At 71.4% G+C, this 57,048-nt stretch carries 51 protein-coding genes, 5 tRNA genes and 1 pseudogene (2 of these 57 cut by a window edge); 38 read left to right on the top strand and 19 right to left on the bottom strand.

What is annotated here, in order from left to right; translation table 11 throughout:
- The 3 genes from FK529_RS08165 to FK529_RS08155 form a co-directional block, all read right to left on the bottom strand.
- Positions 1 to 1,037 carry the 5' portion of a glycosyltransferase family 87 protein gene (locus FK529_RS08165; protein ID WP_146560662.1) on the bottom strand. The gene continues 199 nt to the left of window position 1, outside the view, so the window shows 1,037 of its 1,236 coding nt (coding positions 1-1,037); it begins with the start codon at positions 1,035 to 1,037; the stop codon falls past the left edge of the window.
- A 97-nt stretch (positions 1,038 to 1,134) separates the two neighbouring features.
- Entirely contained in the window at positions 1,135 to 2,688 is a 1,554-nt protein-coding gene (locus FK529_RS08160; RefSeq protein ID WP_146560472.1) for an alpha/beta hydrolase, read from the bottom strand.
- A gap of 36 nt (positions 2,689 to 2,724) precedes the next feature.
- Complete coding sequence (locus tag FK529_RS08155; protein ID WP_231702992.1) at positions 2,725 to 3,336, bottom strand: dihydrofolate reductase family protein; 612 nt, start codon at positions 3,334 to 3,336, stop codon at positions 2,725 to 2,727.
- Between the two features lie 57 nt (positions 3,337 to 3,393).
- Here FK529_RS08155 and zapE point away from each other — a divergent pair, with 57 nt between their 5' ends.
- Positions 3,394 to 4,419, top strand: a complete 1,026-nt coding sequence (gene zapE / locus FK529_RS08150; RefSeq protein ID WP_146560470.1) for a cell division protein ZapE — start codon at positions 3,394 to 3,396, stop codon at positions 4,417 to 4,419.
- 197 nt (positions 4,420 to 4,616) lie between these two features.
- Here the strand turns inward: zapE and FK529_RS08145 are convergent, their stop codons facing one another.
- The 6 genes from FK529_RS08145 to FK529_RS08125 form a co-directional block, all read right to left on the bottom strand.
- Positions 4,617 to 4,922 (bottom strand): metal-sensitive transcriptional regulator, encoded by a 306-nt coding sequence (locus FK529_RS08145; RefSeq protein ID WP_146560469.1) that lies wholly within the window; start codon positions 4,920 to 4,922, stop codon positions 4,617 to 4,619.
- 4 nt (positions 4,923 to 4,926) lie between these two features.
- Positions 4,927 to 7,176 (bottom strand): heavy metal translocating P-type ATPase, encoded by a 2,250-nt coding sequence (locus FK529_RS08140; protein WP_146560468.1) that lies wholly within the window; start codon positions 7,174 to 7,176, stop codon positions 4,927 to 4,929.
- Complete coding sequence (locus tag FK529_RS20195) at positions 7,166 to 7,324, bottom strand: hypothetical protein (protein ID WP_166436389.1); 159 nt, start codon at positions 7,322 to 7,324, stop codon at positions 7,166 to 7,168. Before FK529_RS20195 ends, FK529_RS08140 begins: the two co-directional genes overlap by 11 nt.
- A 108-nt stretch (positions 7,325 to 7,432) precedes the next feature.
- Positions 7,433 to 8,995 carry an acyl-CoA carboxylase subunit beta gene (locus tag FK529_RS08135; RefSeq protein WP_146560467.1) on the bottom strand — a complete coding sequence of 521 codons (1,563 nt, stop codon included), beginning with the start codon at positions 8,993 to 8,995 and terminating at the stop codon, positions 7,433 to 7,435.
- Between the two features lie 140 nt (positions 8,996 to 9,135).
- Positions 9,136 to 9,208: transfer RNA gene (locus FK529_RS08130), tRNA-Gly, on the bottom strand.
- Positions 9,209 to 9,272: 64 nt separating this feature from the next.
- Positions 9,273 to 10,244 carry an NAD(P)H-quinone oxidoreductase gene (locus FK529_RS08125; protein ID WP_146560661.1) on the bottom strand — a complete coding sequence of 324 codons (972 nt, stop codon included), beginning with the start codon at positions 10,242 to 10,244 and terminating at the stop codon, positions 9,273 to 9,275.
- Between the two features lie 290 nt (positions 10,245 to 10,534).
- Between FK529_RS08125 and FK529_RS20190 the strand changes: the two genes are divergently transcribed.
- A complete protein-coding gene (locus tag FK529_RS20190) occupies positions 10,535 to 10,978 on the top strand; it encodes a hypothetical protein (protein WP_166436385.1) in 444 nt (147 codons plus the stop codon).
- 66 nt (positions 10,979 to 11,044) lie between these two features.
- On the opposite strand, the gene FK529_RS08115 is transcribed toward FK529_RS20190, so the two are convergent.
- The 3 genes from FK529_RS08115 to FK529_RS08105 all read right to left on the bottom strand — a co-directional run bounded on the left by FK529_RS08115 (position 11,045) and on the right by FK529_RS08105 (position 11,332).
- Positions 11,045 to 11,119: transfer RNA gene (locus FK529_RS08115), tRNA-Val, on the bottom strand.
- 49 nt (positions 11,120 to 11,168) lie between these two features.
- Positions 11,169 to 11,242: transfer RNA gene (locus FK529_RS08110), tRNA-Cys, on the bottom strand.
- 17 nt (positions 11,243 to 11,259) lie between these two features.
- A tRNA-Gly gene (locus FK529_RS08105) sits at positions 11,260 to 11,332 on the bottom strand.
- 259 nt (positions 11,333 to 11,591) lie between these two features.
- Between FK529_RS08105 and FK529_RS08100 the strand changes: the two genes are divergently transcribed.
- Both FK529_RS08100 and FK529_RS08095 read left to right on the top strand, forming a co-directional pair.
- A tRNA-Val gene (locus tag FK529_RS08100) sits at positions 11,592 to 11,663 on the top strand.
- A gap of 123 nt (positions 11,664 to 11,786) precedes the next feature.
- Positions 11,787 to 12,224 (top strand): VOC family protein, encoded by a 438-nt coding sequence (locus FK529_RS08095; RefSeq protein WP_146560465.1) that lies wholly within the window; start codon positions 11,787 to 11,789, stop codon positions 12,222 to 12,224.
- 144 nt (positions 12,225 to 12,368) lie between these two features.
- Here the strand turns inward: FK529_RS08095 and FK529_RS08090 are convergent, their stop codons facing one another.
- Complete coding sequence (locus FK529_RS08090; RefSeq protein ID WP_146560464.1) at positions 12,369 to 13,772, bottom strand: hypothetical protein; 1,404 nt, start codon at positions 13,770 to 13,772, stop codon at positions 12,369 to 12,371.
- Between the two features lie 514 nt (positions 13,773 to 14,286).
- Between FK529_RS08090 and FK529_RS08085 the strand changes: the two genes are divergently transcribed.
- The 21 genes and pseudogenes from FK529_RS08085 (at position 14,287) to ruvB (ending at position 34,488) form a co-directional block, all read left to right on the top strand.
- Positions 14,287 to 14,709, top strand: a complete 423-nt coding sequence (locus FK529_RS08085; protein WP_146560463.1) for a TIGR02611 family protein — start codon at positions 14,287 to 14,289, stop codon at positions 14,707 to 14,709.
- Entirely contained in the window at positions 14,706 to 15,218 is a 513-nt protein-coding gene (locus tag FK529_RS08080; RefSeq protein WP_146560462.1) for a (2Fe-2S)-binding protein, read from the top strand. Before FK529_RS08085 ends, FK529_RS08080 begins: the two co-directional genes overlap by 4 nt.
- A 150-nt stretch (positions 15,219 to 15,368) precedes the next feature.
- Positions 15,369 to 17,366, top strand: a complete 1,998-nt coding sequence (gene thrS, locus FK529_RS08075; protein ID WP_231703010.1) for a threonine--tRNA ligase — start codon at positions 15,369 to 15,371, stop codon at positions 17,364 to 17,366.
- A 33-nt stretch (positions 17,367 to 17,399) separates the two neighbouring features.
- On the top strand, positions 17,400 to 17,960 hold the full coding sequence (locus FK529_RS08070; protein ID WP_146560460.1) for an HIT family protein: 561 nt from the start codon (positions 17,400 to 17,402) through the stop codon (positions 17,958 to 17,960).
- 2 nt (positions 17,961 to 17,962) lie between these two features.
- A complete protein-coding gene (gene pgsA, locus FK529_RS08065; RefSeq protein ID WP_146560459.1) occupies positions 17,963 to 18,622 on the top strand; it encodes a phosphatidylinositol phosphate synthase in 660 nt (219 codons plus the stop codon).
- Positions 18,619 to 19,575 carry a phosphatidylinositol mannoside acyltransferase gene (locus FK529_RS08060; protein WP_146560458.1) on the top strand — a complete coding sequence of 319 codons (957 nt, stop codon included), beginning with the start codon at positions 18,619 to 18,621 and terminating at the stop codon, positions 19,573 to 19,575. Before pgsA ends, FK529_RS08060 begins: the two co-directional genes overlap by 4 nt.
- A complete protein-coding gene (locus FK529_RS08055) occupies positions 19,575 to 20,699 on the top strand; it encodes a glycosyltransferase family 4 protein (protein WP_146560457.1) in 1,125 nt (374 codons plus the stop codon). Before FK529_RS08060 ends, FK529_RS08055 begins: the two co-directional genes overlap by 1 nt.
- A gap of 13 nt (positions 20,700 to 20,712) precedes the next feature.
- Complete coding sequence (locus FK529_RS08050) at positions 20,713 to 21,741, top strand: NUDIX hydrolase (protein ID WP_166436395.1); 1,029 nt, start codon at positions 20,713 to 20,715, stop codon at positions 21,739 to 21,741.
- 9 nt (positions 21,742 to 21,750) lie between these two features.
- A pseudogene (locus tag FK529_RS20810) lies at positions 21,751 to 22,056 on the top strand (protein kinase domain-containing protein); the annotation flags it as partial.
- Positions 22,057 to 22,102: 46 nt separating this feature from the next.
- The gene (locus tag FK529_RS08040; protein ID WP_146560455.1) at positions 22,103 to 23,326 is read left to right on the top strand and encodes a protein kinase domain-containing protein; all 1,224 of its coding nucleotides are present in this window, start codon (positions 22,103 to 22,105) and stop codon (positions 23,324 to 23,326) included.
- Between the two features lie 203 nt (positions 23,327 to 23,529).
- Positions 23,530 to 24,435, top strand: coding sequence for a pyridoxal 5'-phosphate synthase lyase subunit PdxS (gene pdxS, locus FK529_RS08035; RefSeq protein WP_146560454.1), 906 nt, complete (start codon positions 23,530 to 23,532; stop codon positions 24,433 to 24,435).
- Between the two features lie 96 nt (positions 24,436 to 24,531).
- Entirely contained in the window at positions 24,532 to 25,842 is a 1,311-nt protein-coding gene (locus tag FK529_RS08030) for an RDD family protein (protein ID WP_158635076.1), read from the top strand.
- A complete protein-coding gene (locus tag FK529_RS08025) occupies positions 25,839 to 26,642 on the top strand; it encodes a PP2C family protein-serine/threonine phosphatase (protein ID WP_146560452.1) in 804 nt (267 codons plus the stop codon). Before FK529_RS08030 ends, FK529_RS08025 begins: the two co-directional genes overlap by 4 nt.
- A gap of 20 nt (positions 26,643 to 26,662) precedes the next feature.
- The gene (locus FK529_RS08020; RefSeq protein ID WP_146560451.1) at positions 26,663 to 27,487 is read left to right on the top strand and encodes an acyl-CoA thioesterase; all 825 of its coding nucleotides are present in this window, start codon (positions 26,663 to 26,665) and stop codon (positions 27,485 to 27,487) included.
- 27 nt (positions 27,488 to 27,514) lie between these two features.
- Positions 27,515 to 28,120 carry a pyridoxal 5'-phosphate synthase glutaminase subunit PdxT gene (gene pdxT, locus FK529_RS08015; RefSeq protein ID WP_193559672.1) on the top strand — a complete coding sequence of 202 codons (606 nt, stop codon included), beginning with the start codon at positions 27,515 to 27,517 and terminating at the stop codon, positions 28,118 to 28,120.
- Positions 28,121 to 28,154: 34 nt separating this feature from the next.
- Positions 28,155 to 29,537 (top strand): WS/DGAT/MGAT family O-acyltransferase, encoded by a 1,383-nt coding sequence (locus tag FK529_RS08010; protein WP_146560659.1) that lies wholly within the window; start codon positions 28,155 to 28,157, stop codon positions 29,535 to 29,537.
- A 45-nt stretch (positions 29,538 to 29,582) separates the two neighbouring features.
- Complete coding sequence (locus FK529_RS08005) at positions 29,583 to 30,338, top strand: YebC/PmpR family DNA-binding transcriptional regulator (protein WP_146560450.1); 756 nt, start codon at positions 29,583 to 29,585, stop codon at positions 30,336 to 30,338.
- Between the two features lie 69 nt (positions 30,339 to 30,407).
- Positions 30,408 to 32,111: a VanW family protein gene (locus tag FK529_RS08000; protein WP_146560449.1), complete on the top strand. Its 1,704-nt coding sequence runs from the start codon at positions 30,408 to 30,410 to the stop codon at positions 32,109 to 32,111.
- 91 nt (positions 32,112 to 32,202) lie between these two features.
- Positions 32,203 to 32,790, top strand: a complete 588-nt coding sequence (gene ruvC, locus FK529_RS07995; protein ID WP_146560448.1) for a crossover junction endodeoxyribonuclease RuvC — start codon at positions 32,203 to 32,205, stop codon at positions 32,788 to 32,790.
- On the top strand, positions 32,787 to 33,386 hold the full coding sequence (gene ruvA, locus FK529_RS07990; RefSeq protein ID WP_146560447.1) for a Holliday junction branch migration protein RuvA: 600 nt from the start codon (positions 32,787 to 32,789) through the stop codon (positions 33,384 to 33,386). The genes ruvC and ruvA overlap by 4 nt, the downstream gene beginning before the upstream one ends.
- Before the next feature lie 64 nt (positions 33,387 to 33,450).
- Positions 33,451 to 34,488 carry a Holliday junction branch migration DNA helicase RuvB gene (ruvB, locus tag FK529_RS07985; RefSeq protein ID WP_146560658.1) on the top strand — a complete coding sequence of 346 codons (1,038 nt, stop codon included), beginning with the start codon at positions 33,451 to 33,453 and terminating at the stop codon, positions 34,486 to 34,488.
- Positions 34,489 to 34,500: 12 nt separating this feature from the next.
- Here the strand turns inward: ruvB and FK529_RS07980 are convergent, their stop codons facing one another.
- Complete coding sequence (locus FK529_RS07980) at positions 34,501 to 36,507, bottom strand: glycosyltransferase family 39 protein (RefSeq protein WP_146560446.1); 2,007 nt, start codon at positions 36,505 to 36,507, stop codon at positions 34,501 to 34,503.
- Complete coding sequence (locus tag FK529_RS07975; RefSeq protein WP_146560445.1) at positions 36,504 to 37,760, bottom strand: bifunctional glycosyltransferase family 2/GtrA family protein; 1,257 nt, start codon at positions 37,758 to 37,760, stop codon at positions 36,504 to 36,506. The genes FK529_RS07980 and FK529_RS07975 overlap by 4 nt, the downstream gene beginning before the upstream one ends.
- Before the next feature lie 181 nt (positions 37,761 to 37,941).
- On the opposite strand from FK529_RS07975, the gene FK529_RS07970 reads away from it, so the two are divergent.
- The 6 genes from FK529_RS07970 (at position 37,942) to FK529_RS07945 (ending at position 46,196) form a co-directional block, all read left to right on the top strand.
- Positions 37,942 to 40,050 (top strand): RecQ family ATP-dependent DNA helicase, encoded by a 2,109-nt coding sequence (locus FK529_RS07970; protein WP_146560444.1) that lies wholly within the window; start codon positions 37,942 to 37,944, stop codon positions 40,048 to 40,050.
- 96 nt (positions 40,051 to 40,146) lie between these two features.
- Positions 40,147 to 40,485, top strand: coding sequence for a preprotein translocase subunit YajC (yajC, locus tag FK529_RS07965; RefSeq protein WP_146560443.1), 339 nt, complete (start codon positions 40,147 to 40,149; stop codon positions 40,483 to 40,485).
- 86 nt (positions 40,486 to 40,571) lie between these two features.
- A complete protein-coding gene (gene secD / locus FK529_RS07960; RefSeq protein ID WP_231702990.1) occupies positions 40,572 to 42,134 on the top strand; it encodes a protein translocase subunit SecD in 1,563 nt (520 codons plus the stop codon).
- A complete protein-coding gene (gene secF / locus FK529_RS07955) occupies positions 42,131 to 43,261 on the top strand; it encodes a protein translocase subunit SecF (protein ID WP_146560442.1) in 1,131 nt (376 codons plus the stop codon). Before secD ends, secF begins: the two co-directional genes overlap by 4 nt.
- Complete coding sequence (locus FK529_RS07950) at positions 43,254 to 43,814, top strand: adenine phosphoribosyltransferase (protein WP_146560441.1); 561 nt, start codon at positions 43,254 to 43,256, stop codon at positions 43,812 to 43,814. Before secF ends, FK529_RS07950 begins: the two co-directional genes overlap by 8 nt.
- A gap of 39 nt (positions 43,815 to 43,853) precedes the next feature.
- Complete coding sequence (locus FK529_RS07945; RefSeq protein WP_146560440.1) at positions 43,854 to 46,196, top strand: RelA/SpoT family protein; 2,343 nt, start codon at positions 43,854 to 43,856, stop codon at positions 46,194 to 46,196.
- A 91-nt stretch (positions 46,197 to 46,287) separates the two neighbouring features.
- On the opposite strand, the gene FK529_RS07940 is transcribed toward FK529_RS07945, so the two are convergent.
- Complete coding sequence (locus FK529_RS07940; protein ID WP_146560439.1) at positions 46,288 to 47,424, bottom strand: peptidylprolyl isomerase; 1,137 nt, start codon at positions 47,422 to 47,424, stop codon at positions 46,288 to 46,290.
- 108 nt (positions 47,425 to 47,532) lie between these two features.
- Between FK529_RS07940 and FK529_RS07935 the strand changes: the two genes are divergently transcribed.
- From FK529_RS07935 to FK529_RS07915, 5 genes are all read left to right on the top strand, one after another.
- On the top strand, positions 47,533 to 48,270 hold the full coding sequence (locus tag FK529_RS07935; protein WP_146560438.1) for an MBL fold metallo-hydrolase: 738 nt from the start codon (positions 47,533 to 47,535) through the stop codon (positions 48,268 to 48,270).
- Positions 48,267 to 49,565 carry a histidine--tRNA ligase gene (gene hisS / locus FK529_RS07930; protein ID WP_146560437.1) on the top strand — a complete coding sequence of 433 codons (1,299 nt, stop codon included), beginning with the start codon at positions 48,267 to 48,269 and terminating at the stop codon, positions 49,563 to 49,565. The genes FK529_RS07935 and hisS overlap by 4 nt, the downstream gene beginning before the upstream one ends.
- A gap of 5 nt (positions 49,566 to 49,570) precedes the next feature.
- Complete coding sequence (locus tag FK529_RS07925; protein ID WP_146560436.1) at positions 49,571 to 50,263, top strand: hypothetical protein; 693 nt, start codon at positions 49,571 to 49,573, stop codon at positions 50,261 to 50,263.
- 54 nt (positions 50,264 to 50,317) lie between these two features.
- Positions 50,318 to 51,358: an Rv2578c family radical SAM protein gene (locus tag FK529_RS07920; RefSeq protein ID WP_146560435.1), complete on the top strand. Its 1,041-nt coding sequence runs from the start codon at positions 50,318 to 50,320 to the stop codon at positions 51,356 to 51,358.
- A gap of 83 nt (positions 51,359 to 51,441) precedes the next feature.
- A complete protein-coding gene (locus FK529_RS07915) occupies positions 51,442 to 51,927 on the top strand; it encodes an SRPBCC family protein (RefSeq protein ID WP_146560434.1) in 486 nt (161 codons plus the stop codon).
- 114 nt (positions 51,928 to 52,041) lie between these two features.
- Here FK529_RS07915 and FK529_RS07910 read toward each other — a convergent pair whose 3' ends face one another.
- Together FK529_RS07910 and FK529_RS07905 are read right to left on the bottom strand one after the other, a co-directional pair.
- Complete coding sequence (locus FK529_RS07910) at positions 52,042 to 53,592, bottom strand: glycerol-3-phosphate dehydrogenase/oxidase (protein WP_438947180.1); 1,551 nt, start codon at positions 53,590 to 53,592, stop codon at positions 52,042 to 52,044.
- Positions 53,589 to 54,197 (bottom strand): TetR/AcrR family transcriptional regulator, encoded by a 609-nt coding sequence (locus tag FK529_RS07905; RefSeq protein ID WP_146560433.1) that lies wholly within the window; start codon positions 54,195 to 54,197, stop codon positions 53,589 to 53,591. Before FK529_RS07905 ends, FK529_RS07910 begins: the two co-directional genes overlap by 4 nt.
- 15 nt (positions 54,198 to 54,212) lie before the next feature.
- Between FK529_RS07905 and FK529_RS07900 the strand changes: the two genes are divergently transcribed.
- A complete protein-coding gene (locus FK529_RS07900) occupies positions 54,213 to 55,802 on the top strand; it encodes an FAD-binding oxidoreductase (protein ID WP_146560432.1) in 1,590 nt (529 codons plus the stop codon).
- The gene (locus FK529_RS07895; protein ID WP_146560431.1) at positions 55,799 to 56,677 is read left to right on the top strand and encodes a diacylglycerol/lipid kinase family protein; all 879 of its coding nucleotides are present in this window, start codon (positions 55,799 to 55,801) and stop codon (positions 56,675 to 56,677) included. Before FK529_RS07900 ends, FK529_RS07895 begins: the two co-directional genes overlap by 4 nt.
- Before the next feature lie 40 nt (positions 56,678 to 56,717).
- On the opposite strand, the gene FK529_RS07890 is transcribed toward FK529_RS07895, so the two are convergent.
- On the bottom strand, positions 56,718 to 57,048 hold the final stretch of the coding sequence (locus tag FK529_RS07890) for a DUF885 domain-containing protein (RefSeq protein WP_146560430.1). 1,301 nt of this gene lie beyond the right edge of the window; 331 of the gene's 1,632 nt are visible here — the last part of the coding sequence; its start codon lies off the right edge, out of view; it ends in the stop codon at positions 56,718 to 56,720.

The following is a 57,048-nucleotide window of genomic DNA, read 5'->3' as shown; positions in this document are numbered from 1 at the left end:
GGCCACATGGCGGAGAACCAGTTGTCGTAGCTGAGGAAGCCGTAGACCGCGACCCAGGACACCCAATTGCCCATCACCGAGCTGCGGTAGACCACCGTCATCAGCATCGGGAACAGCAGCATCGAGTAGTAGCCCTGGCCGAGCGAGAGCACCAGCCACGAGGTCGTCAGCAGGATTCCGGTTGAGGTCGTCAGCCAGAGGAGCTCGTTGCTCTTGCGGTAGTACTTCCACAGCAGCCACAGTGCGACGGCGGCCATCACGACCATGGCGACGCGCAGGAACAGCGACAGCCAGATCGGGAGCCCGAAGTACTGCGCGTTGCCCTGGATCGAGCTGTTGTAGTAGTCGCGGGCGACGCTGAGGTACGGCAGCGTCTTGTGGAAGAACTCCGTGCGGTCGGCCGAGAGCAGCATCCCCGCGCCCAGCAGCACCACGGGGATGCCGACGGCCCCGATCAGCGCCTTCCACTGCCGGTTGGCGACGATGAGCAGGAGCATCACGAAGAGCAGGGGCTTCACCGCGAAGGACAGCCCGAGCGGGATCCCGGCCCAGAGGTCCTTGCGCTTGAGCAACAGCGCCATCGCGGCGACCTCGGCCAGCAGGACGAAGCAGTTGAAGTTCGTGTAGACCAGGGTGCTGGTCACGGCCTCCGTGGTCACCGCGAAGAACAGCACCACGGGCGCGACGACCGAATTCAGCCCGTACCCGAACATGCGCAGCAGGATGTACAGCGCGAGCAGCAGGGCGACGGCGCTCAGCCCGACGAAGATGTACCGCGCCGTCTGGGGGTCGAAGTAGCCGAACGGGGCCATGAGCAGCGTGCCCGACGGCGGGTACAGGTAGTGCGGATCGACGGTGTTGTAGTCCTCGGTGTACACGGCCTCGTTGCGCAGGAACCGCACCGCAGCTGCGTAGACCGTCGTGAAGTCGTCCGTCTTGTTCCCGTTGGGGACCAGGATCATCAGCCGCTGCAGCAGCGTGAGCAGGGCGAGCGGCCACAGGATGGCCTTGACCACGAGGCCGGGATCGGACTTCATCCGCGCGAGGGCTACTGACGACACGGCTAAACCGTACCCAACGGGGTCCCGGCGGCCGGGAGGCCCGCCGGGGTCCGGGCCGGCGGGCCCGGCAGCGTCACGCGGGGCAGGCCCGCGTCGACGGGGCGTCGAGCTTGTCGAGGTAGCCGATCAGCGACTTCTGCACGCACGACGAGCGGATGACCGCACCGTCGCCCATCCCGGCCCACGTGATGGCCGAGGGCTGCGCTCCGACGACGGTGAGCTGCCCGGTCAGCGTGTCGAGCGCGGTGCGCGCGGTGAGCGGATCGGCGGCCGAGGTGGCGACCACCGACCTCACGCCGAGGTCGGTGAGGTTCGGCGGTGCGGGCATCGTCGGCCACGCGGAGCAGGCGCCGAGGTCGAGAGCGGCGGCGGCGCCCAGCCGGTACTCGGACCCCCACCGCTGGGCGGACGCGAGGATCTGATCGGGCGATGCCTTGGTCACGGCGTCCGAGCACCGGGCGACGAACTGGCCGTCGGTGCCCAGGGTCTCGTCGGCGGAGCGCAGCAGGGCGCGAAGCGGTGCGGCGTCGCCGGAGCGGGCGCCCTGCAGGGCGGTGGCGAGGCGGGTGATGCGGACGTCCCGGTCGCCGGGGCCGATGCCGAGGGTGAGCACCACGGCCCGTCGGAGGTCGGAGTCCGTGAACGTGCCCAGGCGCCCGGCGGCCGCGTCGGCGATGATCCCGCGCACCGCGCCCGCCGGATCCGCCCCGAGGGCGCAGGTGGGGCCGCATTGCGCGGCGAATGCGTCGACGGTCGCGGAGGTGCCGCGGGCGGCGTCCTCGGCGCGCTGAAGCTCCGTGCCGCCGTAGCGCACGGGGGAGTCCAGGACCAGCCGGGCGACCTGCTTCGGGTGCTTCGCGGCGTAGGCGAGGGCGGCGGTCGAGCCGTCGCCCACGGCGAGGAGGCCCAGCGCCGGGACGTCCCAGGTCGTGCGCAGCTTCTCGAGGTCGTCGGCCGCGGCGGCCGCGGTGAAGCCGGAGATGGCGTCGGGGTAGGCGTCGCCGCACGACGTCGCCGCGCGCCGCGCGGCCCCGCTGACCTCCGCCACCCGCGCCTGCAGGTTCGGCCCCGCGGTGCCACCGCTGCGCAGGAGCGACTGGTCGGGCGCTGTCCGGCAGGTGAGCGCCCCCGACGTCCCGATGCCCCGTCGCTCGACGGCGACCACGGGCCGGTTCGCCAGCACGGGACTGTCGCCGGCAGCCAGCGTGGCCAGAGCCCGCTGGCCGGTGAACTCGGTGCCACCCGCCAGCACCAGCGGCGCTGCCGAGCCCGGCGTGCCGGGCACCCGCGCCCGGGTCACCGAGAGCTGCAGCGGAGCGTCGGTCTGGCCGACGCCGACGGTGAGGGTGGCGCACTCGAGTGTGGCGTTCGCCGCGGGCGGGGTGCCGTACCGCGCCGCGAGGCGGCTCGTGCAGTCCTGCCAGGCGAGCGGGTCCTTGGCGGAGGCCCTCCACTCCGGGCCCTTCGGCCCGTTCTCCGCGGAGGCCGACGGCGCCCCGCCGCCCTTGCCGAAGTCGGTGACGTAGTCGGGCGTCGGCGCGGGCACGGGGGCGCACGCGGACACGGCGACGATCGCGACGGCGGCCATCCCGGCGGCGGCGAGGGCTCGGGTGCGCGCGTGGGGCATGCCCCTCACAGTAGCCAGATCGCCTGAGCCGGGCGGTCAGCGCTCCCAGCGCGTGTAGAGGTAGCCCGCGTCGTCGCCGAGGACCAGGCGCCGCTGCCAGCGGTCGAGCGGCAGGTCGGGGCCGGTCACGATCCGCCTGCCGTCGCCGCCGGAGAGTACCGGTGCGATGGTGAGGCACAACTCGTCGACGAGGCCCGCCGCGAGCAGCGCGCCGAGGACGCCGGGCCCGCCCTCGGCGAGTACCCGGCGATGTCCCCGCGCGTACAGGTCGTCGAGCACGGCGCGCAGGTCGACGGACGCACCATGGCCCGAATAGACGATCGGCTCCGCTCCTCCGGGCGGGTAGAGGCGGGCGGTGCGGGCGATCGTCCCGCGCGTGACGACGGCGAGCGCCGGGTGCTCGGGTGTGCCGTAGTCCTCGTCGCGCACCGTCGCCGCGCCGACGAGGACCACGTCGGCGGCGGCGCGCAGTGCCTGGAACACCCGACGATCGCCGTCGCCGCCCAGGCCGCCGGAGCGGCCGCCGGCGGTGGACGATCCGTCGAGCGAGCTGATCATGCCGGCGCGCACGTACGGGCGGCCCTCCGCGAGCGGGTGCGCGTAGGCGCGGGCGAGGGCGGCGTCGTCCGCGGGGAGTGACTCGATCACGCCACGACCGTAGCGCGGGTTTTCGACCGCGACGACCAGCGGATATGATCACCACTCATGACGCTGCATCTCGTGGACCGCAATCCGACGGTGACGCCCGAGCAGATGGTGGAGCAGCTCGTTCCGCCGGAGATGTTCAGTGAGGTCAGCTTCGACAGCTACATCCCGGACCCGAACGAGCCTACCCAGGCCGCCGCGGTCCAGGCCGGCCGCGCCTTCGTCGACGACGTCGTCAAGCTCACGAAGCAGCGGAACAAGAAGGGCCTGTTCGGCCGCAAGAGCACCCCGCCGCACGGCGTGGGCCTGTACCTCGACGGCGGATTCGGCGTCGGCAAGACCCACCTGCTGGCCTCGATCTTCCACAGCGTCCCGTCGCCGAAGTCGTTCGGCACCTTCGTCGAGTACACCCACCTCGTGGGCGCGCTCGGCTTCAACCAGTGCGTCGAGTACCTCTCGGACCACACGGTGCTGTGCATCGACGAGTTCGAGCTGGACGATCCGGGCGACACGATGGTGATGTCGCGCCTGCTCACCGAGCTGGCGGCCCGCGGCGTGTCGATCGTCGCCACGTCGAACACTCTGCCCGGTCAGCTGGGCGAGGGCCGGTTCGCCGCCCAGGACTTCCTGCGCGAGATCAACAAGCTCAGCGCGGTCTTCCAGTCGGTGCGCGTCGACGGCCCCGACTACCGGCACCGCGACCTGCCGCCGGCGCCGGACCCGCTCACCGACGAGGAACTCGTCGCCGTCGCCGAGGCGGATCCCACCGCCACGCTCGACGACTTCGATGCGCTGTCCGAGCACCTGTCGAAGCTGCATCCCTCGCGGTACAAGAAACTCGTCGAGGGCATCTCGGAGGTCTGCATCCGCGGCGTGCACCCGGCCGAGAACCAGACCGTCGCGCTGCGCATCGTCGTGCTCGCTGACCGGCTCTACGACGCCGGGATCCCCGTGCTCGTCTCGGGTGGCAAGCTCGACGAGATCTTCACGCCCGAGATGCTCGCCGGCGGGTACCGCAAAAAGTACCTGCGCGCCACGTCGCGCCTGCTCGCGCTGTCGCGGTTCGCCTCCGCGAACGTGAAGTAGTCCCGGCGTCGGCCCCGAACGCACCAACACCCGCCCGGGGATGTGTGGGCCGGGCGGGTGTATGGGTGAGGGTGCCGGAGTGTGAGACGCAGCTCACTTCGCTGACATCAATCACTGTACGGGAACGGTGTACTGCGGGGAAGTCGGTTCGGGTATTTCGGTGTCCGGAGCACGCCGCGCCACCTGCGGAAGTGCGTTCAGCGCGTGAAGCGCGCGATCGCGTCCGCGGCCTCCTTGAGCTTGGCCGCGGTCTCCGCCTCGTCGCCCGATCGGGCCGCGTTCACGACGCAGTGGCCCATGTGGTCCTCGAGCAGGCCGAGCCCGACGGCCTGCAGGGCCTTCGTCATCGCGGAGACCTGCGTGAGGATGTCGATGCAGTACTTCTCCTCCTCGACCATCCGCTGCAGGCCCCGCGCCTGCCCCTCGATGCGACGGAGCCGCTTGAGGTACTCGTCCTTGTCGGACATGTAGCCGTGGTGCGCGTGGTCGGCGTCGGTGGTCATGGGCTCAGTATCCCTTCTGGGGCCGGAAACTCCGCAGTCGCAGGCTGTTGCCGACCACGAAGACGGAGGACAACGCCATCGCGGCGCCGGCGAGCATCGGGTTGAGCAGTCCCGCCGCGGCCAGGGGGAGCGCCGCCACGTTATAGGCGAAGGCCCAGAACAGATTGGTCCGGATAGTGCTCAGGGTGCGGCGGGAGAGCCGGATCGCGTCGACGACGGTGCTCAGATCGCCGCTGACGAGGGTGAGGTCGGACGCCTCGATAGCGGCATCGGTGCCGGTGCCCATGGCGATGCCCAAGTCGGCGGCAGCGAGGGCGGCGGCGTCGTTGACCCCGTCGCCGACCATCGCGACCGCGGCGCCCTCGGCCTGCAGGCGGCGCACCGCCGCCACCTTCTGCGCGGGCAGCACGCCGGCGATCACCTCGTCGACGCCGACCTGGGCGGCGACGAACCGTGCCGCGCGCTCGTTGTCGCCGGTGAGCATGACCGGGCGCAGGCCCAGCCCGCGGAGCCGGGCGATCGCGTCGCGCGACGCAGGCTTGACCTCGTCGGAGACGACGAGCACTCCGCGTGCGGCGCGGTCCCAGCCGACAGCGATCGGGGTCTGGCCCCGGTGCTCGGCCTCGTCGAAGGCCGCACGCAGATCGTCGGGCAGGCGCATCGCGGCGGCGTCGAGCAGGTCCGGGCGCCCGACGGTGACGGCGCGCCCCTCGACCCGGCCGCGGACACCGAGTCCGGGCACGGCGACGAAGTCGTCGACTGCGGCGAGCGGCCCCGGGGCGGCCCGCACGACGGCGCGGGCGATCGGGTGCTCCGACGCGGCCTCGAGGGCTGCGGCGACGGCGAGCACCTCGTCGGCGTCCTCGGACCCGGCCGCGTGCACCGCCTGCAGGGTCATGACGCCGGTGGTGACGGTGCCGGTCTTGTCGAGGACCACGGTGTCGACGGTGCGGGTGTGCTCCAGCGCCTCGGGGCCCTTGATGAGGATGCCGAGCTGCGCGCCGCGGCCGGTGCCGACCAGCAGCGCCGTCGGCGTCGCGAGGCCGAGGGCGCAGGGGCAGGCGATGATGAGCACCGAGACTGCGGCCGTGAGTGCCATGGAGGCCGGCTGGCCCGAGCCGAGCCAGAAACCGAGGGAGCCGACGGCGATCGCGATGACGATCGGCACGAAGACGCCCGAGATCCGATCGGCGAGGCGCTGCGCCTTCGCCTTCCCGGCCTGCGCGTCCTCGACGAGGCGGCTCATCTGCGACAGCTGGGTGTCGGCGCCGATGCGGGTCGCGCGCACCACGATCCGGCCGCCGGCGTTGACGGTCGCCCCGGCCACCGGGTCGCCGGCGCGCACCTCGACGGGCACCGCCTCGCCGGTGAGCATGGAGGCGTCGACGGCGGACTGCCCGGAGACGACGACGCCGTCGGTCGCGATCTTCTCGCCGGGCCGCACGACGAATTCGTCGCCGACCGCGAGCTCGGCGATCGGAACGAGGGTCTCGATGCCGTCGCGGAGCACTGTCGCGTCTTTGGCGCCCAGCTCGAGCAGGGCGCGCAGCGCGGCGCCGGCCCGCCGCTTGCTCTTCGCCTCGAAGTAGCGCCCGGCCAGGATGAAGGTGGTGACGCCGGCGGCCGCCTCCAGGTAGATGTTGGCGGTGCCGTCCATCCGCTCGATGGTGAGCGTGAACGGGTGCGTCATGCCGGTGACGCCGGCGGTGCCCCAGAACAGGGCGTAGACCGACCAGCCGAACGCGGCCAGGACGCCGATCGAGACGAGCGTGTCCATCGTGGCGGTGCCGTGCCGGAGGTTGGTCCATGCGGCGCGGTGGAAGGGGAGCGCGCCCCACACCACGACCGGCGACGCCAGCGTCAGCGACAGCCACTGCCAGTAGTCGAACTGCAGCGCGGGGATCATCGCCATCGCGATCACGGGGACGGTGAGGGCGGCGCTGATCGCGAGGCGTCGCCGCAGCGCGTCCGCCGGCTCATGGGTGCGTCCGGCGGGCTCCGCCTCCGCGTCGCCGCCCGGTGGGGCGGGGAGGTGGGCGGCGTATCCCGCCTGCTCGACGGTGTCGACGAGGACCGCAACATCGGTGTCCGCCGGCGCCGTGACGTGTGCCTTCTCGGTGGCGAAGTTGACGGTGGCGGTCACTCCGTCGAGCTTGTTGAGCTTGCGCTCGATGCGGTTCGCGCAGGAGGCGCAGGTCATGCCCTCGATCGCCAGGTCGACGACGGTCGCCGTCGGGTGGGTGTCAGTGGCCACCGTGTCCTCCCTCCGTGGTCGACGGTGCGACGGTGTGCGCGCCGGGCGCTATGGGGGTCGGCCCGACGGCGCCGCCCACGGCGAACGAGGCGGCGAAGACGACGGCCAGGCCGGCCGCGAAAGCGCTGATCTTCAGCAGGGGATTCATCGTCGTGCCCGCCCTTCCGTATAAATCCACCGTACCATACCCCCCTAGGGTACTCGGGTGGGCGGCGACGGGCTCGGCGCCGCCGGTGGCGGCGGACCGACTCGATCCCTAGATCGGGGAGATCGAGCGCCGCTTCTGCGGCACCCGCGGCGGGCGCCGCCGGACCCGCCCCAGCGCCTCCGCGAGCATGGGCCGCGTCGCCGACGGGAGCACCACGTCGTCGATGCCGAAGCCGTCGGCTGCCAACAGCGGGTCGACGTTGGCCTGGAACAGCGTGATGAGGTCGCCGCGGGCCTGCGCCGGATCGGGAGCGGCCTCGTACTGCGAACGGAAGGCGAGGTCGACCGCGCTCTCGATGGGGATCGCGCAGATCTCGGCGGTGGGCCAGGCCAGCGAGAGGTCGGCCTCGATGCTGCGGCCGCCGCCCATCGCGATGTACGCGGCGCCGTAGGCCTTGCGGGTCACGATCACGAAGCGCGGGACCGTGGCCGCGGTCAGCTCGTAGCCGAGCCGGGCGCTGCGCCGGACCAGGTTCGTCTCCTCGGCACCCGCACCGACCAGGAAGCCCGGCAGATCGATGAGGATCACCAGGGGGAGGCCGAAGGCGTCGCAGACGGCGATGAAGTGCGCGGCCTTCTCGCAGGCGTTGGCGTCGAGCGCGCCGGCGTGGAAGCGGGGCTGGTTCGCGACGACGCCCACGGCGCGGCCGTCGATCCGGGCGAAGGCGGTCACGATGTTCGGCGCGTGCAGCCGCTTGAGTTCGAAGACGGTGTCGACGTCCGCGATCGCCTCGATCACGTCCACCACGTCGTACGCCTGTCGCATCGACGCCGGGACCAGGGTGTCGATGGTGCCTGCCGGATCGCCCGGCTCGTAGGGGCCGGCCGAGACCATCGGCTCGTCGGCGGCGGAGGCGGGGAGGTAGCTGAGGAAGGCGCGGATCGCGTCGACGGCCTCCTGCTCGGTGTCGGTGACCAGGTCGACGACGCCGCGCTCGGCCTGCAGGTCGGCGCCGCCGATCTCGTCGTTGGTGAGGTTCTCGCCCGTGGCGGCCTGGACCAGCGGCGCCGAGGAGATGCCGATGGTGCCCATGCCGCGCACGATGGTCACGAAGTCGCAGCACGCCGAGATGTTCGCGGGTGCACCGAATCCGGGGCCCATCATCGCCGCGACGAGCGGCACGTGCCCGGAGAGGTCGGCCAGGCGCAGCAGCAGCTTCGACCCCGGGGCGGCGAGCCGGGAGTCCAGGGCCTCCTGCATGCGGTGGCCGCCGCCGTCCATGAGCATGACCAGCGGAATCCCATCGAGCAGGGCGCGCTCGGCGCATCGGTCCAGCTTCGCCATGCCGGTGGCGCCGTTGCTGCCGCCGAGCACCGTGAAGTCGAACGCCGCGATCGCCGCCGGCCGACCGTCGATGTAGCCGATGCCGGTGACCACACCGTCACCCGGGGCGACGAGGGGTGCGGCGCCCTGCTGCGCGGGGCCGGGCCCGGCGAGGGCGCCGAACTCGTGGAAGCCGCCGCTCGCGAGCAGCGCGACCCGCTCCCGAGCCGTCATCTTGCCGCGGCCGTGCTGCTTGGCCACCTTCTCGGCGCGCGCCTCGTCGGAAACCGAATGGTAGGCGGCGCGAACGCGGTCGTTGAGGGTCTGCTCCGGTGTGGATTCGCTCACGTCGGGAAGTTAGCAGGAGATCGCCGATAGGTGGCCGGGCGCCGCGATTCCGTCCGACTCCGCCGGCCTGGTGGTCGCGGCCGCTCCAGCACCCCGGAAATGGCTGAAGCCCCGGCCGCGTACGCGACCGGGGCTCCGTGAGCGGATGACGGGATTCGAACCCGCGACCCTCACCTTGGCAAGGTGATGCGCTACCAACTGCGCTACATCCGCGTGCCCATCGGGCGAGCAACAAGTTACCCGAAGGTTGCGCCCGGGTGCGAATCGGCTGGTGGAATCAGCCTTCCCGGGGCAGCAGCAGAACCTTGCCGACGGAGTCCTTCGATTCGAGGAGGGCCTGTCCTCGCTCGGCCTCGGCGAGCGGCAGCCGCGCGGAGATCACCGGCGCGATCAGGCCCCGCTCGACGAGAGGCCACTCGTCCGCGGCGACCGCGGCGACGATCTCCGCCTTCGAGCCGGGGCCGGTCAGCGGCCGGTTCCGCACGTTGAGCCCGATGATGCGGGCCCGCTTGCCGATGAGTGCGCCGACGTTCACTTCGCCGGTGAACCCGCCCTGCATCCCGATGATCACGAGTCGCCCGCCGACGCCCAGCGCGTCGACGTTCCGCGGCAGGTAACTGCCTCCCATGATGTCGAGGATCACATCCACCTGGCCCGCGAGCTCGGCCGCGAAATCCTGTTCGCGGTAGTTGATCACGATGTCGGCGCCGAGCTCGCGGCAGCGCTGCGCCTTGCCCTCCGAGCCGACCGTGACGGCCACCCGCGCCCCGAGCGCCTTCGCGACCTGGATCGCGTGCGTGCCGATGCCGCTGCCGCCGCCGTGCACGAGGAGGAGCTCGCCGGCCTTGAGCCCGGCGTCCATGACGATCGTCGACCAGACGGTGCTCGCGACCTCCGGCAGCGCCGCCGCGTCGACCAGTGACACACCGGCGGGCACGGGGAGCAGCTGTGCCGCTGGAACGACGGCGTACTCGGCATACCCGCCGCCGGCGATCAGCGCGCACACCTCGTCGCCGACGGCCGGGCCGTCGACCGCGGGGCCCAGTGCGACGACGGTGCCTGCAACCTCCATCCCTATGACATCGCTGATCCCGGGAGGCGGCGGGTACAGACCCTGGCGCTGCAGGAGGTCCGCGCGGTTGATCCCGGCCGCGTCGACCCGGACGAGGACCTCGCCGGCGGCGGGAGCGGGGGTGGGGATCTCGTCGACGACGAGATTCTTCTCGTCGTCCACGACGATCGCGCGCATGGCGGTGGGCAACGAAGTCATGGCGAGTGCCTTTCGGTCTGGTGCGGTCAGCGGACGGAGGCGGGTCGGTTCAGTACGTGTCTCCACCTTCTATGTGTGCACCGCTTACATCAACGATAGGACGCGATGTAAGCGGTGTCAACACGCCGATGGTGTCGATTGTTTGCAATCTCGGCCGGGGGATGGTCCTCTGATGTGTAGAGTTGCAACACAGAACTGTCGGCGGCACCGGCAGGGTCAGGGCTGAAGCAACTCGGCCCTCGAGTAGTGAGTGACCGGTGGGAGTGCCCGTGTCGAGCCGAGAACCGCGTACTACCGATCGTGCCCTGATCTGGAACGGGGCGTGCGTCGCGCTGATCGTCGCGGCGATCGTCACTGGGTTCATCGACGGGATTCCGGTTGAGGTGGCAGTCGGGCTCTGTGCGCTGGGCGTGGTGGCGGGGTTGATCGGCGTACCGCTTTACGTCGCCCACCTGCTCGCCGGCTGGCGCGCCTCGCGCTCGCCGAAGGGAGCCGTGGGGGGCGTAGCCCCGGATGAGGGGCCGGACGAGGTTGCTCCGGCGGCGGAGACCGCACCGGAGCAGGCTCCTCCCGAGCCCGAGCCCGAGCCCGAGCCCGAGCCCGAGCCCGAGCCCGAGCCCGAGCCCGAGCCCGGCGGCGCTGCTGAGCCTCCGGAGCGGGCCGAGGATTCGCTCGTGCGGTGCTCGTGCCACGGACTGCCCGTCGGGGACTGAGGGGGCATCCACGTCGAGCATGGGGGCATAGAATGCAAGAAACCCCCTGCGAACAGGGGGTTTCTGTGGTGCGCGATACTGGGATTGAACCAGTGACCTCTTCCGTGTCAGGGAAGCGCTCTCCCACTGAGCTAATCGCGCTTACGTGAAGTGGCGCTCAGCCGCTCCGTTGCGGAGTGGCTGAGCGTGTTGGAGGCGGCGACGGGAATCGAACCCGTGTGCACGGCTTTGCAGGCCGTTGCCTCACCACTCGGCCACACCGCCACGGTAAGCCCACTTCGAGCGGATGACGGGATTCGAACCCGCGACCCTCACCTTGGCAAGGTGATGCGCTACCAACTGCGCTACATCCGCATTCGTCCGGACCGGCGCTGAAAACGCCTTTCCGGTGCGAGAGAGAACACTACGTGAACATCGAGCGCTCTGCCAAATCGGCAGGTCACCCCATGTTTCGTGCGCAGTCGGCGTGGTGGGGCGCACCCCGGTGCCTCGTCGGCTCACGGTCCGCAACTGTAGCCGCTGGTGGGCTACCCGATTACCCTTTGGCTCAGCCGTCGTGTTAGTGTTCTCTCTCGTTCGCCTCCCTGGTAACCACGGAGTCGCGCACGAGTTCGGTCCTATGGCTCAGTGGGAGAGCGTCCCCTTCACACGGGGAAGGTCGCTGGTTCGATCCCAGCTAGGACCACCGAGAAACCGCCTGGAGACAGGCGGTTTTGTCGTTCTCGTGGAAATTTGTGCCTGCGAACGTGCCCGTGCGAGCTTGTCGTGGTGGCTGCGGAGCGGCGAACAGGGTGGATAGTCTCAACCCATGGCCATCACACTCGAGAACGTCGCGATCGCGGTGCGCGACCTGGAAGCGACGATCGCGTTCTTCACGGAGCTGGGGCTGTCGGTGATCGGCCGGCAGACCGTCAGCGGGGAGTGGACGGACACCGCCGTCGGGCTCGACGGCAACCACGCGAAGATCGCGATGCTGGAGACGCCGGGCGGGCAGGGGCGCATCGAGCTCTTCGAATACATCCACCCCGACGCGATCGAGACGGAGCCGACGCTGCCCAACGAGATCGGCATGCACCGCGTCGCCTTCTCGGTCGATGATCTCGACGAGGCGCTGGCGATCGCGGCGAAGCACGGCTGCCACCCGCTGCGCGGCGTGGGCGTCTACGAGGACGTCTACAGGCTCACCTACGTCCGGGGCCCCAGCGGCATCATCGTGATGCTCGCGCAGGAGCTCACGAGGAACTGATCCGCCGCCCAGTAAGTCAGGACCGCCTCGGCGCTGCGGCGCGCGTGCCGAGACCGCGGACGGCGCCGTCGATGGTCGAACGGGATACGCGACGGCGGCCGGGGCATGAGAGCCCCGGCCGCCGTGCGGTCGTCGTACCCGGTGTCAGTGCGCGTCCACCGAGGGGGTGTCCTTGACGCTGACGCCGTCGGAGCTGACCTCGGCCGAGCCCGTGTCGGCCTTGACGCCGTGGTCGCCCGCAGCCGTCTTCGTCTCGACGCCGCCGGAGGGACCGGTGACGGACGCGGTGCCCTTGTTGGTGTCGACGGTTCCGGAACCCGTGGACCCTTCGGCCTTGACGGTGCCCGCCGGCGTGCTGGCGTGGGCCTCGGCGGTCGGGCCGGTGACCGTGCCGACGCCGTTCTCCACGTTCACGCTGCCCGTGGTCGCGCTGCCGCCGCCGCTGCCGACGGGCGTCGTGACATCGACGCCGCCCGACGGACCGTTCGCCTGGACCTTCGTGGGCGTGACCAGGACGTTTCCGGCGTCGGCGGTGGCCTTGACCTGAGCGCCCGTAGGACCGGCGGTGATGGTTCCGTTCGGCCCGTCGATGTCGACCTTGGTCGGGGTCACGGTGGCCTTGCCGCCGTCGATGGTGCCGTTCACGACGTTCTGCCCCAGGACCGTGGCCCCGAAGGTGGCGTCCGGACCGACGGCCTCGAGTCCGCCGGTGCCCACCTTGACCGTGCCCGGGGTGACATTGAGGTTGCCACCACCGAGCGGGGTGGTGACGGAGCCGTTGAGGCTGGGCGTCACGAGGACGAACTGGCCGTTCTGGAAGCCGATCTGGCCGAGGTTCAGGCCCAGGGTTCCGCCCCCGAGCGGGGTGGTGAGTCCGAGGTTGATCACCGGGAGGCCCACGAGGAACGTGTTGGGACCGTAGGTGACCGTGACCGGCACGATCGTCGCGGTCGCGCCGCCGAGGCCCAGCGGAGCGGTTGCGTTGAGGCCGAGCGACGGGGTCCAGGTGGTGAGGCCGTTCGCGGTGGTGGCGCTGAGCGAGGTCGAGATGCCCAGGGCGCTGCCCAGCGGACCGTACAGCGTGGTGTTGTTACCACCGATGCTGCCGACCCCGGCGGCCGACGTGCCGATCACGCCGTAGGTGGAGCTGGAGAGGCCACCCAGGCCCAACGGCGCACCCACACTGAAGGTGTCGCTCAGGCCGAATCCCACCCAGCCGGGTGCGAGCGGCGTGACGCCGGCGATCGGCGAGACGGTGTTGGAGACCGGGAAGAGCCCGCTGATCACGGGGATCTTGTTCCACGCGGCGACGCCCTGGTTGACGACGGGCGCGACCTGCGGGATGACCGCGATCGGAACGGCGCCGGGGAGGAGCGGAGCCGCCGCGAGGATCGCGTCGACCTGCGGGTTGCCGGTGGGCGTGGTTGCGGCGGCGTTGGCCGTCGCCGGGGTCGCGACGGTCAACGCTGCTGCAGCCGCGACGGCAGTGGTGGCGACAGCGCTGCGGCGCACCGTCTTCTTGGCATGCTTCGGGACGTAGCTGGACATGGAGGACCTCCGGTTCGTGAAGGTTCGGCACGCTCGATCGAGAGTGTCGGTCAATAGGATGTGGACCCAGCAAAAACACGGCGTCCGCGCTCGTGCGCGTGCCTGAGGCGGCGCCTGTGCATCTCCTGGGAGTTCTGAAGTTATCAGCATTTCCACGGTTCACCAATAGCTGGCGAAGCTATTCGATCAAAGCGATTTAAGCTACTACGCAGTAGCGAAATCTCCTGAGTTCTAACGGATCCCGACCCGGGTGTTTGCAATCGAATGACCTCAAACAATCAGCGTAATTGTTACCGTTTCACCTGCTCGGGAAGGCGGCTGCGGACACGAAGAACGAATATCTCGCCTCGCTGAAAATGGAGTTTCCGCGAGTGAATCAGCAGGGTGGGTCGACGCGTGCGAACCTCGCGGGCTGATGTGATTCCACTCATCGCGAGGGCCGGCTGCGACCCACCGTCTCCTCGGGCTTCCGCTATTCGGGGAGGTCGCCGGTCGGCGCCGGTACCGTGGGACCATGCATGACCAGCAGAACAAGGCGCCGTCGACCGGCCCGCGCGCGTGGCGCGCGAAGATCAAGTCCTCGCGGCACGGCGCGCTCGTGTGGCGGGTGTGCGTCGGCGTGATCGGTGGAATCGTGCTCATCGTCGGCATCATCGCCATCCCCTACCCGGGTCCGGGCTGGCTGATCGTTTTCGCCGGGCTCGGGATCCTCGCCACCGAATTCGATTGGGCGCAGCGCCTCCTGCGGTTCGCCCGCAAGCACTACGACCGCTTCGCCGCCTGGCTCTCGCGGCAGAACATCCTCGTCAAGGGCGCGTTCGGTCTCGGCACCTGCCTGATCGTGCTGGCCACCGTCTGGCTGCTCGGCGGGGCCGCGCTCATCGGTGGCTGGTTCGGCATCGACTGGCCCTGGCTGGCCAGCCCGCTGTTCACATGATCGAGCGACTCCGGAAGTCCCTCGCGGCCCCCGATGGTCGCGTCGCCGGAGTCCTGTACTGGTACGCCCTCTCGGGTGCGTTGGCCCGTCTCGCCGTCGCCGGCCGGGACGCCGCGACTGCTGAAGTCCGGTCGGGCCCCGATGGCTGGCCCGAGGTGGCGGGGACGGCTCCGTCGCCCGACCCGGGCGGGGCGCTCGCGCAGGCCTGTCGACGGCTCGTCCCGTCTCTCTCGGAAGAGTCCGGCGCCCCGGAGCGGGCGCTCTGGTCCATTGCCACCGACTCCATCGCCTCCGCGGCCCTCGATACCGCGGATCCGCGGCGGACCGCCGACGACCTGGTCCGCGCCTGCGGCCCCGAGGCCCCGGCGGCGCGGTTCGACGAGGTGCCCGGGCGCGGCATCGTCGTTCGACGGGGCTCCTGCTGCCTGCTCTACCTGTGCCCCGGCATGACGAAGTGCCTCAGCTGTCCGCGGCAGACCCCGGACGAGCGGCGGATGCGGCTCGGCTGAGGACCGCCTCCGCCGCGTCGCACGGCCGGTGCCCGATAGGATCGGAGCCATTGACAACCGCGCGCGGCCAGGTATGCCGCCCGCTACATGACTAGGAGCACTGTGAGCACCACCTTCGTCGTCCCGGCAGGAATCGCCGCCGGGGCCGCTATGCGCGAGCTGGATCTGCCCAACAAGGGCCCCGAGGCCGTCGTCGTCGTCAAGACCGCTGACGGCACCCTCCGGGATCTGAGCTGGGTTCCGGAGACCGACACCGAGGTCGAGTCCGTCGCGGCGAACACGGAGGACGGGCGCAGCGTGATCCGCCACTCGGCGGCCCACGTGCTCGCGCAGGCCGTGCAGGACGGCTTCCCCGGCACCAAGCTGGGCATCGGCCCGCCCATCAAGGACGGCTTCTACTACGACTTCGACGTCGCCGAGCCCTTCACTCCCGAGGACCTCAAGAGCCTCGAGAAGAAGATGAAGCAGATCATCAAGGCGGGGCAGAAGTTCAGCCGCCGCGTCTACGAGAGCAAGGACGAGGCCCGCGCCGAACTGGCGGGGGAGCCGTACAAGCTCGAGCTCATCGACGACAAGGGCGCTGCCGACGACAGCGAGGTCATGGAGGTCGGCGGGGCCGAGCTGACCGCCTACGACAACCTCAATCCCCGCACCGGCGAGCGGATCTGGGGCGATCTGTGCCGCGGTCCGCACGTGCCGACCACCAAGTACATCCCCGCGGTGAAGCTGACCCGCAGCTCCGCGGCGTACTGGCGCGGCGACCAGGACAACGCGGACCTGCAGCGCGTGTACGGGACCGCCTGGGAGTCGCCCGAGGCGATGGACACCTACCTCGAGCTGCTCGCCGAGGCCGAGAAGCGCGACCACCGCAAGCTCGGCGCCGAGCTGGACCTGTTCAGCTTCCCCGACGAGATCGGGTCGGGCCTGCCCGTGTTCCACCCGAACGGCGGCATCATCCGCAAGGAGCTGGAGGACTATTCGCGCCTGCGGCACGCCGAGGCCGGCTACCAGTTCGTGTACACCCCGCACGCGACCAAGGGAGAGCTGTTCGAGAAGTCGGGCCACCTCGACTGGTACTCCGACGGCATGTACCCGCCCATGCAACTCGACGAGGAGCGCAACGCGGAGGGACAGGTGACGCGGCAGGCCGTCGACTACTACCTGAAGCCGATGAACTGCCCGATGCACAACCTGATCTTCGACTCGCGGGGGCGCTCCTACCGCGAGCTGCCGCTGCGGCTGTTCGAGTTCGGCACCGTCTACAGGTACGAGAAGTCGGGTGTGGTGCACGGCCTGACCCGTGCCCGCGGCTTCACCCAGGACGACGCGCACATCTACTGCACCCGCGAGCAGATGGCGGGCGAGATCCGCAACCTGCTGCAGTTCGTGGTGGACCTGCTCCGCGACTACGGCCTCGACGACTTCTACCTCGAGCTCTCGACGCGCAATCCGGAGAAGTCCATCGGCTCCGACGAGGCCTGGGATGAGGCGACCGGGGCGCTGCGCGAGGCCGCCGGCAGCTTCGGCGTGGAACTCGTCGCCGACCCGGGTGGTGCCGCGTTCTACGCGCCCAAGATCTCCGTGCAGGTCAAGGACGCCTTGGGGCGCAGCTGGCAGATGTCGACGATCCAGGTCGACCTGATGCTGCCCGACCGCTTCGACCTCGAGTACACCGGCAGCGACGGGCAGAAACACCGCCCCGTGATGCTGCACCGCGCGCTGTTCGGATCCATGGAGCGGTTCTTCGGTGTGCTGACCGAGCACTACGGCGGCGCGTTCCCCGCGTGGCTGTCGCCGGTGCAGGTCGTCGGGATACCCGTGGCCGAGCAGTTCGGAGACCACCTCGAAGCGGTGATCGGCGCCCTGAAGAAGCACGGGATCCGCGCCGAGGTCGACCACAGCGACGACCGGATGCAGAAGAAGATCCGCAACCACACCACGCAGAAGGTGCCCTTCATGCTGCTCGCGGGCGAGACCGACCGCGAGGCGGGCGCGGTCAGTTTCCGCTTCCGGGACGGCACCCAGGTCAACCAGGTGCCCGTCGACGACGCGGTGCAGCGGATCGTCGACTGGGTGCACGCCCGCCGCAACGAGTCCCCGACGGCCGAGCTGCTGGGCCCGGCGGAGGCCACCGTCGGCACCGCCTGACCGGAACCGACGGACGAGACGGGGAGAGGATCGATGACGGACGCCACGGACGGCGACGCACGCGGCGCGCACACCGACTTCGGGGTCGGCGATGGTGACGAGACCATCGAGCGGCTCTGGACGCCGTACCGGATGCGGTACCTCGTCGATTCCCCTCCCGTCCCGGAGGGCAGCACGGCCTTCCTGGAGATCCCCAAGCTGGCCGACGAGGACGGGCTGATCGTGGCCCGGGGCGAGCACTGCTACGTGGTGCTCAACCTCTTCCCCTACAACCCCGGCCACTGCATGGTGGTGCCGTACCGGCAGGTTTCGGAGCTGGAGGACCTCACCGACGGCGAGGCCTTCGAGCTGATCAAGCTCACCCAGAAGACCATCCGGGTGATCAAACGGATCTCGCGGCCGGCGGCCTTCAATGTGGGCTTCAACCTGGGCCGGTCGGGCGGCGGCTCGATCGCCGAGCACCTGCACCAGCACATCGTGCCGCGGTGGCCCGGCGATGCGAACTACATCACGGTGCTCTCGGGCACTAAGGTGATGCCGCAGCTCCTCGGACAGACCCGGGCGCTGATGGCGAAGGCCTGGGAGGAGGTCTAGGGGTGTCGGCGATCTTCAGTCGTGAGGCGGTCTCCAAGGTCACCCATCCGATCGCGAAGGTGCTGATCAGGACCGGGCTGACCCCGGACGCGGTGACGCTCTTCGGCACCGCCTGCTCGGTGGCCGCGGCGCTGTGGCTCTTCCCGACGGACCACCTGTTCGTCGGCACGCTGGTCCTCTGGTTCTTCGTCATGTTCGACATGCTCGACGGTGCCATGGCCCGCGTGCGGGGCGGCGGCACGCGGTTCGGGGCGTGGCTCGACGCGACCTGCGACCGCGTCGCCGACGGTGCCGTCTTCGCCGGCCTCGCCTGGTGGGCCGTCTTCAACGAAGACAATCGCTACAACCTGCTGGTCGCCACGCTGATCTGCCTGGTCACCTCCCAGGTGATCAGCTACGCGAAGGCCCGCGCCGAGGCCTCGGGCCTCACCGGCGACGGCGGCTGGATCGAGCGCCCCGAGCGGCTCATCATCGTGCTCGTGGGTGCCGGTTTCACCGGCCTGGGCGTGTGGTGGGCGATCCACATCGCGATGTGGTTCCTCGCGGTGACCAGCATCGTCACCGTGCTCCAGCGTGCGCTCACCGTACGTCGCTCGCCCGGCGCGACCGACCTGCTGCCACTGCCGCAGGCGGCCGCGCAGCACGAGGAGGACCAGGCGTGAGCGACGCTCGCGAGGAACTCGCCGACCTCGCCTACCGCACCGGCTGGGCAGTCACCAAGCGGATGCCCGAGTCCGCCGCGAAGTTCCTCATCGACGGTGTGGGCGGCCGCATCGGAGCGCGGGGGGAGAACCTGCAGCTGCGCAAGAACCTCGCGCGGGTCCTCGGCACCACGCCGGACGCGGTGCCGCAGAGCCTGATCGAGGCGTCCTCCCGGTCGTATGCGCGGTACTGGCGCGAATCCTTCCGGCTGCCGTCGATGGACCTCGTCGAGCTCGGCGCCCGGCTCGATCAGTACGTCGACGTGCCCAGCCTGCACGAGGCGATGGACGCGGGTGCCGGCGCGGTGCTCGCCCTGCCGCACAGCGGGAACTGGGACATGGCCGGGGTCTGGCTCGCGCAGAAGTACGGGCGCTTCGCCACCGTCGCCGAGCGGCTCAAGCCCGAATCCCTGTTCCGGCGGTTCGTCGAGTACCGCGAGTCGCTCGGATTCGAGATCTTCCCCCTCTCGGGCGGGGAGCAGCCGCCGATGCAGGCCCTCGCGCAGCGGCTGCGCGAGGGGCGCCCGATCTGCCTGCTCGGCGAGCGCGACCTCGCGCGGCACGGCGTCCCCGTCACCTTCTTCGGCGAGCGCACCCGCATGCCCGCCGGCCCCGCGAAACTCGCGATCGACACCGGCGCCCCGCTGCTGCCCGTGCACTGCTGGTTCGAGGGAGACGCCTGGGGGTTCAAGGCCGAGGCCCCGATCGACGTCTCGGGCGGCATCGAGAGCGCGACCCAGCGGCTCGCGGAAGCATTCGAGCGCAACATCGCCGAGCACCCCGCTGACTGGCACATGCTCCAGCCGCTGTGGGAGGCCGACTGGTCCCAGGCGCGGCGCGACCGGATCCTCGGCCGGCCCTCCGAGGGCGCGACGGGCGAGGGCGCGACGGGCGAGGATTCAGGGGCGCGCTGATGCGGATCGGGATGATCTGCCCGTACTCGTTCGACGTCGCGGGCGGGGTCCAGGCGCACGTCGCCGACCTGGCCCGGGTACTCATCAGCCGCGGCCACGAGGTGTCCGTGCTCACGCCGTCGTCGAAGGAGACGGTGCTGCCCGAGTTCGCCGTCTCGTCCGGCAGGGCCGTGGCGATCCCGTACAACGGCTCCGTGTCCCGCCTCTCCTTCGGGCCCAAGGCCTTCGGTCGACTGCGCAAGTGGATCCGCACCGGTGAGTTCGACGTGCTCCACGTGCACGAGCCGAATGCGCCGAGCCTGGGCATGCTCGCGCTCGCGATCGCCGACGGCCCCATCGTCGCGACCTTCCACACGTCCACCGAGAAGTCCCTGATGCTCTCGGTCTTCCAGAGCGTGCTGCGCCCGTCGCACGAGAAGATCCGCGGCAAGATCGCGGTCTCCGAGCTCGCCCGTCGCTGGCAGATGGAGTCCCTCGGTTCCGACGCCATCGAGATCCCGAACGGCGTCGACGTCCGCGCCTTCGCCGAGGGTGATCCGCTGCCCGGCTACCCCCGGCCCGGGAAGACGGTGCTCTTCCTGGGCCGCTACGACGAGCCGCGCAAGGGCATGGCCGTCTTCCTCGAGGCGTTGCCCGCCATCGTCGCGGCCCAACCCGATGTCGAGGTGCTCGTCGTCGGCCACGGCGACGAGGAGAAGCTGCTGCGCGAGGCCGAGCCCTACGCGGGTCACCTGCGGCTCATGGGCGCCGTGACCGACGAGGAGAAGGCCGCGGCGCTCCGCTCCGCCGACGTCTACGTCGCGCCCAACCTCGGCGGCGAGAGCTTCGGCATCGTCCTCGTCGAGGCCATGGCGGCCGGGACCGCCGTCGTCGCGAGCGACCTCAACGCCTTCGAGCGCGTGCTGGACGGGGGAGAGGCCGGGCGCCTGTTCCCGGTGGGCGACGGGGCCGCGCTCGGCCGCGCGATCGTCGAACTGCTCGGCGACGACTTCCGGCGCGCCGAGCTGGTCACGCACGCCTCCGAGGTGGTGTGGCGCTTCGACTGGTCCGTCGTCGCCGAGCAGGTGATCCGCGTCTACGAGACCGTCGCCGTGCCCGGCGTGATCGTGTCGGTCGACGACTGAAGGGGACGCCGTGCTGAATCTCACCGCCACCACCGTGCTCGTCATCGGCCTGATCGTCATGGCCGTGCTGGTCGTCGCGGCCCTGGCGTACCAGACCGCGCACCGTCTGGACCGGTTGCACGTGCGCGTCGACCTCTCGATGGTCGCGCTCGAGGCCGCTCTCGCCCGACGGTCCGCCGTCGCTCGGGCACTCGCCGCGACGCTGCCGCCCGAGCAGGGGAAGGCGCTGCGCGCCGCCGCCGACCGTGCGGAGAACGCCCTCTCCGAAGACCGGATGCCGATGGAGAACCGGCTCTCCGCGGCGATCGGCGCCATCGACATCGAGACCCTGCCGCGGTCGCTGGTCGCCGAGATCGCCGACGCGGACACCCGGGTGACGATGGCCCGCCGATTCCACAACGACGCCGTCCGCGACACCCGGGCCCTGCGCGGACGCCGGTTCGTGCGGTGGCTCCACCTCGGCGGCACCGCGCCGATGCCGCAGTACTTCGACATCGTCGACCGGGGCGGAGTCCTTCCCGCCGCCCTGCTCGCCGCGAACGACGAGCGGCGCGTCTCGGCCCGGGTCATCGTCGTGGATCCGAGCGGCGCCGTCCTCGTCGTCCGCGGGCACGAGCCCGTCCCGGAGGGAACTCGGCCGGCCGGGCACTGGTGGTTCACCATCGGCGGCGGAGTCGAGCACGGCGAAGACCTGCGCTCCGCCGCGGCCCGCGAGCTGTGGGAGGAGACGGGCCGCCTGCTCGCGCCGTCGGCGTTCGTGGGCCCCCTCTTCCGCCGGGAGGCCGTCTTCTCCTTCGGCGGCGAGGTGATCGACTCGGTCGAGCACTTCTTCGCCGTGGAATGCGAACGGTTCGAGCCGGCACCGTCGGGCTGGACCGAGCTGGAGCGGCGCACCCTCGACGAGATGCGCTGGTGCACGCCGGAGGAGATACGAGCGTTGACGGACCCCGTCTACCCCGTGACCCTCGCGGACCTCGTCCCCGACGTGCGGGCCGCGCTGGCCAGCGGATCGGCGCCGGATGTTCCGGCCCGTGTCGAATAGGGGGAAACGATGTCACCGAAGGAGATCTCCGGGTACCGGGTGGTGCGACGGCTCGGCGCGGGTGGGATGGGGGAGGTCTTCCTCGTCGAGCACCCGCGCCTGCCGCGGCAGGACGCGCTGAAGCTGCTCGGCCCGCAACTCGGCGCCGATCCGAGCTTCGCCGCGCGATTTCTGCGGGAGGCCGACATCCTGGCGGGGCTGCGGCACCCCAACATCGTCACCATCCACGACCGCGGTGAATACGAGGGCCGGCTCTGGCTCGCGATGGAGTACGTCGAGGGCGAGGACGCGGCCCAGTACCTGCGCACGCGCGGGCCCCTGCCGCCGGTGATGGTCGCGGACGTGATCGACCAGGTGGGCAGTGCCCTCGACTGGGCGTGGACCGAGCCGGCTGACGCATCGCGACGTCAAACCCGGCAACATCCTCCTCGCGGCCGTGCGGCCGGGGCGGCCCGTCGACGTGAAGCTCGTGGACTTCGGGATCGCCAAGGCGAGCGACGAGGCCAGTTCGCTCACGGGCACCGGCATGGCCGTCGGGACCATGGCCTACCTCGCGCCCGAGGTGATCGAGGGCAACCCGATCGACAACCGCGCCGACGAGTACGCGCTGGCGTGCACGGCCTTCGAGCTGCTCACCGGTGGGCCGCCGTTCGGGCCCGGGTCGCCCAGCTCGGTGATGATGGCGCATCTCAGCGCGCCCGTTCCCGATCCGGCGTCGAGGCTCGCCGGGCTGCCGCCCGGTCTGGCCGCGGTCTTCGCGCGCGCCATGGCGAAGCAGCCGCACGACCGCTACGCCGACAACGCCGAGTTCGCACGCGCGTTCCGGGCTGCACTCGTCGCCGCGCGCCCGGACGGACGGCCCACCGTCGGGCCGACGTCACCGCACCGACCTCCGATGCCCGCGGCCGCCACGACGATCCGCCCGACCCCGCCGCCCACCCCGATCCCCGCGTACGCGTCACCCGCGACGCCGGCGCCGACCGGTCCGGGCGGGACCGAGCCGCAGGGCAACGGCCGGGTCATCGCGCTGGCCGCGCTCGTGGCAGTGCTGGTCGTCGCGCTCCTGGCGGTCGGCTACTTCGCCCTCGTACGGGGCAGTGACTCGACGGCCGCGGCACCGACGACGGGCCCGGCGCCGACGACGGCCGAAGCACCGACGACGGGTGCGCCGGCGGTCGTGCCCTCGTCGACGGCGCCGGTCGGCGCCTCCGACTCGCCACCGGCACCGACGGTCCCCGGCACGGACGCCTACGGCTTCGTCGGCAGCCCCGCCCGGTGCGCCGGCGGCGAGACGCTCGAGCTCGCGATGCTGACCTCCGGCGCGGGATCGGGCTCGCGCGTGGTGATCTGCAGCTCTGGCGGCACGTACACCTACCGCGGCGCGCGCGCGTCGGGCGACAACAGCGGACTCACGCTGCCCGCGACGAACACCGGCCCGGGCGTGTACCGCGCGCGGAACACCAACGCGCAGGGCGAGGCGCGCAACGACACGATCTACACCGTCACGGGGAGCGGGCTGAACATCGCTCGCGGCGACGGTCGGCCGGTGGCGTCCGAGCCCGCCCGGTTGGTGTGGACGCGCTGACCGAGATCGCGTGCGGGTCGCCCGTTGCTCCCGCGGGAGGTGTTGACCCGTACGCGGGTTGCAGCCTGATGACGAGTGAAGAACCCCCGCGGGAGGACGTGGGCGTCACCGTCGGAACCGACGGTGTGACCCGGGCTCGAAACCGCGCACCGGCATCGGGAATACTGGAGCCTCACACGTCCGAGCCATGAGGAGACCCGTCAGTGACCACTGATCCCCAGACCGCACCCGTCACCGGCACCGCCCGCGTCAAGCGGGGGATGGCCGAGATGCTCAAGGGCGGCGTGATCATGGACGTGGTGACCCCCGAGCAGGCGAAGATCGCCGAGGACGCCGGTGCGGTCGCGGTCATGGCGCTCGAGCGCGTGCCCGCAGACATCCGCGCGCAGGGCGGCGTGAGCCGCATGTCGGACCCGGACATGATCGACGGGATCATCGAGGCCGTCGGCATCCCGGTCATGGCGAAGGCCCGCATCGGCCACTTCGTGGAGGCGCAGATCCTGCAGGCCCTCGGGGTGGACTACATCGACGAGTCCGAGGTCCTGACCCCGGCCGACTACAGCAACCACATCGACAAGTTCGCCTTCACCGTGCCCTTCGTGTGCGGCGCGACGAATCTGGGCGAGGCGCTGCGCCGCATCACCGAGGGCGCCGCGATGATCCGCAGCAAGGGCGAGGCCGGCACCGGCGACGTCTCGAACGCCACCACGCACATGCGCAAGATCCGCGACGAGATCCGCCGCCTGACCTCGCTGCCCGAGGACGAGCTGTACGTCGCGGCCAAGGAACTGCAGGCGCCGTACGACCTGGTCGTCGAGGTCGCCAAGAACGGCAAGCTGCCGGTCACGCTCTTCACCGCGGGCGGCATCGCCACCCCGGCCGACGCGGCGATGATGATGCAGCTCGGCGCCGAGGGCGTTTTCGTGGGCTCGGGCATCTTCAAGTCGGGCAACCCCGAGCAGCGGGCCAAGGCGATCGTCGCGGCCACGACCTTCTTCGACTCCCCCGGCAAGCTCGCCGAGGTCTCGCGCGGGCTGGGCGAGGCGATGGTCGGAATCAATGTCGATGACATCCCGCAGCCGCACCGCCTGGCGGAACGCGGCTGGTAACGGCATGTCGCCCGCCGGTGTCCGACGATTCGCGCTAGCGTCGAGATGCGCGTGTCGGGCAGACGCGGAACGGAACTGAAAGCAGTGAGGCGGAGGATGTCAGACCAAGCAACGGCCAGGGCCACCCAGGAGTACGGGGCCCAGACGTCCCTGGGCGGATCGCAGGTGGAGGCGGCTCCCGCGGTGCTGCGCGTGCTCGCGTACGTCGCCGATCTGTGCATCGCGTCGGCGGTGGTCGCCATCGCCCTGATCGTGAACGTCGTTGCGGGGCTCGACCTCGGCTGGGCGTTCCTGGGTATCGGCGCCGCCGTGGCGATCGTCGCGTCGATCGTGCTCCACGGCGTCTACGGCGCCAGCCCCGGCAAGCTGCTCGCCGGCCTCACGGTGGTCGACGCGCAGTCCCACCGCCGGATCGGCTTCCCCTCGTCCGCGATCCGCTCGCTGGTCTTCAACGTCCTGGCGCCGCTCGTCTACCTCCCGGCCTGGTCGATCCTGGCCGACGGTGGCCGCCGCGGCGTCCACGAGAAGGCCTCGAAGTCCACCGTGGTCGACGCCGCCGACGTCGCGCTCGCGGCCCGCGCGCAGCCGGTGGCCCCGTCGGACCGGCTCGGCGGCCTCGGCACCGGCGAGTCCGACAACACCCTGCAGCGCATTCCCACCCCGCTGCCGGACGAGACCCGTGTCGATGCGCTCGGCGCCGGTGCGGACACCGAGGTCGTCGCGGTCGACGAGCCCCGCGAGCGGCTCCAGCCCCCGTCGCTCCCGCCGCTGCCGGACGACGTGCCCGGCCTGCGTCCGATCCCGCCGCGTTTCGGCCCGCCGCCCGGCGACGGCGACGAGCCCACGACCGCCCTGCCGCCGGCCGCCCCGTTCTCGTCCCTGCCGGAGCCGCAGCCGCCGCAGGCGCCCCAACAGTTCGCTCCGCGCCCCAGCGGGCCCACGGGCCCCAGCGGCCAGCCCCGCATCCCGGCGCCCGGCCCCGGTCAGCCGCCCGCCGCTCAGCCGGCCGCCGGCCAGCCGCCGCAGGGTCGGCCGGAGCAGGCGCGCCCGGCCGCACCCGCGCCGACGGGCGGCGCGCCGATCGTGTTGCGCTTCGACGACGGGCACTCGGTCGACGTCCGCGGCGACGGCATCATCGGCCGCGAGCCGGTCCTCCCGCAGGGCGCCGACTCGTCGAAGGTCACCAAGCACGTTCTGGTCGACGACACCGCTTCGGTGTCGAAGACCCACCTGCTGTTCGGCATCACCCGCGGTGAACTGTGGGTCGAGGACATGGGCTCGACGAACGGTTCGGCGATCGCACTGGGCGATTCGTGGACCGAGCTCACCAAGGGAGTCAGGTACGCCGTGGAGAAGGGCAGCGTCGTGCATATGGGGCAGCGCAGCTTCAAGGTGTTCGGCGGATGACTGCGGAAGCGGGGGAAGCGCGCTCTGAGATCGTCTACGGGGCGCTGGGTGGCGTGTCCATGAAATGGGTCGCCATCAGCAATCCCGGTCGGGTGCGCATGACCAACGAGGACGGTGCGCTCACCGGCCCCGGCATGTTCCTGCTCGCCGACGGCATGGGCGGCCACGACGCCGGCGAGGTGGCCTCGGCCGCCGCCCTCGAGGCGCTGGCGGAGGTCTTCGGGCCGGAGCTGGCGGACGCGCAGGTCGTGATGGAGCAGGTCGTCGACCGGCTGCGCGACGCGCACGCCGCCATCGAGGCCATCGACACGGAGACCGGCAAGCGTGCGGGCACCACGGTGACCGGCGTGCTGCTCACCACGTACGAGGGCGTGCCGCACTGGCTCGTGGTCAACATCGGCGATTCGCGCACTTACCGGCTCGCGGAGGGCTACTTCGAGCAGCTCACCGTCGATCACTCCCAGGTCCAGGAGCTCATCAGCGGCGGCTTCCTCAGCCCCGAACAGGCCCGCGTCGACCCGCGCCGCAACGTCATCACCCGCGCCCTGGGCGCCGGGATGGAACCCGACGCGGACTTCTGGATCGTGCCGGCGCAGCCCCACGAGAAGCTGCTGGTGTGTTCCGACGGTCTCAACGGCGAGCTCACCGACGACGAGATCCGGCAGATCCTCGACAGCGATGCGCCGATCGACGAGTGCGCCGATCAACTCGTCGCCGCGGCGCTCAACGCGGGTGGCCGCGACAACGTCACGGTGATCGTGGTGGACGCCACCACGGAACAGACCGATCCGGACCGGTGACCTGAGTAGAGTCATCCCCCGTGGCTGACATCGAAGCGCTGCTGAGTCTCGAGCAGATCGACCGCGACATCTTCCGCGGCATGCACGCACCGTCGGTGTTGGCCCGGACGTTCGGCGGTCAGGTCGCCGGGCAAGCCCTGCGTTCGGCGATCGAGACCGTTCCCGACACGATGCAGGTGCACTCGCTGCACGGGTACTTCCTCCGGCCGGGCAACCCCGATGCGGACACCGTCTTCCTCGTGGACCGCATCCGCGACGGCCGGTCCTTCTGCACCCGTCGCGTGAACGGCGTGCAGGACGGCGAGGCGATCTTCTCCATGTCGGCGTCCTTCCAGCTCCCGGGGCAGGAGGGCATCGAGCACGCCGATGAGATGCCGCCGACCCGCGACCCCGAGTCGGTGCTGAGCCCGCGCGAGGACCCCAACGCCACCCGCGAGAGCCTCGGGCTGTTCGCGGAGTGGAGCGATTGGGACATCCGGATCGTCCCGCAGGAAGAGACGGCCCCGTACGCGGGCCGGGCAGTGCACCAGCAGGTGTGGTTCCGGCACATCAAACGCCTGCCTGACGATCAGAACACCCACGTGAGCGCGCTCGCCTACATGAGCGACATGACGCTCCTCGGGTCGGCGCGGGTCGCGCACCCGGGCGTCGACACCCAGGTGGCCTCGCTCGACCACGCCATGTGGTTCCTGCGGCCCTTCCGGGCCGACGAGTGGCTCCTGTACGACCAGACGTCACCGTCGGCCGGGGGCGGGCGGGCGCTGACCGCGGGGCGGATCTTCGCGCGCGACGGTGCGCTCGTCGCCGTCGTCATCCAGGAGGGCCTGCACCGCTTCCGGTCGTGATCGTGCCGCGGATTAGGCTGGCTCCCCGTGACCGTACGGATCGGGGTGCTCGCTCTCCAGGGTGACGTGCGCGAGCACCGCCACGCGCTCGAGGCGGTCGGCGCCGCCACCACCGCGGTGCGCACCGCGGCTGACCTCGCCGCGGTGGACGGCATCGTCATCCCCGGTGGGGAGTCGACCACGATGAGCCGCCTGCTCGGCGTCTTCGACCTCTTCGACCCGCTCCGCGAGGCCCTCGGCGCGGGCCTGCCCGCCTACGGCTCCTGCGCCGGGATGATCCTGCTGGCGTCGGAGGTGCTCGACACCCGCCCGGACGCGCGGTGCCTCGGCGCGATCGACATGACGGTCCGCAGGAACGCCTTCGGCCGGCAGGTGGACTCCTTCGAGACGGATCTCGCGGTCGCCGGCGTCGACGGTGCGCCGGTGCGCGCGGTCTTCATCCGCGCGCCGTGGGTGGAGCGGGTGGGCGAGGGCGTCGAGGTGCTGGCGAGGGTGCCTGCGGGCGCGGGGCCGACGGCGGGTACGGTGGTCGCTGTTCGCCAGGGTGTGACAATGGCCACATCCTTTCATCCCGAGGTCACCGGTGATCTGAGGATCCACCGGCGCTTCGTGGACAGTGTCCGGCGGCGATGACGCCGACGGAGAGGGGAGTGGCGCCGTGAGCTACATGCCGTTGACGGATTCGATGTTCCTGATGGCGGAATCGCGCGAGCATCCGATGCACGTCGGCGGACTGCAGTTGTTCACGCCGCCCGAGGGCGCGGGGCCCGACTACGTGCGTTCCGTGGTCGACACGATGCGCTCGCACACGGCGGTCAGCTCGAAATTCGGCCGCCGCCCCGCCGACCCCGTCGGGATCCTCGGCACCACGTGGTGGTCCGAGGTCGACTCGATCGACCTCGAGTACCACGTCCGGCATTCCGCACTACCGGAGCCCGGGCGCATCCGCGAGCTCTTCCAGCAGGTCTCCCTGTGGCACGAGGCGCTCCTGGACCGGCATCGCCCCATGTGGGAGGTGCACGTCGTCGAGGGCCTCGAGGACGGCCGCTTCGCCGTCTACTACAAGGTGCACCACTCCCTGGTCGACGGGGTCTCCGCCCTGCGGTACATGACCCTGGCGCTCTCGCCCGATCCGGACGATCGCGAGGGGCTCGTGGTCTGGCAACCGGGCCTCGGGCGCCGCAGGAAGGTCACGCCGGCCGAGGAGGCCCCCAAGGGGCTGCTGCCGTTCAACCCACTCAGCACGGCGAAGCAGATCGGCGGCCTGACCGGCGAGGTGCTGGGCATGCTCCCGGCCTCCCTCAAGGTCGCGCGCACGTCCATCCAGGATCACGACTACAAGGCGCCCTTCCAAGCCCCGCACACCATCTTCAACGTGCCGATCGGCGGCGCGCGCCGGTTCGTCGCGCAGTCGTACTCGCTCGACCGGATCGACGCGGTGCGGCAGAAGGCGGGCGCGACGGTCAACGACATCGTGCTCGCTATGTGCGGCGGCGCCCTGCGCGCCTACCTGGACGAGCTGAACGCCTTGCCCGATCGCTCGCTCACGGCGATGGTGCCGGTCTCGCTGCGCAAGGAGGGGGCGGAGTCCTCGTCGAACGCCGTCGGCGCCGTCATCGCCACCTTGGCGACCGACCTGACCGACCCCGTCGCCCGGGTCACGACGATCCAGGACTCGGTGCGCGCGGCCCGCAGGGTGATGGGGGAGCTGTCGCCGCTGCAGGTGCTGGCGCTCAGCGCCGCGAACATCGCCGGCCTCGCCCCGGGCATGCTGCCCGGATACCCGAGCGGCGCGCGCCCGCCCTTCAACCTGGTGATCTCGAACGTCCCGGGCCCGCGCGAGGCGATGTACTGGAACGGCGCGCACCTCGACGGCGTGTACCCGGCGTCCATCCCGTGGGAGGGGCAGGCGGCGAACATCACGATCTGCACCAACAACCGGAACCTGGAGTTCGGCATCACCGCGTGCCGGACGTCGGTCCCGCACGTGCAACGCCTCGTCCACCACCTCGAGGACGCGTTGACCGAGCTGGAGAAGGCGTTCACGTAAACTCGCAGGGTTGAGACAGCGCACCTGAACGGAATCGAGGGATCGATGAGCGGTCATTCCAAATGGGCCACCACCAAGCACAAGAAGGCGGCGATCGACGCCAAGCGGGGCAAGCTCTTCGCCAAGCTGATCAAGAACATCGAGGTCGCCGCGCGCACCGGTGGTAGCGATCCCGACGGCAACCCGACGCTCTACGACGCCATCCAGAAGGCGAAGAAGACCTCGGTCCCCAACGACAACATCGAGCGCGCCCGCAAGCGCGGTGGCGGCGAGGAGGCCGGCGGCGCCGACTGGCAGACCATCATGTACGAGGGTTACGGCCCGAACGGCGTGGCGGTCCTCATCGAGTGCCTCACCGATAACCGCAACCGCGCCGCGGGCGAGGTCCGCGTCGCGATGACCCGCAACGGCGGCAACATGGCCGATCCGGGCTCGGTCGCGTACCTGTTCACCCGCAAGGGCATCGTGACCCTGGACAAGAACGGCCAGGCGGAGGACGACGTGCTGATGGCCGTGCTGGACGCGGGCGCCGAGGAGATCAGCGACCTGGGTGATCAGTTCGAGATCATCGCGGAGCCGACCGATCTCGTCGCGGTGCGCAGCGCGCTGCAGGAGGCCGGCATCGACTACGAGTCGGCCGAGTCCGGCTTCCGAGCGTCGGTCGAGGTCCCCGTCGACGCCGACGGCGCGCGAAAGGTCTTCAAGCTGGTCGACGCGCTGGAGGACAGCGACGACGTGCAGAACGTGTACACCAACGTCGACATCTCCGACGAGGTCCTGGCCCAGCTCGACGAAGACTAAATGCCCTAAGATTGCGGTACCGCATCGCCCCTGCTGCGCGGTAATAGCGCGTCAGGATATTCTCAGTTTGTGACTCGCACTCGAACGGCGCTGCGCCGTGCCCCGGCCCTGGTTCTGGCGGTGGCTCTGCTCTTCGGGGCGGGCGGTGCCGCGGTCTGGGAGGCGGGGCGCGCGGAGACGGTCCATGGGGCCACCGCGGTCGGGGTCGAGTTCGGGGCGATGGGCCGCGACGAGGCCGTCCACCGCCTCGAGGATGCCGCGAAGCGGGTGGATGCGGAGCCCATCACGCTCCGCACCGCCAAGGGCGAGGTACGGCTCCAGCCCGCGCAGCTCGGCCTGGCCGTGGACGTGCCGGGCACCGTGCAGCGTGCGATCGACCTGCGTTCGCCGCTGCGCGACCTGGTCGGGTTGGTACGCGACCGGGACGTGGACCCCGCGCTCACGCTGAACCGCCAGGTCTTCGACGCGGCGATCACGAAGGCCACCGGCGCCCTGACATCGCAGGCCGGCGACGGCGCCGTGATCTACCGCGGCGGCAGGCCGGTGGCCGTCGAACCCCGTGCCGGTGACACGATCGACCTCGCCAAGGCCGCCGACGCCGTCACGGCGGCCTGGCCGGGCTCCACCGACATCACCGTGCCCACCGAGGTCGTCAAGCCGACCGTCTCCGCCGACGTGGTGCGTGCCGTGGCGTCCGGGGCGGCCGCGCAGGCCGTCGCGTCCGACGTCGTCCTGCGGCGCGATGCCTCCGGGCAGGCGGCCGCCGGCACCGTCGGCCGGGTCTCGGGCGCCGACATCGGCACGTTCCTCACCTTCCAGCCCGACGGGGCCGGCAACCTCGCGCCCAAGGTCGACCGGGAGGCCGCGAGGAAGGTCCTCGGCACGCGCCTCGAATCCGCGGTCGCCGAGCCCAAGGACGCCGGCTTCGTGCTCTCCGGGGGCGCGCCGACGATCACCGAAGCCGTGCCCGGCCGCGAGGTGGTCTGGGACCCGACGATCGACGCCGTCACCAAGGCCGTCACCGAGCGCTCCACTCAGGGGCGCACTGCGACGGCGCAGTTCAAGTCGGTCGAACCCAAGATCACCACCGCCCGCGCCAAGGAGCTGGGCGTGCGCGAGGTGGTCAGCGAGTTCTCCACAGGCGGGTTCACCGACGCCTCGGGCGCGAACATCCGCCGCGTCGCGCAGCAGGTCAACGGCGCCGTGGTGCTGCCCGGTGAGACCTTCTCGCTCAACGGCTACACCGGCCCGCGCGGCACGGCGCAGGGTTACGTCGAGTCGGGCATCATCAACAACGGCCGGCCGGACAAGGCCGTCGGCGGCGGCATCTCGCAGTTCGCCACCACGCTCTACAACGCCGCTTACTTCGCCGGTCTCGAGGACGCGGGCCACACCGAGCACAGCTACTACATCTCGCGCTACCCCGAGGCGCGCGAGGCCACCGTCTTCGAAGGCGCGATCGACCTGCGGTTCCGCAACGACACGCCGTACGGCATCGTCATCGAGTCCAGCGCGGGCGCATCGTCGGTCTCGGTGCGGATGTGGAGCACCAAGACGCGCGAGGTGACGTCCAGCACCGGGGCGCGCAGCCTGCCGACGCAGCCGTCGACCATCAGGCTCGCGAAGGGTCCGCACTGCGTCGCCAGCACCGGGCAGCCCGGCTTCACCACCAGCAACACCCGCACCATCACCGATGTCAAGTCCGGTAGCGTCATCTCCCAGCACACGCGCACCGTCAAGTACGACCCGGTTCCCACCGTCATCTGCGAGTAGCCAGGCGCGTCGCTGCCTCCCGGCGGGGCGCCGAGCGGGTATGCTCTCGAACAAAGGTTTGACTGTTCGGGCGGTGTGCGGAGGTGCGGCGATGCGGGTGATGGGGGTGGACCCCGGGCTCACGCGCTGCGGCCTGTCGGTGGTCGAGACGGGCGCGGCCCGGAAGGTCACGGCGCTCGACGTCGACGTGGTGCGGACGCCGTCGACGATGCCGCTGGCGGAGCGGCTGCTGGCGGTGTGGACCGCCGCGGAGTACTGGATGGACACCCACGAGCCCGACGTGATCGCCGTCGAGCGGGTCTTCGCGCAGCACAACGTATCCACGGCGATGGGCACGGCGCAGGCCGGCGGCGTGGTGGCCCTGGCCGCCGCCCGCCGGGGCATCGACGTGCATTTCCACACCCCGTCGGAGGTCAAGGCGGCGGTCACGGGCAACGGCAACGCGGGCAAGGCGCAGGTGACGGCGATGATCACCCGGATCCTCGGGCTGCAGAAGGCGCCCGAACCGGCGGACGCGGCGGACGCCCTCGCGCTGGCCGTGTGCCACAGCTGGCGGGCGCCCATGATCGCCCGGATGGCAGAGGCGGAACGTCGTGCTGCGGAACAGAAGAAGGTCTTCGAGCAGCGGCTCGCGGCACAGCGTCGCGCCGGCCGCGGGGTCACAGGAGGAGTGGGATGATCGCGTCGCTGCGCGGCGAGGTACGGCACATCGGGCTCGATCACGTGGTGGTCGAGTGCGCCGGCGTCGGTTACCGGGTCCTCGTCGCCCCGAACACCGCGGGCACGCTGACGCGCGGCAGCGAGGGCTTCCTGCTGACCTCCATGGTGGTGCGGGAGGACTCGCAGACGCTGTACGGCTTCACCGACGGTCCGCAGCAGGACCTGTTCCACTTGCTCCAGACGGTGCAGGGCGTCGGCCCGCGGCTGGCCATGGCCGCCATCGCGGTGCTCGAGCCCGCGCAGATGCAGGTCGCCATCGCCTCGGGCGACATCACGACGCTGTGCCTGATCCCCGGCGTCGGTAAGCGCGTCGCCGAACGGATCCACGTGGAGCTCAAGGACAAGGTCAGCGCGGCGTCGTCGAACGGCTCCGCGTCCGCCGGGTCGACGGTGCCGGCGGACGGCGTCTCCGAGCAGCTCCTGAACGCCCTCGAGGGCCTCGGATTCACCCCGAAGCAGGCCGAGCCCGCCGTCGCGGCCGCCGTCGAGGCCGGGGCCGGCAAGTCGGTGTCAGAGCTCCTGCGCGACGCCCTGAAGTCCCTGGGCCGTGGCTGACGTGCACGACGGCGACGGGGTGGACGGCGAGTTCGGCAGTGAGTTCGAGGAGGCCGAGGGGATCATGGGGCCCGCGGCCCTCACCGGCGACGACACCGAGTCGCTGCGCCCGAAGTCGCTCGACGAGTTCATCGGCCAGCCCAAGGTCCGGGAGCAGCTGCAGCTGGTGCTGCACGGCGCGAAGCTCCGCGGCGGCACGCCCGATCACATCCTGCTCTCCGGGCCGCCGGGCCTGGGGAAGACCAGCCTCGCGATGATCATCGCGGGCGAGTTGGGCACGGCGCTGCGCGTCACCTCCGGCCCCGCACTGGAGCGCGCCGGAGACCTCGCCGCGATGCTGTCGAACCTCGTGGAGGGCGACGTGCTGTTCATCGACGAGATCCACCGCATGGCCCGTCCCGCCGAGGAGATGCTCTACCTCGCGATGGAGGACTTCCGGGTCGACGTCGTCGTGGGCAAGGGGCCCGGCGCCACCTCCATCCCGCTCGACGTGGCGCCGTTCACGCTGGTGGGGGCCACCACCCGGTCCGGCGCGCTCACCGGCCCGCTGCGCGACCGGTTCGGCTTCACCGCACACATGGACTTCTACGAGACCGCTGATCTGGTGCGGGTCATCGAGCGCAGTGCCACGATCCTCGGTATCTCGATCGAGCGGGAGGCCGCCGCGGAGATCGGCAGCCGCAGCCGCGGCACGCCCCGCATCGCCAACCGGCTGCTGCGCCGGGTCCGCGACTTCGCCGATGTCCGCGCCGACGGGACCGTCACCGTCGACGTCGCGCGTGGGGCGCTCAAGGTCTACGACGTCGACGAGCTGGGCCTCGACCGGCTCGACCGGGCCGTGCTCGGCGCCCTGATCCGCAGCTTCGGCGGTGGCCCCGTGGGTGTGTCCACACTGGCCGTGGCCGTCGGTGAGGAGCCCGGCACCGTCGAGGAGGTCTGCGAGCCCTTCCTCGTGCGCGCCGGCATGCTGGCCCGCACCCCGCGGGGCCGCGTCGCCACGATGGCGGCGTGGCACCACCTGGGACTCGAACCACCCGCCGGTGCGCTGGCCGCCGGGATCGAGGTCCGCGCCGACGTCGATCCCGACGACCGGCTGTTCTAACGCGGCGATGTTCTAGCGCGGTGCGGCCGATCGCCCGGTCGGCGCGGTGAGGTCGTACACCGTGACCCCGTCGACGGTGCGCGACGAGAACGTCTTCTCCACCCACGCCCGGATCTCCGACGCTGTGCCGGAGCCTCCGAATCCGCCGAAACGGCCGCCCGATTCGGCGAGGAAGTAGTGGATCCGGCCGTCCCGCACGTACTGCTGGAACCGGGCGAGCGTGGGGGAGGGGTCGGTTCCGTTGAAGCCGCCGATCGGCATCACGGGCTTGCCCGTCGCGAGTTGATAGCCGGCGGCGGCGTTGGCCCCGACCGTCGCGGCGACCCAGGTGTAGCGGTCCGCGTCCGCGAGCAGGAGCGCGGTCACCTCGGGCCCGGCCGTGCTGCCCATCAGGAACGACGGTCCGCCGGCCTCGCGCCCGTCCCCGCCGGCCCCGCCCGCCCGGGCACCGTCGGGCCGCGTGCCCCCGGCCGGACGGCCGAAGCCGCCGCCGAGCCGCTCCATCCGGCCCATGCCGCCGCCCGGGCCGAAGCCGTGCCCGCTCGACGGGCCCGCGGAGACGATGGCCCCCTGGCGCGGCGACGTGACCGTCTCCGCCGTGAAGGCCACCTGTCCGGCGAGTGCGGCGAACAGCGCCGTCGCGGCGATCACCCCGCCGATGCGCCGGCTGCGGCCGACCGTGGGAACCAGCGTTGCGAGGATCGCCACCGTCGCGACGGCGGCGGCTGCGGCGATCGACCAGCGCAGCCACGGGTTCCACTCGGGCGTCAGATCCAGGATGTACCAGGCGGTCGCGCCCGTCGCGGCGACGGCGAGGGCCCCGACCCCGCGGACCCCCGGCCGATCCCGCTCGCGCCATCCGACGGCCGCGCCGATCGCCACCAGTGCCGCGATCGCGGGCGCGAGGGCCACCGTGTAGTAGGCGTGGAAGATGCCGGCCATGAAGCTGAACGTGATCGCGGTGACGAGCAGCCAGCCGCCCCAGGCGATCACGGCGGCGCGATCGCCGTCCGTGCGCGGGGCGCGCCGGCGCAGGACCGGCACCAGGACGAGGGCGATCAACGCCGCGGGCAACAGCCAGGCGATCTGGCCGGCCTGCGCCGGCTCGAACATGCGCAGCACGCCCGGCTCCCCGAACATCCCGCCGCCGCGATGGCCGGGCAGCTCCATCCCGGCCGGCAACTCGAACCCCGGGGGCGGCTCCATGCCGCCGCGGCCGGGGCCGACGCTGCCCCTCTCGTCGCCGTTGAGGCGGCCGAGGCCGTTGTACCCGAGCGTCAGCTCCAGGATCGAATTGTTCTGCGAGCCACCGATCCACGGCCGCGACGAGGCGGGCCACAGTTCGACGGCCAGCAGCCACCAGCCGGCCGCGATCACCATCGCGGCGCCCGCGGCGAACAGCTGCGCGACGCGCCTGCCGAGCTTCGGCGGGCCCGCGATCAGATAGGTCAGGGCCAGGCCGGGAACGATGAGCATCACGGCGAGCTGCTTGGTGAGGAACCCCAGGCCCACGAAGGCGCCGCAGGCGATCAGCCACCGCCAGCGACCGTCCTCGACGGCGCGCAGCAGCGCCCACGTCGCGGCGATCATCAGCAGCACGAGCAGTGCGTCCGGGTTGTTGAACCGGAACATCATGGCCGCCACCGGCGTGACGGCGAGGAGCAGGCCGGCGAGCAGCCCCGCTCCGGGGCCGAAGCGGCGGCGCACCGTCGCGTACAGGAGCGCGACGGAGGCCACCCCGAGGAGGGCCTGCGGGACGAGCATCGCCCAGGTGTTCACGCCGAAGACGCGGGTGGACGCCTCCATCACCCACAGGGAGGCGGGCGGCTTGTCGACGGTGATGGAGTTCGCGCCGTCCGAGCTGCCGAAGAACATCGCCTTCCAGCTGACGGTGCCGGCCTGGACGGCGGCGGCGTAGAAGGCGTTGGCCCACCCCGCCCGCCCGAGGGCCCAGATGTAGGCGATCGCCGTCCCTCCGAGGAGGGCGGCGACCGCGATGCGCTCGCGGGGCTTGGTCACTGCGGCCCCGCCTTCGGGGCGCCGGCGGAGCGGAAGATCAGGCGCATACCGAGGAACCGGGTGATCGTCGCGACGAGATTCGCGACCACCAGCACCGCCAGTTGCAACTCCCGGCTCGCGTGCGGCGCGATGTGGGCCAGGGCCGCCAGACTGCAGGACGTCAGCGCCCAGGTGAGGAGGAAGACGACCAACCCCAGCAGGTGGTCGCGCGCGGCGCCCTCCCGCCCGCGGACGCCGAAGGTGAACGACCGATTGGCCGCGATGTTGCCGACCGCCGTGATGAGCAGCGCCGCGAAGTTCGCGCCCTGCGCCCCGATGGCCGGGTGCAGCACCAGGTAGAGGGCCGCGTAGGCGACGGTGCTCGCCACTCCCACGGCGGCGAACCGCGCGAGCTGCCCCACCATGTTGTGCGGCACGCCCGCCAGTTGCGGTTCCCCCCGGCCGAGGGCCCGGCGCACGTCGTCGAGCGGCAGGGCGCCCCGGCCGAGCGCGCGGCCCACCCGGAGCACCCCCCTGAGGTCCTTCCGCACGGTATCGGCGATATCGACGCGGCTGTCCGGATCGTCGGTCCAGTCCACCGGGACCTCGTGGATGCGCAGGCCGGCCCGCTCGGCGAGCACGAGCAGCTCGGTGTCGAAGAACCATTCACCGTCCTCGACCAGCGGGAGCAGTTGCCGCGCGACGTCGGTGCGGATGGCCTTGAAGCCGCACTGGGCGTCGGAGAAGCGCACGCGCAGGGCCGTGTGCAGCAGCAGGTTGTAGCCGCGGGAGATGAACTCCCGCTTCGGTCCGCGCACCACGTTCGCGCCGCGCCCGAGGCGGGTGCCGATCGCGAGGTCGCTGTGCCCCGACAGCAGCGGGGCGACCAGCGGGTGCAGCGCCTTGAGATCGGTCGACAGGTCGACGTCCATGTAGACCAGCACTCGGGCGTCGGACTGCTCCCACACCCGGCGCAGGGCGCGGCCACGGCCCTTCGCGTCGAGGTGCACCACGCGCACGCCGTCGAGCGCGGCGGCCAGCGCGTGCGCCACCCGCAGCGTGTCGTCCGTACTGGCGTTGTCGGCGATGGTGATCCGCGCCGGGATGCCGACGGAGGCGTCGAGGTACGCGCGGAGCGTTTCCACGCAGTGCGCGATCGTGTGGGCCTCGTTGTAGACGGGGATCACGATGTCGAGGACGGGGGCGGTTTCCGCCGGCTCAGGCCCGTCCAGTGGTGCCGCGACCATCGGGCCGGGGGCGATCTCGGTTGTCATGGGGACGACCCTCGTTCGTCCCGCTGCGCCGTCCCTGCCGCCGGACTGTGGGGTGGCTGGGAACGATCCCGCCGAGGAGCCGGCGTGTGCTGCCGCGCTCGGATCTGGAGCCCGCGGTCCCGGGTGCGTGTCGGTGGAGCCGTCTAGCCTCGGGGTGCAACCGATCAGGGGAGTCCGAGCGATGACGGAACGACAGCTCACAGGGGAGCGGGCGGAGCGCGCGCGGCGCGTGATCGAGGCCCTGGCCGGGCCCGGTGCGGCGCTCCGCGACGATCAGGAGACCGCGGTGGCGGCGCTGCTCGAGCCCGCAGCGCGCGTGCTCGTGGTGCAGGCCACGGGCTGGGGCAAGTCCGCCGTCTACTGGGTGGCCACCGCTCTGCGGCGGGCGGAGGGCGCGGGACCGGCGCTCATCGTCTCGCCGCTGCTCTCGCTCATGCGCGACCAGGTCGCCGCCGCCGAACGCGCGGGCCTGCGCGCCGCGACCCTGAATTCGTCGAACTTCGAGGAATGGAACACGATCGAGGCGGCCCTGGCGTCCGGCGAGGTCGACGTGCTGCTGGTCTCGCCGGAGCGGCTCGCCAATCCGTCCTTCGGGCGGCGCGTCCTGGACGCCCTCGAGGGCTCCCTCGGCCTGCTCGTGATCGACGAGGCGCATGCGGTCTCCGACTGGGGCCACGACTTCCGCCCCGACTACCGCCGCGTCTCCGATGTGCTCACCCGGCTGCATCCGCGGACCCCGGTGCTCGCCACCACCGCGACCGCGAACGCCCGCGTCACCGACGACGTGGCCGCGCAGCTCGGCGACGCCACGCTCGTGCTGCGCGGGCCGCTGGCGCGCCGGTCCCTGCAGCTCAACGTATTGCCCGCGCTGGCCCCCATCACCCGGTACGCCTGGGTCGCGCGGCACCTGCCGGACCTGCCCGGCTCCGGCATCGTCTACGCCCTCACGGTGGCCGACGCGGAACGTCTCGTCGACGGGATCCGCGCCGTGCACGGTCCCGGGTACCCGGTGGCCGCGTACACCGGCAAGCTCGACCCGGACACCCGCGCCCGCCTCGAGGACGCACTGCGCGCCAACGAGATCAAGGCGCTGGTCGCGACCTCGGCACTGGGCATGGGCTTCGACAAGCCGGACCTGGGGTTCGTCGTGCACGTCGGCTCGCCGCCCTCGCCGGTCTCGTACTACCAGCAGGTCGGCCGTGCCGGGCGCGCCATCGACCACGCCGTCGTCGCGCTGCTGCCGTCCGAGTCGGACGCGGGCGTGTGGGACTACTTCGCCACCGCCACGATCCCGGACCCCCAGCAGATGGACCGCGTGCTCGCGGCCCTCGCGGACGAGGAGACCGGGGAAGGTCAGTCCGCGATCGCGCTCGAGGCCGCGACGGGGATCCGCCGCACCCGGATCGAGCTCATGCTCAAGCAGCTCGCTGTCGACGGTGCCGTGGAGCGCGTCGAGGGCGGCTACCGCGCCACCGGCGCGCCGTGGCACTACGACGGTGCCCACTACGACGGGATCGTCGCCACCCGTCGCCGCGAGGCCGACATCATGCGCGCGTACACCCGAGGCGAGCGGTGCTTGATGCAGCTGCTCACCGAGTCGCTCGACGATCCCGAGGCCGCGCCGTGCGGGCGCTGTTCGGTGTGCCTGGGGCACGTGCCCGACGGCCTGGGCGAGCCGGTTCCGCCGGACACCGCGCGGGCTGTGGCGGGCGCGCTGCGATCGCAGAGCCAGGTGCTCGAGCCGCGCAAGATGTGGCCCGGCGGCGTCGCCGGCCGCAAGGGGCGGATCCAGCCCGACCTCGCGGCCGAGCCGGGCCGGGTGCTGGTGTTCGCGGACGCGCCCGAGTGGACGGGCACCGTCGGAGCGGCGAGATCCGGCGATCCGCGGGCGATCGCCGATCTCGGGGACGCCGCCGTCGCCGCGCTGTCGCGGTGGAAGGAGCAGTGGCGCGCACGGCCCGAGGTCGTGGCCTCGCTGCAGCTGACCGACCGGCCCGCGCCCGTCGAGCCCGTCGCCGACCGGATCGCCGAGGTGGGCCGGCTCGAGCGGGTGAGCCTGCCGGTGCCCCGCGGCCCGGCGCCCGGCCGGGACGCCTCGGGGGCGCAGGAGGCCGCGCACTGGCTCGACGCGATCGACGCCGCGCCGGCCGCCGAGGCCGTTCGCGGCAGATCGGTGCTGTTGGTCGTCGACGAGTCCGGCACGGGCTGGGCGGTGACCGTCGCGGCGGCCCGGCTGCGGGAGGCCGGGGCGGCGGTGGTGCTGCCGCTGGTGGTGCACCGCCCCGCCTGAACCGGGCGAGATGTGGAACACTGGAACATCGAGTGCTGCCTACGACCCGGGCGGCGAGGCTGCGGAGCGTCCGCGGCCGCACCACCGAGGAGAACCATGTCGAACCTGATCCTGCCCCTGCTACTCGTCCTCATGCTCGTCTTCCTGTTCTTCCAGTTCCGGAAGCAGAAGAAGCAGATGAACGAGACGATGGAGATGCAGGCCACCCTCACCGTGGGCACGAAGGTCATGACGAGCACGGGCCTGTACGGCACCGTCGTCGGGCTCGGTGACGACACGGTCGACCTGGAGATCGCCCCCGGCATCACCACCACCTGGGTGCGCCGCGCCATCGCGAAGGTGCTGACCCCTGAGGAGCTCGGCGCCCCGTCGATCGAGACCATCATCGAGGACGACGGCCCGATCGACCTGGACAAGCGCTCCGAGGACCGCTGACCCGCTTCACCGTCACCACTTCAGCGAACGTCTCCGGCTTCAAGTCCGCCGGAGACGTTCTCCACGCCGAGGAGTCGTAACCGCCCGTGGCCAGGAATAAATCGAGCAGCGACCGCACCGAGTCGCGGCTCCTCATCGCCTTCGGGCTGATCTTGCTCGTGGTCTTCGGGCTGGTGTTCTTCACCGGTGACCGGGAGCCCACGCCCAAGCTCGGCATCGACCTGCAGGGCGGCACCTCCGTCGTGCTGCAGGCCGTGACGCCCGACGGGAGTGCCCCCGATTCGGACAAGATGGAGCAGGCGCGCGACATCATCAACAAGCGCGTCAACGGTCTCGGCGTCTCCGGCTCCGAGGTCAAGATCAGCGGGCGCAACCTGATCATCACGGTGCCCGGCTCCGACGGTGACCAGGCACGCACCCTCGGCCAGACCGCACAGCTCAAGGTGCGCCCGGTGCTCGCCTCGCAGGCCGCTCCCGCGGTGAACACTCCCGCGCCCGACCTGGCCGATCCCGCAGCCGCGACGAAGGCGATCAACGACGCGCGCGCCACGCGCCAGTCGACCGACCCCGCGGTGCAGAAGCGGGCCATCGAGACCCTCAACTGCAACGCCCCGTCGGACCCGCTGGCGGGCAATGACGACCCGACCAAGCCCCTCATCACCTGCGATCGCCCCGACGAGCGCAAGGCGGGACAGCCGGGCACCGTCTACACGCTGGGCCCCGCGATCATCGACGGCCAGTCGATCAGCAACGCCTCCTCGGGCATCCCGCAGAACCAGGTCCAGTACGTCGTGACGCTCGAGTTCACCGGCGAGGCCTCGCGGGTGTGGGCGGACTTCACGGCGAACAACGTCGGCAAGCAGGCGGCGTTCGTGCTCGACTCGCAGGTCATCACCGCCCCGAACATCAACGGCCCGATCACCGGCGGTCAGACCCAGATCACGGGCGACTTCAACCAGCAGAGCGCCGGCGACCTGGCGGGCGTGCTCAAGTACGGCTCGCTGCCACTGTCCTTCAAGCCGGGCACCGCGCAGACCGTGAGCGCGACGCTCGGCTTCGAATCGCTCAGGGCCGGCCTCATCGCCGGCGCCATCGGCCTGTTCCTCGTCCTGATCTACGCGCTGGCCTACTACCGCGCGCTCGGCGTGCTGGTCGCGCTGTCGCTGGCGTTGTCGGTGGCGCTCCTCTACGGGCTCCTGGTGCTGCTCGGCCGCTGGATCGGCTACTCGCTCGACCTCGCGGGCATCGCCGGCATCATCATCGGCATCGGCATGACCGCCGACTCGTTCGTCGTCTACTTCGAGCGGATCAAGGACGAGATCCGCGAGGGTCGAAGTTTCCGTTCCGCGGTGCCGCGCGGCTGGGCCAGGGCCCGGCGCACCATCTGGACCGGCAACGCGGTCTCGCTCCTCTCGGCCGTCGTGCTGTACGTGCTGGCCGTGGGCGATGTGCAGGGCTTCGCGTTCACGCTCGGCCTGTCGACCATCCTCGACGTCGTCATCGTCTTCCTCGTGACGCACCCCCTGGTGTACTTCGCGTCGAAGACCGAGTTCTTCGCCAAGCCGTCGATGAACGGACTCGGCGCCGTGGCCGCGATCGGCCGTGAGCGCAAGCGCGCCGCAGCGACCATCGAGGAGGCGTCCGCATGACCGACACCAGCATCGAGAGCGAGAAGAAGGCGTCCTTCTTCACCAAGCTCTACACCGGTACGGGCGCGTTCGACATCGTCGGCAAGCGCAACCGGTACTACATCGCGACCGGCGTCATCATCGTGGTCGCCATCCTGGGCATCCTCATCCCCGGCTTCAAGTTCAGCATCGACTTCGAGGGCGGCACCCAGATCTCCTTCCCCGTGGGGAACGCCCAGGTCGATACCGCCAAGGTCCGCGAAACCGTGCGCTCGGCGACGGGCGTCGAGCCCTCCGCGGTGCAGACCGCCGGCACCGGCGCGGCGCAGACCTACCAGGTGGCACTGTCCGAGCTCGACAACGACCAGATCACGCAGGCCCGGCAAGCCCTGTTCGAGACCTTCCGTCCGCCGGCACAGGACGGTAGATCCGCCGAGAACACGATCAGCTTCTCGGGCGTCAGCTCGACGTGGGGCGATCAGATCACCCAGCGCGGCCTCCTCGCGCTCGCGGTCTTCCTCGTGCTCGTCACGGCGTACATCGCGCTGCGCTTCCGCGAGTGGGACATGGCGCTCGCGGCGCTCGCGTCGCTGATCTTCGACGTGGTCGTGACTGCAGGCGTCTACGCCTGGTCCGGCTTCGAGGTCAGCCCCGCCACCGTCATCGGCTTGCTCACCATCTTGGGCTTCTCGCTCTACGACACGGTCGTCGTCTTCGACAAGGTCGAGGAGAACGTGCGCGGCGTGCTCAACACCAGCCGGCGCACTTACGGCGAACAGGCGAACCTGGCGATCAACCAGACGCTCATGCGCTCGATCAACACCACGGTCATCTCGGCGCTGCCGATCATCGCGCTGATGGTCGTCGCGGCCGGCCTGCTCGGGGTCGGCACGCTGATGGACCTGGGTCTGATCCAGTTGGTCGGCGTCGTGGTCGGCACCTACTCGTCGGTGTTCTTCGCCGCGCCGCTGCTGGTCTCGCTCAAGGAACGCCGCCCGCAGTACAAGGCGCACAACGAGAAGGTGCTGGCCCGCCGCGCCCGTGCCGAGGCCGGGGAGGCCGCGGACGCCGTGGCCGGGGCGGACGCCGTGCAGCTCGACAAGGCCCCCGCCCGCCCGCAGACCAAGCGCGGCCGTCGTCGTGAGTGATACGGCCCGCGCGGCCGTCGCCGCGCACACGCGGTACGTCGCCGGATTCCCGGAGCCGGGGGTCGTCTTCGCCGACCTCACTCCCGTCTTCGCCGACGGTGCCGCCCTCGCGGCGGTCATCGACGGGCTCGCCGCGGCGGGGCGCGGCCCGGACGGGGCCACCGCGGTCGACCTGGTGGCCGGGCTGGACGCCCGCGGCTTCCTGCTGGGCTCCGGCGTGGCGCTGCGCCTGGGAGTCGGAACCCTCGCGGTGCGGAAGGCCGGCAAGCTGCCGCCGCCCGTACTGCGCGAGGAGTATCAGCTCGAATACGGCTCCGCGGCGCTGGAGATCCCCGCCGAGGGCATCGCGCTGGCGGGCAAGCGGATCCTCATCGTCGACGACGTCCTCGCCACCGGAGGCACGGTGTCGGCCGCCGTCGCGCTGCTGCGCAGCGCGGGCGCGATCGTCGAGGGCGTGTCCGTGGTCCTCGAGCTCGACGCGCTCGGCGGACGCGCGCGACTGCAGGAATCGCCCGGCGGTGCCGTCGCCGTCGCGGCGATCTCGGTAGGCTGAATCCCTAGTCCAATCACGTCGTCCGGGCGGGGAGGCACCATGTCGCTGCAGTCTCAGGGTTCCGACGCCGCGCGCACCCCCGCCGAGCCGGGGCAGCAGGGCACGCCCTCCGCGGAGATCACGGGGTCCACGACACGGCGGGTGCGCGCACGCCTGGCCCGCCGGATGACGGGCGCGCGCAACCATGTGCGGCCCGTGCTCGAGCCGCTGGTGGCGCTGCACCGCGAGGTGTACCCGAAGGCCGACGTCGCGCTGATCGAGCGGGCGTACGACGTCGCGGAGCAGCGGCACGCCAACCAGATGCGCAAGTCGGGCGACCCGTACATCACGCATCCGCTCGCCGTAGCGACGATCCTCGCCGAGCTCGGCATGGACACCACGACCATCGTCGCCGCGCTGCTGCACGACACGGTCGAGGACACCGGGTACAGCCTTGAGCAGCTCACCGCCGAGTTCGGGCCCGAGGTGGCCCACCTGGTCGACGGCGTCACCAAGCTCGACAAGGTCGCGCTCGGCAACGCCGCCGAGGCGGAGACCATTCGCAAGATGATCATCGCCATGGCCCGCGACCCGCGGGTGCTGGTGATCAAGGTCGCGGACCGCTTGCACAACATGCGCACCATGCGCTTCCTGCCGCCCGAGAAGCAGGCCCGCAAGGCCCGGGAAACCCTCGAAGTGATCGCGCCGCTCGCGCACCGCCTGGGCATGGCGACGGTGAAGTGGGAGCTGGAAGACCTCGCCTTCGCCATCCTGCATCCGAAGAAGTACGACGAGATCGTCCGGCTCGTGGCCGACCGGGCCCCGTCGCGGGACACCTACCTGGCATCCGTGCGCGCCGAGATCAACGGAGCCCTCTCCGCCCAGCGGATCGTCGCCGACGTCCAGGGCCGGCCCAAGCACTACTGGTCGATCTACCAGAAGATGATCGTCAAGGGCCGGGACTTCGACGACATCCACGACCTGGTCGGTGTGCGGATCCTGTGCGACGAGGTGCGCGACTGCTACGCCGCCGTCGGCGTGGTGCACTCGCTGTGGCAGCCGATGGCGGGCCGGTTCAAGGACTACATCGCCCAGCCGAGGTACGGGGTCTACCAGTCGCTGCACACCACGGTGATCGGGCCCGAGGGCAAGCCCCTCGAGGTGCAGATCCGCACCCGTGAGATGCACCGCACCGCGGAGTTCGGGATCGCCGCGCACTGGCGGTACAAGGAGACCAAGGGCCGCGGGGGCGGCGGGGCCAAGGGCTCGGACCTGGCCGAGGTCGACGACATGGCGTGGATGCGCCAGCTCCTCGACTGGCAGCGGGAGGCGGCGGACCCGGGGGAGTTCCTCGAATCGCTCCGCTACGACCTCGCGGTCAAGGAGATCTTCGTCTTCACGCCGAAGGGCGATGTGATCACGTTGCCCGCGGGCAGCACCCCGGTGGATTTCGCCTACGCGGTGCACACCGAGGTCGGCCACCGGTGCATCGGCGCCCGCGTGAACGGTCGGCTCGTCGCCCTGGAACGCAAGCTGGAGAACGGCGAGGTCGTCGAGGTCTTCACCAGCAAGGCCGAGAACGCCGGCCCGTCGCGCGACTGGCAGAGCTTCGTGGTCTCCCCGCGCGCCAAGGCCAAGATCCGGCAGTGGTTCGCCAAGGAGCGCCGCGAGGAGGCGTTGGAGAACGGCCGCGACGCCATCGCCAAGGAGGTGCGCCGTTCCGGCCTCCCGCTGCAACGCCTGACGAACGCGGAGTCGATGGCGGGCATCGCCAAGGAGCTGCGCTACGCGGACGTCTCCGCGCTCTACACGGCCGTGGGCGAGCACCAGGTGTCGGCGCACACGGTCGTGCAGCGGATGCTCGAGCAACTCGGCGGGATCGAGGAGGCCACGGAGGAGCTCGCCGAGCGCAGCACCCCGTCGACCATCTCCGGCCCCACGGCGACGACCGACGTGGGCGTGCTCGTCACCGGACAGCCGGGCGTGCTGGCCAAGCTCGCCAAGTGCTGCACGCCGGTGCCGGGCGACGAGATCGTGGGCTTCGTCACCCGCGGCGGCGGCGTGAGCGTGCACCGCAACGACTGCACCAACGTCGCCGAGCTCCGCAAGGAGCCCGAGCGCTTCCTCGACGTGAAGTGGGCGCCGTCCGCGTCGTCGGTGTTCCTCGTCGCGATCCAGGTGGAGGCGCTCGACCGGCACCGCCTGCTCTCCGACGTGACGAAGGTGCTGGCCGACGAGAAGGTGAACATCCTCTCGGCATCGGTGACCACCTCGCGCGATCGGGTCGCGGTCTCGCGGTTCACCTTCGAGATGGGCGACCCTAAGCACCTCGGGCACGTGCTCAACGTGGTGCGCAACGTGGAAGGCGTCTACGACGTCTACCGCGTGACCTCCGCGCAATAACAGTGCTCCGTCGCGGCGCCCCGCGTCGCGCCGCCGGGACCGCGGAACGACGAAGGCCCCCGCCGGAGCGGGGGCCTTCCTCGGGGTCCGACTACTGGGCGGCGAGCGCCATGGTGGTGATGTTCACCGCGTCCCTGGGCTTGCCGTCGGTGACAGGGGTGCCCGGCCTGGGAGCGGGGTCGCCCGGCTTGGGCACGATGCCCTTCCCGGCGATCTGCTGCAGCACGGTCAGCCCGGCGTCGTCGGTCTTGCCGATCACGGAGTAGTTCGCCGGCAGCGTGGTGTCCTTGTAGACGAGGAAGAACTGGCTCGACCCCGTGTTGAACGTGCCCTCCTGGCCGGTCTGCGGGTTCGCCGGCTGGTTCGCGTTGGCGACGGCGATCGTGCCGGCCGGGTAGATGACGTTCGGCGCGGTCTGCTGCAGGGGGTTGCTCTCGGTCGCCGCGGGCTTGAGGAACTTCGGCGCCTCGTCGGGCGAGGTCCAGCTGGGCCCGCCGAGGCCGGTGGCCGACGGGTCGCCGCACTGCAGCACGTACAGGCCGCTCTTCTTGTCGGCGGCCTCGCTGGCGGTCAGGCGGTGGCAGGTGGTGGCGTCGAAGTACTTCGCCTGCATCAGGGCGACGAAGGTGTCCACGTTGCACGGCGCCTTCGACCGATCGAGTTCGAAGCCGATCGGGCCCGCATTGGTGGTGATGGTGCCCGTCATCGTGCCGGTGTTCGGGATGTCCTTGCCCTCGGGCTTGGTCAGCGACTTGTTGCGCTCGGCGAGCTTGTCCAGCGTCGGCAGCTGCTTCTCCGCCTCGGCGATCGACTTTTCCGAGCTGTCCGTCTGCCCGATCGCGGCGTCGATCTGCTGCTGGAAGGTCGCCCGTTGATCGGCCGGCATCGTGGGCAGACGCTTCTGCGCGTCCGAGATCTGGGTGCGCATGGTCGCGATCTGCTTCTTCTGCGCGTCGATGCTCTTGCGGGCGTCGGCGGCGGGATCGCGATCCTGGAAGTCGCACGTGACGTGCAGCGAGTTGTACTTGTTCTCCGCGGCCACGCGCAGGGGGGCGCGGGGGCCCGCGGGGATCCAGACGTAGGCGGCCACGACGGCGGCCACGGCGACCACGGCGACACCCGCCCCGATGGCCTTCACCTTGCGCTTGCGCGCGTCGGCCTCACGCCGCTCGTTCTGCTTCGCCAGCTTCTCGCGGGCTGCCTGGCGGCGCTCTTCATTGCTCGGCACGGTGTGACGACCTCCTCATTACCGACATCCGGCGGGCACAACTGATTGCCAAGTCTGCCAGCTCAACCTGAAAGACGCCGTCACCGGGTCTGGTGCCACAATGGTCGGATGCTGATCACCGGATTCCCCGCGGGGGTGTTCCAGACCAACTGCTACGTCGTGGCGGCCGGCCCGGACTCCGACGCCGTCGTCATCGACCCCGGTCAGGACGCCGTCGGGCCCCTCAAGCAGCTCCTGGCCGAGCACCGCCTCAACCCGGTCGCGGTCCTGCTCACGCACGGACACCTCGACCACACGTGGACGGCGCAGCCCTTCGCCGACGAGTACGGCATCCCCGTCCACATCCACGAGGGCGACCGGCCGATGCTCGCGGACCCCGCCGCCGGGATCGGCGCCGCGCTCGGGGCGATGATCGGCGACCAGGTCTTCGTCGAGCCGCAGAAGGTCATCGACCTCGTCGACGGCGAGCCCGTCACCCTGGCCGGGATCACCTTCGGCGTGGACCACGCGCCGGGCCACTCCGCGGGCTCGATCGTCTTCACAGTCGAGGCCCCCGCGGTCGACGGCGCCGGTGCCCCGGTCGAGGGCGAGACGGTCACCGTGGTCTTCGACGGCGACGTGCTGTTCCAGGGCTCCATCGGCCGGACCGACCTGCCGGGCGGCAGCCACGAGCAGCTGCTGGACTCGATCGCGGCGACGTTGCTGCCCCTGCGCGACGACACCGTCGTCCTGCCCGGGCACGGCCCGGCCACCACCATCGGGCGGGAGCGCGCGTCGAACCCGTATCTGCAGGGACTCACCGGCACCCAGGCGCCGGGTGAGCGGAAAGGGCGATACGGACTGTGAGCGCCGGAAGCTTCCAGGCCCCGAAGGGCATTCCCGACTACATTCCGGTGCCGTCGGGGGAGAAGAACAGCTCCGCGGACTTCCTGGCCGTGCGCACCGCGCTGCTGCGGGCGACCGCCGAGGCGGGGTACGGCTACATCGAGCTGCCGATCTTCGAGGACACCACGCTGTTCGCCCGGGGGGTGGGCGAATCGACGGACGTGGTGGCCAAGGAGATGTACACCTTCGCCGACCGGGGTGACCGCTCCGTGACGCTGCGGCCCGAGGGCACCGCGGGCGTGGTCCGGGCGGTGCTGCAGCACGGGCTCGACCGCGGCCAGCTACCCGTGAAGGCCGCCTACGCCGGGCCCTTCTTCCGGTACGAGCGGCCGCAGGAGGGCCGCTACCGCCAGCTGCAGCAGGTGGGCGTAGAGGCCATCGGGGTGGACGACCCCGCGCTGGACGCCGAGGTCATCGCCGTGGCGGACCGCGCCTACCGCAGTGTCGGGCTCGACGGCTTCCGGTTGGAGGTCTCGAGCCTCGGCGACGAGACGTGCCGCCCGCAGTACCGCTCGAAGCTGCAGGAGTTCCTGTTCGCCCTCGACCTCGACGAGGAGACGCGCCGGCGCGCCGAGATCAACCCGCTGCGGGTGCTCGACGACAAGCGGCCCGAGGTGAAGGCGATGACGGCCGACGCGCCGCTGATGATCGACAATCTGACGCCGGAGCCGAAGGAGCACTTCGAGAAGGTTCTCGGCTATCTGGACGCGCTCGGCGTGCCCTACGTCGTGAACCCGCGTCTGGTGCGCGGCCTCGACTACTACACCAAGACGTGCTTCGAGTTCGTCCACGACGGCCTCGGCGCCCAGTCGGGCATCGGCGGCGGCGGTCGGTACGACGGCCTCGTCGAGCAACTCGGCGGACGCGAGGGCGTCACGGGTGTGGGCTTCGGCCTCGGCGTCGACCGCACGCTCCTGGCTCTCGCCGCGGAGGGCAAGCAGGCCCCGTCGGCGCCCCGCGTCACCGCGTTCGGAGTGCCCCTCGGCGACGCCGCGCGCGACGCCATGGTGCCGCTGCTGGGCCGCCTGCGGCACGCGGGCGTCGCCGCCGACATGGCCTACGGCAACCGTGCCATGAAGGGCGCGATGAAGGCCGCGGATCGCTCGGGTGCCCGGTTCGCCCTGATCCTGGGGGATTCGGAGCTCGAGCAGGGCGTCGTGATGGTCAAGGATCTGTCGAAGGGTGAGCAGCGTGCCCTCCCGATCGATACCGTCGTGGACGTGATCGTGACCGAGAGCTCCGAGAGCGCGGGGTAGACCGCGTGTCGTCCAGTCCCGCCGAGCCCGGCGCCCGCGACCCGCGGGAGCTGAGCGCGGAGGACGCCGTCGATGTGGATCTGATCCCGCCGCGCGTGGTGCTGCCGAAGGTGCGCCGCGCGGTGGCCGTGGGGCTCCTGGTGACGGTCGTGGTCGCGGTGATCGTGGCGGTCGTGGCCGGGCCGGTGTGGGGCATCGCGGTGCTGATCGCGGGAGCTGCTCCGGGCCTGGGCGGCTACCTGGGCGTCGCGCGGCGGCGCGTGGTGCTCGACCACCGCGTGCTCACCCGGCGGACCCTGCGCACGCAGCGAGTGAATCTCATGGACGCCGACGAGGTGGACCTGGTCGCCGAGGTGGCGCGGCTCGCCCAGGTCTCGCTGCGCATCCGGCACGGACGCACGACGGTGCGCCTGCCGGTCGCCCTGTACGAGGGCCCCGCGCGCGGGCGGGTGCGGGGCCGCGAGTTGCCGATGCTGGGCACGCGGCGGCTCGCGGAGGCCTTGGACCGCAACCGCCACGCCGACGTGCGCGACATCGGGCGCGTACTCGCCGAACAGTCGCGGGCGCAGGCCTCCTCGACGCCGATGCGGGACCGCCCGTTGTTCCGTGCGGCGGGGATCGCCCGCGAGGTCGGCGGCACGGAGGAGCTGGTGTTCACGGCCGACGAGGTGGACGAGATCGCGCGGCCGCCCTGGTAGACGCGCGGTGTTCGAATGCTTGACTGTCATCGAACGAAATGTTCGAATGGCGGTGTGCGATGGGACGGTCAGCTGCTGAGTGATGCCGGTTCGGGCGTGCGTGCGCTGCCCGGCCTCGAGGGCGTGGGGCGCACGGTCACGACGCCGGAGTTCGAGGGCGTCACCTTCCACGAGATCCTCTGCAAGAGTGCGCTCAACAAGCTGCCGGAGTCCTCGGCCATGCCCTTCGCGTGGACCGTCAACCCCTACCGCGGATGCACGCACGCGTGCACGTACTGCTTCGCGCGGTCGAGTCACGAGTACCTCGAGTTCGACGCGGGCGGCGATTTCGACTCGCAGATCGTGGTGAAGACGAATCTCGTCTCGGTGCTGAAGAAGGAACTGCGGCGCGCGTCGTGGAAGGGCGAGCCCGTCGCGCTGGGTACCAACACCGACCCGTACCAGCGCGCCGAGGGCCGGTACCGGCTCATGCCGGGTGTGATTGGCGCGCTGGCGGGGGCGGGCTCGCCGATCTCGATCCTCACGAAGGGCACGCTCCTGCGGCGCGACCTCCCGCTGCTCACGACGGCCGCCACGCGCGTGCCGGTGCAGCTGTCGGTGTCGCTGGCGCTGCTCGACCCGGAACTGCAGCGCTCGCTCGAGCCCGGGGCGCCGAAGCCCGAGGCCCGGCTGGACCTCATTCGCGCCATCGCGGACGCGGGCTTCGATTGTCACGTCATGGTCGCTCCGGTCGTGCCGTACCTCACCGACGACACGGCATCGCTGCGCGCGCTCATCGCCGCGCTCGCGGACGCGGGGGCCGCGAGTGCGTCGGTCATGGCGCTGAACCTCACCGGGCGGTACCGGGACTGGTTCCTCGGCTGGCTGTCGGAGAATCACCCGATGCTGGTGCGCCGCTACCGCCAGCTGTACGGCTCCACCGGGCGGGTCTCGGCCGACTATCGCACGCACCTGCGAGCCCGCGTCGCCCCGCTGCTCGAAGAGTTCGGCCTGCTGCGTCTGGAGGACCCGTACGCGAGCCCGCCGCAGCGCGTTCCGCGGACCCCGCGCGTCGACGGTGCCGCCGCCCCGGACCTGCAGGAGTCGCTCTTCTAGACGAGTGCGCAACTGATGCGTCACGCTTCCCGGGTGAGCGTCTTCGCTGCGGAGAACGACAGAACACACGAACGGGGAACAGCATGACCAAGCAGGCGACAGTACGCGTGGAGGCCACCGACGGTGGACGCGACCTGATTCTCGAGCGCTACTTCGACGCCGGTGTCGATGACGTCTGGGCCTCGATCACCGAGCCGGACCGCACCGCGCGGTGGTTCGGCGGCTGGACGGGGGTGTCCGGCATCGGCTCCGTCGTGCAGGTGACGATGGGCTTCGAGGAGGGTGCGCCGGTCATGCCGATGACCATCACTGCGTGCGAGCCGCCGCGCCGCCTCGGCGTGCACGCCAAGGACGAGTACGGAGAGTGGAACCTCGAGGCGCTCGTCGAGCGCGACGGAGACCGCACTCGCCTGACCTTCATCCACCACCTCGACGCCGCTGCCAACGTCGCAGAGGTGGGTCCGGGCTGGGAGTACTACCTCGACGCACTCGTCGCCGCCGAGAGTGGATCTCAGGCGCCGGATTTCGGCGACTACTTTCCGGCGATGTCAGCGCACTACGGCGGGTGACTGGGCCGTCTCCCTCGTCATCGCGGCCGGGCCCGGGCCGGCGGTCGAAGCGCGCGAGCGACCCACGACGACGGTGCCGCCCCACGACCCCGGCGTGGAACGCGGGGCGCACCGTCACTGAGCGGCGAGGGCGGCCCGAGCGGCCCCCGTGGCCGCGGCGGCGACCTCCGGGATGAGTGACAGACGTGTCCGTCGCTCGAGCAGGTCCGCCTCGGTGATCGCGCCCTCGACGAGCGCGCCGAAGACCAGTTCCGCGCCGGTGATCTCGGTGCCCGGGGCGACCGGTGCCGCGAGGGCGGGATCGGCCGCGCCGAGCGCGGCGACGATGGGCGCTTCGGTGCCGTACGCGCGGACCAGCCGCTCCGGGGCGTCGATGTGGGGCAGAGCGTCCCGTGGCGCGGCGCCCACCAGGGGCAGGGTCCGCGTGACGCAGGGGCCGGCCGTCAGCCCGGATGCCGAGAGCGCGGCGTCGACCGCGTCCTGCGCCATCCGCCGATAGGTCGTGAGCTTGCCGCCGACGACCGTCACCAGGCCGTCGCCGCGGGTGAGCACGGCGTGCTTGCGAGAGACGTCCGCGGTCTCACCGCTGCCCGAATCCAGGAGCGGGCGCAGGCCCGCGAAGGTGCCGACCACGTCGTCGCGCGTCAGCGGCGTCCCGAGGGCGAGGTTCACCGTCGCGAGCAGGAAGTCGATCTCGTCCTCCGAGGGCGTCGGCACGTCGGGGAGCGGACCGTCGGCCTCCTCGTCCGTGAGGCCCACGTACACCCGCCCGTCCGGCTGCGGCAGCGCGAAGACGTACCGGCCGAAGGAGCCGGGCACGGGCACCGTCAGCCCCGCGGTGAGGCCGCCGAAGGTCTCCTGTCGGAAGACGAGATGCGTGCCGCGGCTGGGACGCAGCGAGATCGCCGGGTCGACGGTGGCCGACCACACGCCGGCCGCGTTGATCACCGCCTTCGCCCGGACGGTGACCGAGTGGCCGGTCAGCTCGTCGGTGATGGTCGCCGCGGTGCCCGTGACCTCCGACGCGGCGCAGTGCGTGAGGATCGTCGCGCCGTGTCGCGCCGCGGTGCGGGCGATGCCGACGGTGAGCCGGGCGTCGTCGGTGAGCTGGCCGTCCCAGTTGAGGAGGCCGCCGCGCAGGCCCGCGCGGCGCACGGTGGGGGCCATCGCAATGACCTCTCCCGCGGAGATGCGGCGCGAGCGGGCCAGCGCGGACGACGGGGTGCGGGCGGCCAGCCGCAGCGCGTCGCCCGCCAGGAAGCCGACCCGGGTGAGCGCGGCGTCGCGGCGCCGGACGTCGCCGAGGAGCGGCACGACCTGCGGTAGGGGGCGAGTCAGGTGGGGCGCGATCACGCGGATCAGAGCGTCGCGCTCCACGGCGCTCTCGAAGGCGATGCCCACGGCACCCGAGGCCAGGTAACGCAGCCCGCCGTGCACCAGTTTCGACGACCACCGGCTGGTGCCGAAGCCGAGGTCGTGCTTCTCGACCAGCGCGACCCGCAGCCCGCGGCTCGCGGCGTCGAGCGCGACGCCGGTGCCGGTGACGCCGCCGCCGATCACCAGCAGATCGACGGAGGGATCGGCCTCCAGCGCCGCGAGGTCCGCGGTGCGGCGGCCGGCCGAGAGGCGGGAGGCGGGAGCGATGGATTCTATCGTGGCGGTCACGGTGCGAGGTACCTATCGATGAGGTCGAACAACTGGGCGTCGAGCAGATCGGCGGATTCGGTGAAGACGGGCCCGGTGAGGGCGGACGACCAGGCGAGTTGCAGCACGACGGCGGCGTGCTCGGCGGGCTCGCCGCCGCGGATGCTGCCGTCGGCCTGGCCGGCGGCGATGCTCCGGGTGATCGCCTCGAGCTGAGCGCGCGAGGTGCGGCCGGTGCGATGTAGCAGGTAGGGCATGAGGAACTCGGGATCGAGCTCGACGATGCGCCGCAGCAGCGGGTGCGCGCGCGCCGTGGCGGTCACGTGCACGACGGTCCGCGTGATCGTCTCCCGGCCGGTCGCACCGTCGAACAGCCCCATCGAGCTCAGGGCGGCGACGAACTCCCTGGTGGTGACCGCGGCGGCGAGGGCCTGCACGTTCGGATAGCGGCGGTAGAGGGTGGCGCGGGAGACCTGTGCCGCGCGGGCGACGTCGGCCATCGTCGTGCGGCGGATGCCGATGGTGGACATCAGGTCCCGCGCGGCGTCGAGGATCAGCTCATGGTCGACGGCGTTGGCCGGGCCTCGGGGTGACGCCCCCCGGTGATTGAGATCCTGCGACATCATGTGTACAAATGTATCATGACATTGTCTGAGGTGGTCCTTCCCGTCGTCGCCTTCGAGCCCGGCCGCTGGGGTGATCCCGCGAATCCCATGCATCTGTCCGAGTCGGTGCTCGGCGCCCTCACCATGCTCGGCATCGAGGGCGGCCCGGGGGAGCCCGAACGGCCCTTCCTCATGCCCTCCCGCATCTCCGGCCGAGCCCTCGCGGCCCTGCAGAAGACCGGTGCCGCGGTCGTCACCGACGACGCCACCCGCCTCGGTCATCTGCGCGGCTATTCCACCCCGGACCTGCTCAAATACCGCGCCGGCGACACCTCGGACGCCCCGGACGCGGTCGTGACGCCGTCGACGGCCGAGCAGGTCGCCGAGGTGCTGGCCGTGTGTGCCGCGAAGGACCTCACGCTGAACCCCTTCTCCGGCGGCACCTCCGTCACCGGCGGCCTCGCGCCCGAGCGGACCCGCCCCGTCATCGCGCTCGACCTGCGCGACCTCACCGGGCTGATCGCGCTCGACGCCGTCTCCCAGATCGCCACGCTCGCCGCGGGCACCCGGCTGCCCGAGGCCGAGCGGCTCCTCGCCGAGCAGGGCTACGAGCTCGGCCACTTCCCGCAGTCGTACGAGGGCGCGACCGTCGGCGGTTGCGCCGTCACGCGCTCCGCCGGGCAGTCGTCCATCGGCTACGGCCGGTTCGACGAGATGGTCGTCGGGCTGACCGTCGCCACGCCGCAGGGCGTCGCCGAGATCGGCACCGCCCCCAAGTCCGCCGCCGGCCCCGACCTGCGACAGCTCTTCCTCGGTTCCGAGGGTGCGTTCGGTGTGGTCACCGCCGTGCGCGTGCGGGTGCACCCGGTCCCGACGGTCCGCCGGTTCTACGGCTGGCGTTTCCCCGACTTCGCGGCCGGCGCGAACGCCATGCGCGTGCTGGCCCAGAGCTCCGTGCGCCCGACGGTGCTGCGCCTGTCCGACGAGGCGGAGACCGGCCTCAACCTCGCGAACCCCGGCGCAGCGGGGCAGGCTGCCGTCGGCGGCTGCCTGATGGTCGTCGGCTTCGAGGGCGACGAGCCCGACGTCGACTGCCGCGACGGCTACGTCTCCGCCCGCTTGGTCGAGCTGGGCGGCGAGTTCCTCGGCGAGGAGCCGGGGGAGGCCTGGCGCGTCGGCCGGTTCCGCGGCCCGTACCTGCGTGATCCACTGCTCGATGCGGGCGCGCTGGTCGAGACCCTGGAGACGGTCACCTTCTGGTCGAACGTCGAGCGGCTCAAGGCCGACGTGACCGCGGCGCTCACCGGTGCGCTCGGCGACCAGGGCACCCCGGCGGTGGTCATGTGCCACATCTCGCACGTCTACCCGACGGGCGCTTCGCTCTACTTCACCGTGATCGCGAAGGCGCTGTCCGATCCGTTGGCCCAGTGGGGCGCCGCGAAGTCCGCCGCGAATGCCGCGATCCGCGCCGCGGGCGCGTCCATCACGCACCACCACGCCGTCGGCACCGACCACCGCGCCACCTATCTGGAGGAGATCGGCGACGTGCAGGTGACCGCCCTGCGCGCCGTCAAGGACGCCCTCGATCCGCAGGGCGTGCTCAACCCCGGGATCCTGCTCCCGTGACCGCCGACGTCATCGCCGTCCTCAACCCGATCTCCGGCGGCGGGGTCGCACGCACGCGGTGGGCGGCCGTCGCCGACGAGCTGGCCCGTCGGGACGTCATCGCCGAGGTCGCCGAGTCCACCTCCGGTCCCGACGCGCGGCGGCTCGCCGAGGAGGCCGCCGCGTCGGGTGCGCTGACCGTCGCCGTCGGTGGCGACGGCCAGATCCGCGAGGTCGCGACCGGCGTACTCCGGGTGCCCGGGGCACCGATGGGCGTCGTCACCGCGGGCCGCGGCAACGACCTGGCTCGGCACCTCCGCATCCCCGACGACCCGTCCGCCCTCGCCGACGTGCTCACCGACGGCCGGCGCACCGACCTCGACGTGCTCACCGTCGGCGGCGAGATCGCCGTCGGCAACGTCTACGTCGGCCTCGACTCCGTCGCGACCGAGCTCATCAACAGGCTGCGCTGGATGGGGCCGCTCGCGTACCGGCTCGCCCCGGCGATCGCCGCGCTGCGGTGGAAGCCCGCCGGATTCCGCATCGAGGTCGACGGTGCCGTCCACGAGGGGCCGGTGCACATGGTCGTGATCGCCAACTCCGGGTGGTACGGCAGCGGCCTGCACATGGTCCCCGCCGCCGCGTCGGACAACGGCCGCATCGATGTGCTCGCCGTCGACGGCGCCGGGAACAAGCTGAAGCTCATCAGCGCGATGGGGGAGGCGAAGACGGGCGCCCACGTCGCGCGGGCGGAGGTGCTGACTTTCAGCGGCCAGGAGGTGCGCGTGAGCGCCGACCGCCCGATTCCCGTCCACGCCGACGGCGACTACCTGCAGGAGCTTCCCGTCACCGTCGGGATCCGCAAGGCCGTGCTCCCCGTCCTCGTGCCCCGCTGACCGGGCGCGGCCGAGTCCCGGCGGCGTGAGTCGGGGATGTTCAGAGAATCGCCTCGCGGAGGGTGTCCAGGCCCATGCCGCCGAGCGCGAGCGCGTCGCGGTGGAAGTCCTTGACCGTCGATCCCGGGTGCGCGGCGAGGTAGGCGTCGCGGGTCTGCTGCCACACGCGCTGGCCCACCGAGTACGACGGCGCCTGCCCCGGCCACCCGAGGTAGCGGTGGTACTCGAAGCGCAGCTGCTCGTCCGACATGGCGACGTGCGAGCGGAGGAAGGCCCAGCCCTTGTCGTAGGTCCACTCCCCGCCGCCGACCTCGGCGGGCGCCTCGAAGCCGCAGTGCACGCCGATGTCGAGCACCACGCGGGCGGCGCGC

Source organism: Tsukamurella asaccharolytica (genome assembly GCF_007858435.1).
GTDB lineage: Bacteria > Actinomycetota > Actinomycetes > Mycobacteriales > Mycobacteriaceae > Tsukamurella > Tsukamurella asaccharolytica.
Note: the sequence above shows the minus strand (reverse complement) of the source record. Positions and strands in the feature narration are given on the sequence as shown.

What these genes read in the sequence shown, in the direction of transcription:
- ruvB (WP_146560658.1), top strand. Translation starts at nt 33,451, where the DNA reads ATGGGGCCCGCGGCCCTCACCGGCGACGACACCGAGTCGCTGCGCCCG.
- FK529_RS07975 (WP_146560445.1), bottom strand. Translation starts at nt 37,760, where the DNA reads ATGACAACCGAGATCGCCCCCGGCCCGATGGTCGCGGCACCACTGGAC.
- FK529_RS08080 (WP_146560462.1), top strand. Translation starts at nt 14,706, where the DNA reads ATGATCGAGCGACTCCGGAAGTCCCTCGCGGCCCCCGATGGTCGCGTC.
- ruvC (WP_146560448.1), top strand. Translation starts at nt 32,203, where the DNA reads ATGCGGGTGATGGGGGTGGACCCCGGGCTCACGCGCTGCGGCCTGTCG.
- FK529_RS07905 (WP_146560433.1), bottom strand. Translation starts at nt 54,197, where the DNA reads ATGATGTCGCAGGATCTCAATCACCGGGGGGCGTCACCCCGAGGCCCG.
- thrS (WP_231703010.1), top strand. Translation starts at nt 15,369, where the DNA reads ATGCGCGAGCTGGATCTGCCCAACAAGGGCCCCGAGGCCGTCGTCGTC.
- zapE (WP_146560470.1), top strand. Translation starts at nt 3,394, where the DNA reads ATGACGCTGCATCTCGTGGACCGCAATCCGACGGTGACGCCCGAGCAG.
- FK529_RS08095 (WP_146560465.1), top strand. Translation starts at nt 11,787, where the DNA reads ATGGCCATCACACTCGAGAACGTCGCGATCGCGGTGCGCGACCTGGAA.
- yajC (WP_146560443.1), top strand. Translation starts at nt 40,147, where the DNA reads ATGTCGAACCTGATCCTGCCCCTGCTACTCGTCCTCATGCTCGTCTTC.
- FK529_RS08070 (WP_146560460.1), top strand. Translation starts at nt 17,400, where the DNA reads ATGACGGACGCCACGGACGGCGACGCACGCGGCGCGCACACCGACTTC.
- secF (WP_146560442.1), top strand. Translation starts at nt 42,131, where the DNA reads ATGACCGACACCAGCATCGAGAGCGAGAAGAAGGCGTCCTTCTTCACC.
- FK529_RS08010 (WP_146560659.1), top strand. Translation starts at nt 28,155, where the DNA reads ATGCCGTTGACGGATTCGATGTTCCTGATGGCGGAATCGCGCGAGCAT.
- FK529_RS08055 (WP_146560457.1), top strand. Translation starts at nt 19,575, where the DNA reads ATGCGGATCGGGATGATCTGCCCGTACTCGTTCGACGTCGCGGGCGGG.
- FK529_RS08085 (WP_146560463.1), top strand. Translation starts at nt 14,287, where the DNA reads ATGCATGACCAGCAGAACAAGGCGCCGTCGACCGGCCCGCGCGCGTGG.
- FK529_RS08160 (WP_146560472.1), bottom strand. Translation starts at nt 2,688, where the DNA reads ATGCCCCACGCGCGCACCCGAGCCCTCGCCGCCGCCGGGATGGCCGCC.
- FK529_RS08090 (WP_146560464.1), bottom strand. Translation starts at nt 13,772, where the DNA reads ATGTCCAGCTACGTCCCGAAGCATGCCAAGAAGACGGTGCGCCGCAGC.
- FK529_RS08005 (WP_146560450.1), top strand. Translation starts at nt 29,583, where the DNA reads ATGAGCGGTCATTCCAAATGGGCCACCACCAAGCACAAGAAGGCGGCG.
- FK529_RS08025 (WP_146560452.1), top strand. Translation starts at nt 25,839, where the DNA reads ATGACTGCGGAAGCGGGGGAAGCGCGCTCTGAGATCGTCTACGGGGCG.
- FK529_RS07970 (WP_146560444.1), top strand. Translation starts at nt 37,942, where the DNA reads ATGACGGAACGACAGCTCACAGGGGAGCGGGCGGAGCGCGCGCGGCGC.
- FK529_RS07945 (WP_146560440.1), top strand. Translation starts at nt 43,854, where the DNA reads ATGTCGCTGCAGTCTCAGGGTTCCGACGCCGCGCGCACCCCCGCCGAG.
- ruvA (WP_146560447.1), top strand. Translation starts at nt 32,787, where the DNA reads ATGATCGCGTCGCTGCGCGGCGAGGTACGGCACATCGGGCTCGATCAC.
- FK529_RS07915 (WP_146560434.1), top strand. Translation starts at nt 51,442, where the DNA reads ATGACCAAGCAGGCGACAGTACGCGTGGAGGCCACCGACGGTGGACGC.
- FK529_RS07900 (WP_146560432.1), top strand. Translation starts at nt 54,213, where the DNA reads ATGACATTGTCTGAGGTGGTCCTTCCCGTCGTCGCCTTCGAGCCCGGC.
- FK529_RS07935 (WP_146560438.1), top strand. Translation starts at nt 47,533, where the DNA reads ATGCTGATCACCGGATTCCCCGCGGGGGTGTTCCAGACCAACTGCTAC.
- FK529_RS08030 (WP_158635076.1), top strand. Translation starts at nt 24,532, where the DNA reads ATGTCAGACCAAGCAACGGCCAGGGCCACCCAGGAGTACGGGGCCCAG.
- FK529_RS20195 (WP_166436389.1), bottom strand. Translation starts at nt 7,324, where the DNA reads ATGAATCCCCTGCTGAAGATCAGCGCTTTCGCGGCCGGCCTGGCCGTC.
- FK529_RS08145 (WP_146560469.1), bottom strand. Translation starts at nt 4,922, where the DNA reads ATGACCACCGACGCCGACCACGCGCACCACGGCTACATGTCCGACAAG.
- FK529_RS08125 (WP_146560661.1), bottom strand. Translation starts at nt 10,244, where the DNA reads ATGCGCGCGATCGTCGTGGACGACGAGAAGAATCTCGTCGTCGACGAG.